Source organism: Burkholderia sp. AU45388 (genome assembly GCF_030481585.1).
GTDB classification, from domain to species: Bacteria; Pseudomonadota; Gammaproteobacteria; order Burkholderiales; family Burkholderiaceae; genus Burkholderia; species Burkholderia sola.
Window position 1 is genome coordinate 228,519 of record NZ_JAUJPV010000003.1, and the last position, 56,161, is coordinate 284,679.

Sequence of the window (56,161 nt, forward strand, 5' to 3'; positions counted from 1 at the left end):
CCGGCGTTTCCGGCACACGTGCTGCGCCTGGCCGATGCGGCGGGCCACGATCTCGCCGTGGCCTGCAAGATCGGCGTGGCCGAGGGCGCGCGGCAGCGTAACGGCAGCCGGCGCCTGAACGTTCAGCCGGCGTCGCGTGCGCGGGCGAGTGCCGCGAGGTTGCCCTCGCCGAACCCGTGGTGCCCCTTGCGCTGCACGATCTCGAAGAAGATCTCGCCGGGCTTGCGCTTCACGAAGGTCTGGAAGAACAGCTTCGGCACGCCGTCGCTGCCGATCTCGCCGTCGACCAGCACCGCGCGGCGGCGCAGCGCATCGAGATCGACGCCATGCGCCGGCAGCCGCGCATCGACGTCGTCGTAATAGCGAGCGGGCGGCTCGATGAACTCGACGCCGTTCGCACGCAGCGCATCGACGCACGCCAGGATGTCGTCGGTCGCCAGCGCCACGTGCTGCACGCCCTCGCCCGGATGGTCGGGCAGGTACGCATGCATCAGCTCGGTGCGCCGCGTACCTTCCTCGTAGACCGGAATCCGTACCGCGCCGCACGGCGACACCATCACGCGCGATTCCTCCGACACATGCCAGTGCGCGTCGATCTGGTGGATCTCGCGGAAATGCAGCAGGTCATGGTAGAAATCCAGCCACTCCTGCATGCGACCCGCGCCGACGGTTTGCGTGAAGTGATCGACCTGCTGCAGGCCGACGCCCGCGCAATCGAGATCGGTATGCGCGGTCGCGATGTCGATCGGCCGGAAATCGATATCGAAGATCGAGATGTCGCCGACGCCGCCGCGCTGGCCGTCCCGCCCGCGCCAGCGGTCGACGAAATACAGGTGCGAATCGCCGATGCCCTGGATCGCCGGAATCTTCAGTTCGCCGACGCCGACCTTCTCGCCTTCGAACGCCCACGCACCGAGCTGGATCGCGCGCTCGAACGCACGCCGGGCGTTCGCCACGCGCAACCCGATCGCGCAGACCCCCATCCCGTATTCCTCCGCATAGCGCGCGGCGAACGAATCGGGCTCGGCGTTGATCAGGAAATGCATCTGCCCCTGCCGGTACAGCGTGACGTTCTTGCTGACGTGCCGCGCGATCGCCTTGAACCCGAGCTGCTCGAAGCGCTGTGCAAGCGCATCCGGCACGGGCGCCGCGAACTCGACGAATTCGAGGCCGGCCATCCCGAGCGGATTGGCGGCCGGATCGGCAACGGGCGGCGTATCGCTGGACAAGGGGGGGGAATTGCCGGGCATTCCAGTCTCCGGGGGCATGCGGTCGATGGGGGGAATGGTGCCTGTCGCGTGCGGCGTGCGCGGCCGATGTGGCGGCCGCGCCTCCGCCCCGGACGGGCGAGTTGTCGATGCAGCAGATTTTAACCAGATCGTTCACGGCGGCACACCCCGGCCGAACGGGATATCGTCGCGCCGCCTAGTGCAAACCCGGAAATCGTTCGATAATCGCACGGAATTGAACGATAATCGCGCACATTATCCGATTGGCTAATTGCCGACCCGCGGCGCGGGCCCTATTCTCCGTTCACCCATCGACTTCAATGCAGCATCGGACGCGGCGCCGCCACGATTCCACGATGCGCCGTGCCAGGAGACATCGCCATGACCCCCACCTTCGACACCCTCGACGCCGCCGCCGGCGCCCGTGCGCGCAGCCAGGCCCGCAAGGCCGCGATCGGCAGCTTCGTGGGCGCCGTCGTCGACTGGTACGACTTCCTGCTGTACGGGATCGTCGCCGCGCTGGTGTTCAATTCCGAGTTCTTTCCGAAAGTCAGCCCGACGATGGGCACGCTCGCGGCGTTCGCCACCTTCGGTGTCGGCTTCCTGTTCCGGCCGCTCGGCGGCATCGTGTTCGGCCACTACGGCGACCGGCTCGGCCGCAAGCGGATGCTCGTGCTCACCGTGATGCTGATGGGGCTGTCGACGGTCGCGATCGGCCTGCTGCCGGCGTTCTCGACGATCGGGTGGTGGGCGCCCGTGCTGCTGGTGCTGATGCGCGCGATCCAGGGGTTCGCGGTCGGCGGCGAATGGGGCGGTGCGGCGCTGATGGCCGTCGAAAGCGCGCCGAAGCAGAAGAAGGCGTTCTACAGCAGCGGTGTGCAGGTCGGCTACGGCGTCGGGCTCGTGCTGGCCACCGGCATCGTCTCGATCCTGAGCCATACGCTCGGCGAGGCCGCGTTCAAGTCGTGGGGCTGGCGCCTGCCGTTCGTGTTCAGCATCGTGCTCGTGCTGATCGGGCTCTGGGTGCGCAAGAACATGGACGAATCGCAGGAGTTCGTCGAGAAGGTCGAGCACGGCAACCGCAAGCTGCGCCTGCCGGTGCTGGAAGCGCTGACGCGCCACCCGAAGGCGTTCATGCTGATCGTCGCGCTGCGGCTCGCCGAACTGTTCACGATGTACATCGTCACCGCGTTCGCGCTCAGCTATTCGACGACGAACCTCGGCATGTCGCGCGACCTGTTCCTGAACATCGGCCTGCTGGTCGGCGCGGTGAGCTGCGTGACGATCCCCTGCTTCGCGTGGCTGGCCGACCGCTACGGCCTGCGCCGCATCTATCTGATCGGCGCGCTGATCGGCCTCGCATCCGCGGTGCCGTTCTTCGTCGCGCTGGAGTCGCGCTCGATCGCGTGGATCGTGATCTTCTCGATCCTGCTGGCGAACGCCGCGCACGACATGGTCGTGAGCGTCCAGCAGCCGCTGTTCACCGAGCTGTTCGGCGCCGAATACCGCTACAGCGGCGCGGGCGTCGGCTACCAGTTCGCGAGCGTCGTCGGCGGTGGGTTCACGCCGTTCATCGCGGTCGGGCTCGTCAGCGTGGCCGGCGGTTCGTGGCACCTCGTCGCCGGCTACCTGGCGATCGGCTGCCTGATCTCGCTGGTGGTCGCCGCGCGGATGCGGGCCGCGCAATGACGTAATGAGCGCGTGGCCGGCCCGATACGCGGCCGGCCATTTCGCCATGCCGGCGCCGGCCGGTGCTCCACCTGCTGCATCGCGGACGCGACGTCAAACACTGTCAGTTGCGCGCCGATTCCCGCTTTTCCCCTCCGAACATTCCACGCCGCGTGCCGACCAATGGCATCATATGGGCCTACGTCAGTCACCGATACGCCCCCATATCATGTCGAATCTCATCGTCCACGGCGGCACTCCGCTGCGCGGGGACATCAAGCCGTCCGCGAACAAGAACGCCGTCCTGCCGATTCTGTGCGCCACCCTGTTGACCGATCAGCCGCTGCGTCTCGTCGGCGTACCGGACATCACCGACGTGCGCAAGATTCTCGATATCTTCCGCACGCTCGGCAGCGACGTGTCGGTCGATTTCGCGACGGGCCTGCTCGAGCTTCACCATCGCAACACGACGTTCGATCCGGCCGTCCATCGGCTGCCCGAGGCGATGCGTTCGTCGATCATGCTGATTCCGCCGCTGCTCGCGCGCTTCGGCGTCGCGCGCCTCGAGAACGACGTGAAAGGCTGCACGCTCGGCGTGCGCGAGATCGATCCGCACGTCGAGGTGTTCGAACGTTTCGGCGCGCACATCGAGCGCACGCCCGATTCGCTGATCGTCCGTACCGACGGCCCGCTGACGGCCAACGATCACTGGCTCGACTACGCGTCGGTGACGACCACCGAGAATTTCGCGTTGTGCGCGACGGCCGCGAACGGCACGTCGACGCTGATGAACGCGGCCTCCGAGCCGCACGTGCAGGAGTTCTGCCAGTTCCTCGCGATGATCGGCGTCGCGATCGAGGGCATCGGCACGTCGCGGCTGTGCGTGACGGGCGGCGGCAAGCTCGGCGGCGGCGAGTTCCGCTTCGCCGAGGATTTCCACGAAATCGCGACGTTCCTCGCGCTCGGCGCGATCACCGGCGGCGACATCACGGTACGCAATTCGTCGCCCGAGCATTTCCCTCTGATCGACCGCACGTTCGCGAAATTCGGCGTCACCGTCACGCACCGCGACGGCTGGTCGCGGGCGGAACGCGACGGCCCGCTGCGCGTACGCCGGCCGTTCACGCAGAACATCCTGACCAAGGTCGAGGCCGCGCCGTGGCCGTACCTGCCGGTCGACCTGCTGCCGATCTTCATCGCGCTCGGCGTACGCGCGGAAGGCAGCGCGATGTTCTGGAACAAGGTCTACGACGGCGCGCTCGGCTGGTCCGGCGAACTGTCGAAGTTCGGCGCGCACGTGCTGTTGTCCGACCCGCACCGGCTGATCACGTTCGGCGGGCTGCAACTGACGCCGGCGCGCGTCGAGAGCCCGTACATCATTCGCGTCGCGATCGCGCTGCTGATGGTGGCCGCGAGCATCGAAGGCCGCTCGGAAATCATGAACGCGCTGCCGATCCGCCGCGCGCATCCGCATTTCGTCGAGAACCTGCGTTCGGTCGGTGCGAACGTCGAGTGGACGAGCAGCGAGTAAGGTCGTGACGGATGCGGCGCGCGGAAGGGTCGCGTCGCATCCGGTTTCTCCGCTTTTCATGCCGTATCGGCCGCTTCCATGCGCGGCCGTGCAGCGCTCTGCCATCGCCAGCTTTCCGTTCACGTCAGCACGCTACGTGCTGCTTCACGCCTCTTCCCGTAGTCGGCGCCAGCCCGACGATGCGTCATCGGGACATCGGCTTCCACGACCCATCGGCTTTTTCCCACTCGCGGAAAACCAGATTCAAACCTGTCCAATTGCCGAAGCGTGAGCCCGGCCATAGGCTGCCTTCCTGACCCGGCGGATAGCGCCAAAAACCGCGCACCCGCGCTCCAGCAGGAAAATGCGTAGCCCATGGAACCCCGATTCACCCTGGCGCAGATGCGCGACGTGTGGATCGACGCGTATCGTCACGCCGACGTCGAACAACTCGATTTCGTCGCTAGCCCGGGCTTCTTTGTCCAGCACGAAGCTCGCATTCGCACGAAGGCGCAATTTCTTGCGCGAATGCGCGTAGTCGCGGCCGAGCGCCCGTCGGACAGATCGGGTATCGCATATCGGGACGAAACCATGCAGATTGTCACGCGCGGGCAACGGGCGACGATAACGAACATCGGGGCGGTACGGATCAATCACACAACCGATTCGCGCTTCGATTTCGTCGAGCAGTGGTGCGTGATCGACGCGCGATGGCGCATTGCCGCGCTCTGCCACGAACACAGGTAAGCGCCGACCGCGCCGCAACTGCGCTCCGACGCTTGAATGGGTCGACTCAATCCGACTCGTTTGCGTCGTTCCGCCTGAACCTGAAATCGCCCGGCAGCTTGCCTCTGAAACGCCTCAACCGATCTCCCGTTCCCCCACCGCTCGCGCGATAATCGCCCACTCCTGCGCGAACACCGCGCGCCACCGCTCCCCCGTGATGACGAAAAAGCCCGACCTCGACCGACGCGACTGGATTGCCGGTCTCGAAAAAGGCCTGATGATCCTGGAGGCGTTCGACAGCCAGCACGCACGCATGACGCCCACGCAGGCCGCCGCACGCACCGGCCTCACGCGCACGGCCGCGCGGCGCTACCTGCTGACGCTCGAATCGCTCGGCTACGTGTACACCGACGGCAAGCTGTACGGCCTCACGCCGCGCGTGCTGCGCGTCGGCTGGTCGTACTTCGATTCGGCGCGGCTGCCGCGCACGGTCCAGCCTTATCTGCAGCAACTGAGCGCGTCGCTGAACGAATCGGCGTACGTCAGCGTGCTCGACGGCTGGGAGCTCGTGTTCATCGCCCGCAACGGCGTGTCGCGCGTGATGACGACGGGCTTCGTGCTCGGCGCGCGCGTGCCGGCGCCGCTGACGTCGCCCGGTGTCGTCCTCCTCGCCCATCATCCCGATCGCGAAGCCGTGCGCGCATGGCTTGACGAGACCGAACTGCCGCCGTTCACGCCGCATACGATCACCAACAAGGCGCGGCTGCTCGAACAGGTCGACCACGCGCGCGACGCCGGCTACGCGGCGATCGAACAGCAATTGCAGGTCGGCGTACGCGGGATCGCGGTGCCGCTGAAGAACCGTCACGGCGAAGTCGTCGCCGCGCTGAGCACGAACATGCCGATCGGCGCGGAGACGACCGACGCGGCCGTGCGGCGCGTGCTGCCGCATCTGCAGGAAGCCGCACTCGCAATGCTCAACGTGCTGTAGCGGCCGCCGTCACCCGATCCGCCACCACCGCGGCAGCAGGTTGCGCACCTCGCGCCGTCGGTAACGGTCGTCGATCAGGTGCACGACGCCCTCGTCGTGCTCGGTGCGGATCACGCGCCCGGCCGCCTGCACGACCTTCTGCAGCCCCGGATACAGGTACATGTAGTCGTAACCGTTGCCGAAGCGCGCGTCCATCGCGCGCCGCATCTGCTCGTTGATGTCGTTGACCTGCGGCAGCCCGAGCGTCGCGATGAACGCGCCGATCAGCCGCTCGCCGACCAGGTCGACGCCTTCCGAGAACGCCCCGCCCAGCACCGCGAAGCCGACGCCGCGGCCGCCCGCGTCGAAGCGCGCGAGAAACGCGTCGCGCTCGCTTTCGGCCATGCCGGGCGCCTGCGCCCACACGGGGACGTCCGGATGGCGCATCTGCATCAGCGCGACCACGCGCCCGAGATAGTCGAAGCTGCTCAGGAAGCCGAGATAGTTGCCGGGGCGTGCCGCGTATTGGGCGGCGATCAGGTCGGCGATCGGTTCGAGCGAACGATCGCGGTCGCGCCAGCGCGTCGACACGTGGCTCGCGACGCGCACCGTCAGTTGCTCGGCGCGAAACGGCCCGTCGACGTCGAGCCAGCCCGTATCGCCGGGCAGCCCCAGCGTGTCGCGATAGAAATGGAACGGGCTCAGCGTGCCGGAGAACAGCACGGTCGCACGCGCGGCTTCGTAGCGCGGCGCCAGGAAACCGGCCGGGATCATGTTGCGCACGCACAGCGTCGACTGGACGCGGCGCCGGCGGCCGGCCGTGGCGACGCCATCGAGCGCAGGCTGCCGCGGCATCGGCTCGCCATGCAGCGTCGCGTCGAAGATCGACGCGCTGTCGAACGCTTCGGCCAGCACGCCGAACTGGATCGCCTCGAAATGAAAACGCAGCAGCGCGTCGCCGTTCGCGCGCGGCGCGTCGGTCAGGTGCTCGCCGATCGCCGCGACGAGGTTCTGCACGGCCGACACGATCGGGCCCGGCACCTCGGGATAGGCCGCATAGCGCTCGGCCTGCGCGCGATTGAGCGTGCCCCACGCGCGGGCGAGCCGGTCGAATGCCTTGCGCAGCGCGGCCGGCGCGGCGTCGCGCGCGGCCGCGAACGCGAACGGATCGAGCGACGCGCTGTACATCTTGCGGGCGCGGTCGAGCAGGTTGTGCGCTTCGTCGACGAGCACGCCGACGCGCCACTGGTTCTGCTGCGCGAGCGTGTGCAGCATCGCGCTGCCGTCGTAATAGTAGTTGTAGTCGCCGATCATCATGTCCGACCAGCGCGCGAGCTCCTGCGCCAGGTAATACGGGCAGACGTCGTGGGCGAGCGCGGCGGTGCGCACGGTATCGCGATCGAGCAACCCGGCCTCGATCGCCGCATCACGCGCGGCCGGCAGCCGGTCGTAGAAGCCTTTCGCGAGCGGGCACGATTCGCCGTGGCATGCGAGATCCGGATGCTCGCACGCCTTGTCGCGCGCGACGAGTTCCAGCACGCGCAGCGGCAGCGCGGGTGTGCCGGCGCCGAGCGTCGTCGCCGCGTCGAGCGCGAGCGCGCGGCCCGGTGTTTTCGCGGTGAGGAAGAACACATGATCGAGCTCGCCCTCGCCGCATGCCTTCAGCAGCGGGAACACGGTGCCGAGCGTCTTGCCGATGCCGGTCGGCGCCTGCGCCATCAGGCAGCGTTCGTCGCGCGCCGCGCGATAGACGGCCACCGCCAGCTCGCGCTGGCCGCTGCGGAACTGCCCGTGCGGGAACGCGAGCGCGCGCAGCGCCGCGTCGCGCGCGGCGCGATGGGCCGTCTCGCGTTCGGCCCAGCCGACGAAGCACGCGCACTGCTCGGCGAAGAATGCGGCGAGCGTGGCGGCATCCAGCGTTTGAGTCAGCACGGTCTCGCGCTCGGACACGATGTCGAAATACACGAGCGCGACGTCGATTGCCTCGAGATCGCGCGCGTCGCACATCAGGTGCGCATAGACCTTCGCCTGCGCCCAGTGCAGCGCGCGATGGTTGGCCGGCATCGCGTCGAGGCTGCCGCGATAGGTCTTGATTTCCTCGAGCCGGTTCGCCACGGGATCGTAGCCGTCGGCACGGCCGCGCACGGTGAGCGTGCCCCACGTGCCCGTCAGCGCGATCTCGGTTTCGTAGCGCGCGCCGCGTTTCGACGTGACCGCGCCGTGGCCGGCGATGCCTTCGAGCGCGGTCGGCGCGGGCGTGAAGCGCAGGTCGAGATCGCCGCGCCGCGCGGTGAACTCGCACATCGCCCGCACCGCGACGACGTAGCTCATGCGGACAACCCCGCCGCCTCGGCGTGCGCGACGCCGTCGCCGGCCCACTCGACATCGACGACGCGCACCGGCATCCGGTGGGCGAGGCAGTAGGCGAGCCAGCGCGTCTGGTTGTCCTGCAGCCGGTCGCCGGGGCCCTTCACCTCGATCAACTCGTAACGACGCTCGTCGGGCCAGAAGCGGACGAGATCGGGCAAGCCGGAGCGGTTGCCGCGGATATCCGCGAGCAGGCGCGTGAACCACAGCCGCAAGTGCTCGGGCGGCAGGCACGCGAGCGCTTCGTCGAGCAGCTGGTCGGTCAGCACGCCCCAGAACACGAACGGCGACTGCAGCCCGGCCTTCGTCGCGAAATGCCGGCGGATCGTGTCGCGGTACGCGCCCGACTCGAGCTGCGCGAAGCAGGCGTCGAAGGCCGCCGCGCGGCGCACGGCGAAATCGGGGGCGTGCAGATCGGCCGGGCCGCGCTGGAACGGGTGGAAGAACGCGCCGGGCACGGCCGCGAACACGGGCTCCCAGCACAGCAGCCCGAACAGCGAATTGATCAGCGTGTTTTCGACGTAGTGGACCGGCGACGCCGGCTGCGCGAGATGGTCGCGCACCGCGAATTCGACGCTGACGGATGCGTCGGGGCGCGCGAGCACGAGCGTCTCGCGCGGCACGGCCGCGGCAGCGGCCGCGCGTTCGACGCGCTGGCCGGCGCGGCGCTGCAGGCGCGGCAGCATGCGTTCGACGCGCTGACGCTCCTCGTCGCTCTCGAAGCCGCCGCGTGCGTCGAGCGCCAGCGCGAGCGCGTCGTCGTCGCGCCCGCAGCGTTCGAGCACGCGGATGCGCCGATGGCGGCTGCCGGGCCACGCGCTGCGCGCGTACGCGTCGAGTGCGGCGCACCAGTCGGCACGGCGTTCACACGCCTGGCCGAGCGCGAACAGCAGCTTCGCGCGGCGCGTCGCGAGCCACGGTTGCGCGCAGTCGACCGCGTCCAGCGCGCGGATCAGGTCGTCGAACGGCAGATCGTCGGGCCACGCTTCGAGCGCGTCGCGGCACATCTGCAGCGCGAGATACGCGTCGACGTCGCCGCGCTGCTGGAACGCGCGCGACGACGGCGCGATCGGCACGCTTTCGTACTGGAACACGCCGAGATCGGCGAGCACGAATTCGCTCCAGTCCTGATGCAGATTGCCGAAGAACATCAGCCGCAGCCGGTCGCACAGCGCGCCGACCGTCACGCGCAGCACCCGGTCGTCGGCCTGCGCGCACCACGCGTCGAGCGGTTGCGCGACGTCGTGCGCGGGCCGCAGCCGCTCGAGCCAGTCGGCCTTGCGCTCGCCCGCATGCGCGGCGAGCGCCGGGAAGATGCGCAGCAGATCGGCCTTGGTGGACAGCGCGAACAACGCGTCGAGCGTGAGCGCGGGCGCCGGATCGACCCAGCCGAGCGCGACGAGCGGCGCGGCGGCGTCGAGCGTGCAGCCGATCTCGTCGTACACGAGCTTGCTCGCGCGGAAATCGGCCCCGTTGCGCATCAGCATCCGCACGAGCAGCGCGCGCGACGCTTGCGGCAGCGTCGCGAATTGCCGGACGAACGCGTGCTCGTGCGTGTCGAACAGGTCGTCGTAACGCTCGCCGAGCCAGGCGAGCGCGCGTTCGAAATTGGTCAGGTAGTAAAACGCCGGAGGCGTCGGCGAGGCAGGCGTCACGGGGATCGATCACTGTACATTTGTACAGGTCGGAATCATATCAAATGTGACGGGCAATGCCGCACGCGGCATCGCCCTTCCGCCGCCCGGCCCCGGTCAGAACTGGTAATTCACCGACATGTCGAACACGCCGTTGGTCGACTGCTGCGTGATCGGGCTGCGCGCCGCGCGGCCGACGAGCTGCTCGAGCGCGCCGTCCACCGTGACGAACCAGTGCTTGTTCACGAACCACACCATCGTCATGCCCACGCCGGCCGACTTGATCCCGGCTCCCGACGAATAGGCCGGCAGCCCGGAGCGCGCGGCCGCGCCCTGGTTCACGCCGAACCAGCTGTTCATGTAGCGGGAGTCGGCGAACGACACGGTCGGCCCCGCGAACCAGAAGAAGTGCTCGTTGCTGCCGGGCATCGGCATGTACGCGGAGAAATCGCCGGTCCAGCCGTTCGAGCCGCCGATGCTGCGCCGGACGTCCGCGCGCAGCACGAGCGGGAAATCCTTCGAGACCACGTAGTCGGCCGCGAGCTTCATCACGGGCGCCGCGTTGATGTTGTCGAGACCGTTCAGATGACCGAGATCGTCGGCCGAACGGCGCCCGAGGTCATAGCCGACCGACAAACTCACGCGCCAGTTCGGCCCGCGCAGCACGTTCGCGCCGAGGCCCTCGCCCGTCGACAGGAAGAACAGGTCGCGATAGCGAACGTCGAAATTCGGGCCGCCCATCACGCGATAGCGGTCGGCGCCCGCGTAGCGCGGCTGCAGCGTCATCGCGGCGCCGACGCTTACCTGCCACGTGGGGATGTTCGGATCGAAGAGTTTCCGCAGCGGTACGCCCGCCGTGTATTGCCATTCGCCGAGCGGCGAAGGCGTCTGGGCCGACGCGTCGCGGGCGCCGGCGGCGGCGAGCGCCGCGAATGCCGAGAGGCTGGATACGAACCGGCGTGCGCCGGGGGACAGCAACAGGCGAGCAACAGTGGTCAAGGCGGTCTCCGTCGGCTGCACGAAACGAACCTGAAGGAAAGCGCGTCGCGCTTCACCGGCTGCAACGGCAGGCAGCCTGTGGCGCGAACGTAGCATGCGCTGAATTAACGGACATCCTACGCGAGGCGCGCGCAGACGCAAAGCGCCCGTTGTATGCGGGCACTTTGCCGGGATCCGGCATGCGCCGGCGGACAATTGCGGAATCAGAAACGCTCGACGTGATAGTCGCCGGCGAACGCGGCCGGACTGCGGGTCGACATCATCCGCGAGAAACCGTCGGCGAGCCGGCCGAGCGCGAGCTGCTTCTGGCTCGCGTCCCAGTGCGTGTAGGTGTCGTAGGCGGCATCGTCGAACGAAACGGTGACGGCGACCGGACGGCCACTCGCGCGAAAGCCGATCTGCAGCACGCCGCCCGGCAGTTCCTCGATGTGATAGCGGAGCGAACGCGATTCGAAATAGCGGCCCAGTACCTGAGCGATCGCGCGCTTGTCGGGCGATTGCACGTGAATGTCCATGACGGTCCTCCTTTCAATGTTCGCGCGGCCGGTCGTGGCGCATGGCTCCCGCCCGGCATCCGCATCGGCGGCGGATTCGACGGCGGGTCGCCTTGCGGCAGCCCGTCGGGCACGGGCGGATCGACCGGGTCGTCGTGCCCGGGCGGCGGCGGATCCGGATCGACGTCGGGTGTCGTCGGTTCGGGACGGTGCAGCATGGATGGCGTGTTCATGTCACTCCTGCGCGACGGCGCGCGCCTTTCGATGAGGCGAGTCCTCGCAAGCGGCGTGCCTGCTGTCGCGCCATGACCATTGGCCGGTCGGCTCGTCGTACGCCGCCATGACGAGCCACATCGTGCGCCCCTCGGCGCTCAGCTGCACGGCGAGCGCGAACGGAACGGACGGTTCGCATTGCGCGACGAGCGCCTGCTGCGCGCGTTCCGGGCCGTCGTAGACGGTGTCGGTCAGTTCGCGTACCTCGTCCTTGCCGTCGAATCGGCGCCGCTCCGGCCGATAGACCCGCGATTCGCGCTTCCACGTATCGAAACGCTCGCGAACGTGGCCGAATCGCCACCGCGTACGTTCGCGTCGTAACGTATTCTTTCCCTGGCTGCCTTCATCACGATGCCCTCTCGCCCATCCCGGACGCGTGCCGGCCGGTTCCCGCCGGCTTGCAAGCGCCGTGCCGCGGCCGTCGCGGGTACAAGGCTTGCGTCTTCTCATCGACAAGGAGGTTCGACCATGACCGTACACGCCACCGGCCGCCGCGACGCCGTGTCACCGGCCGCCGGACTGCTCCGCTTCGCCCCGTCGCGTCCACCGTCTGAAGACAAGACGGAGGAGCGCATCGACGAAGGGCTCGAGGAGACGTTTCCGGCCAGCGATCCGCCCGCCGTCGGCGGTGCGACGCGTATCGACCCCGCCAACCCGTCCGGCGAGCGCGAACGGCGCGCCCCGCACGTCCCTTCCCCGCCCCGCGATCACGGCTGACGGCGGCACCCGGCGCGCGTGGCGTGGCAGCGCACCCGCGCGTCGGCCCAATCAGGAGCGATTCGATGAAAGTCCTTGAACGCAGATGGCATGAAATCAGTGGCGCGGCCGGCGTTGCGGCGCTGGCCGCGCTCGAAAGCGCGGTGGTGCTGGCAATTGTCACGATGACGGGCATCGGCCACTGACATCCCGCGTCAACCGGCCACGGCCGCCGCCGTGGAAGATGTACAAGCACGCTGGCAAATTGCTCCGTCGCCCGGTAGCCGGTGCAAGCCCGTTATCAGCGCGAACAGGCCCTGGCGCCAGCGTGCGTGCCCCGTGCGCGGCACGCGCGGTGCTCCCCACTCGTCCCGACCACGAAGGAGGCGTTCATGTATCGCGTCAACGAAATCATGTCGCGCGACGTAGTGTGCGTCGCGCCGACCGACACGATTCGCCATGCGGCCGAATTGATGCAGCGCTTCGATATCGGCGTGCTGCCCGTTTGCGACGGCACCGAACTCGTCGCGATCGTGACGGATCGCGACCTGGCCGTGCGCGCGCTGTCGCACGGTCATTCGCCCGATACGCCCGTGCAGGCGGTCGCTTCCAGGCCCGTGCAGTGGTGCGTCGAGGATGACGGTGTCGGCGACGTCCAGCAGCGGATGGCCGACGTGCAGTTGCACCGCTTGCCGGTGCTCGACCGCAGCCGGAAGCTCGTCGGCATGGTGTCGCTCGGCGACATCGCGACGCGCGCCGGCGGCCCGGCGCGCGACGAGTTGGCCAATACGCTCGAGGACGTCTCGTTACCGCGCCGCCGCTGACCGATCGGCGTACCCATCATCCCGCGGCCTGCTGCCCTGGCGCACTATCCGCGCAATCAAGTTGCGCGCGCCGGGGTGCCGCTTCGACCAGGAGGTTTTCGATGACAACGGACAAACCGTCGCGCGACGCCGCGCGCATCGCCGACGCGAATCCCCGCAAGGCCGTCGGCGGGCCGGGGCCCGACGTCATGACCGCCGGCACGCTTGAAGGCGACCGCGTGCTGACGATGGACGGCGACGACATCGGCAAGATCGCCCACATCATGCTCGACGTGCGCGCCGGGCGGATCGCGTATGCGGTCGTGTCGTCGGGCGGCTTGCTCGGCATCGGCGACAAGCTGCTCGCGGTGCCGTGGAACGCGCTCGTCCTCGATGCCGAACGCCGATGCTTCGTGCTGCCCGTGGATACCGCACGTGTGCGCGAGTCACCCGGCTTCGACAAGAGCCACTGGCCGACGATGGCCGACCCGGAATGGGCCGAAGCGCTGCATGCGTATTACGGCCGGTCGCCGTACTGGCTGATCGAGGAAGGCGAAACGGCGCTCGATTCGCCGCCGTACGAGGCGTCGCCGGGCGGCCCCGAAGACGGCACGAGGCGGCACTGAAGCGATCCGGGCCTGGCCGCCGGAAAGCGGGTCACTGCGCGGCGGCCACCGTCTTCGCGAGTTGCCGCGCGGCGCCCAGATGCGCGTTCAGCATCGGCAGCGTGCGGGCCGCGAACGCGCGAAGCTGCGGGTCGCGGCCTTCTTTCGCCTCGGTTTCGTAAAGCCGGATCGCCGCTTCGTGCGCGCGTGGCCCGGTGAGGGCCACATACGCCGTATCGAACGCGCGTCCGTCCTTCGCCCGCAATGCCGTCACTGCCGGGTCCACCAGCATGCGCTTCTGGACCGGCACGCCCTTTTGCGCGCCGAGGTGCCGCAATTCGTCCGCGATACGGGCGTGATCGTCGACCATCCGGCGCGCGAAGGCCTTTACGTCCGCGTTCGACGAGCGGTCGAGCGCCAGTTGGCCGGCTTGCCGTTCCACCTTGCCGATCATGCCCGCCTTGTCGACAAACTCGGCGTCGATGCCGGTCGGCCGCTGCGTCATGCCGGGCTCGTCGGCGGTCGGGCCGGGGCGGATGACGCCCGGAGCGACCTGCGCGGACGAAGCCGGCGTCTGCGCGTGCGACGACGCGAGCGCCACAACGCCGCGGCGATGGCAGTCAGCACGCTGACCAGCGGCCGGGGCGTGCGGTGCTTGATCCGGTTCGATTCTGTCATGCGGGCCTCCGTGTGAGACGACGGAGCGGGCCAGCCGCGCGGCGGGCCGTCACGCGGGACGGTGGGACGACGCGAAGAAATCGGTCCACGCGCCGCGGTGCCATGCGCCCTCGGTGCGCTCCACCGACAGCGCGCCGGCGGCCAGCATCGTCCGCTCCGCGAACGTGATCGTGCGCCGCGTCACATGCGCGGCCAGCACGACGCCGTTTTCGCATTGCTTGAGCGCGCCATGCCCCTCCGGCGCATCGCCGCGCATCCGGCCGAGCGCGCCGCACAACGCGCCGACGTAACCGCCCACGAGCGGCACGCCGATCCACGCGAGCGGCGCATGAAGGCCGCCCAGATACAGCAGCGCGGCCGCGGCGAGCCCGACGATCGCGCCGACGGCCACGCCTTCCAGCGCACCGATCCCGCCCGGCCGCGCGGCGGAGTCCGCATAGACGTCGCCGCCGAGCCAGAACAGCGCGTGCTGTCCGGGCGGATTGAGAAAAAAGACCTTCACGTCGTCCCGATGGATAACGTGGCCGCGCAATTGCTCCGCGCAGCGTTCCGCCTGCTCGAGCCGCGAGAAACGGCCCGCGATGATGGTGTCCATGTCGAACCCTCCTGCCCGGTGACGCGCAGGGTCGCGGGCGCGCGACGCCCGATCGGCCCGGCGCTGGCCCGCGCATCACGTTACTTCCGGCGGATCTGCAGCTTGTCGCGCACGCCGCTCACGCCGCTGACGTCGTGCGCGACACGGATCGCGGTCGCGCGTTGCCGCTCGTCGGGGACGTTGCCCGTCAGTTCGGCCACGCGGTCGCGAACCTGCACGTCGATGTCGCTGGAGGCCAGGCCGCGTTCGGCGACGAGCGCGGCCCTGACGCGGGACGCGAGCGTCGCATCGCGAATCTGGCCGCCGACGGCCGACGCCTGGCTCGCGAGCTTCGCACGCGTGCTCTCCTCGGCCGATGCGTAGCGGGGCGTCGCGATCCAGGCACACGACAGTATCAGTATGCTCGCGATCGGCACGACCGGAGTCCTGCGTCGGGTGCGTGCCGGCTTGCTGCCCGTGCCGTCGCGCCGCGTATTTTCCGTTGCGTCCATCGTGTCTCCTTTTCGTATGCGGTCAGCGATCAGGCGAACAGTGCGCCGCATGGTCCGTGTGCGCCGCTACCGCTTGCGTGGCTTCCCGTCGCCCGTGTCGTTCCGGTCCCGCCTGTCGTCGGGCACGACGTCGACGATCACGCTTGCGAGCGTCGGCATGTCGACCGGCTTGCACAGATACGCATCGAACCCGGCGGCCATCACGCGGCGCCGGTCGGCCTTGCCGGCGTGCGCGGTCACCGCGACGACCGGCAGATGCCCACCGCCGTTCGGCAGGTGCCGGATCCGGTCCAACAGCCAGTAACCGTCGCCGTCCGGCATCGCGAGATCGGACAGCACGACGCTCGGCTGCTGCCGCTCGACCACATCGAGCGCATCGTGCCCCGACCGCGCGGTCGAGACCTGCGCACCCATCGTTTCGAGCGCGGTCGCGAGGCTCGTCCGCGACGTCGGGTCGTCGTCGACCACCAGCACGCGCTGACCGTCGAGCGCGACCGTATCGGACGCCCCCTTCGCGCGCGGCTGCTCCGCCGGATCGTCGGCGTCCCAGCCGGCCGGCAGCGTCACGGTGACGGTCATGCCGCGCCCGGCGCCCGCGCTCGTCGCGACGACCTCGCCGCCGTGCAGTTGCGCGATGTTGCGCACGATCGACAGACCGAGCCCGAGGCCGCGCTTGGGCGACGTGAACGCGCCTTCCGGCCGGCTGAACGTCTCGAAGAGGTGCGGCAGGTATTCCGGCGCGATGCCTTGCCCGGTATCGGAGACCGACAGCCGCACCCGCTCGCCGGCGCGCGTCAGCGACACGTCGATGCGTCCGCCCGGCGGCGTGAACTTGATCGCGTTCGACAGCAGGTTCGACAGGACCTGGCGCAGGCGTTCGCCGTCCGCCGGAATCACGCAGGCCGGCATCGCGTACTCCGTCGACAGCACGAGCCCGTTCGCCTCGGCCGTCGCGTCGAATTCACGCGCGGCGTCGCGCACGATCCGCACGAGATCGACCGGCACGCGTTCGAGGCGCAGCCGGCCGGTCGCGAGGGACGATGCGTCGAGCAAGTCGGCGACCATGTGCGACAGCGACCGCGCGCTGCGATCGATCGCATCGACCGCCTGCTGCGTGAAACCCTGCCCGTCGGCGTTGCGCAGCACCTCGACCCAGCCGTAGATCACGTTCAGCGGCGTGCGCAGTTCGTGCGACACCGTCGCCAGCAGTTCGTCCTTCAGCCGGTTCGACGCGTCGGCCTGCACGCGCGCGTCGCGCGCGCCGCGCAACGAGCGAAGGTAATGGCGTTCGTTGTGGCGGCGTTCGCCCGCCTCGCGCAGCGTCAGCGACAGGCCCGCGCAATTGCCCTGCGCGTCGACGATCGGCGACGCGGCGAAGGTGGCACGAAAACGGCTGCCGTCGGGACGCATGCACAGTACGTCGACCGGCCCGACGAGCTTGCGCAGTTCCGCGAACGACGCGGGCATCGAATGCCGGCGCAACCAGCGCGGCGCGATCATCGTGACGACGTCGCGTCCGTTCGCCTGGACCGCATCGATGCCGAAGATTCTTGCGGCGGCAGGGTTCCAGCTGACGATCCGGCGCTCGGCGTCGGTCCCGACGATCGCGTCCGGCGACGCATCGACCACGCAGCGCAACAGTCCGTCGTCGGACGCGCCGGTGACGGACGACGGTTCGCGCGGCGTGGAAGGACCGCCGTCGACGTCGCCGATCTCGCGCGGGCGATCGTTCGCGAGCAGCGGCTTCACGGCCGCCACCAGCACGCATTCGACGAAACCAATCGCGACGAACGCGCCGGCTTGCGCCAGCAGCGTGGCCAGTGGCGCGTCGCGCCACCACAACGCGGCGATCACGCCGACGCTCGCGACGGTCGCGACGAGGCCGCCGCCGAACGAAGTCAGCCACGCGGCGGCGGCCACGCCTGCATAGAAAGGCAGCGGCGCAAACGGCGCGTGCTGGCCGACAACCTGAATCGCCCACGCCTGCAGCGCGGACGCCAGCCCGACGGCCAGCACGACCCATGCACCCTGCCGAAACAACTCACGGGTCAAAGTCCTCATTGCGTCCTTGCATCGCGCCGGCTCCCGTCGTGCGGGGGATGCCGCCTTTCGGCCATCCGGCATACCGTCGAGCGCGCCGGGCGAGCGTGAAGACGCCAGCAAACGTCGTGCCCGGTGGCGGGCGCATGCGGCGTTCCGGCCATGGATGGCCGGGCCCTGCGCCCGTGCGGCCGGAGCCCGCATGGGCGGCTGTCGGTAGTGCCGGGCGCGCCGGCGCAATGTGTCGCTGGCGGCTTTTTCATCGGGTTTCTGTAAAAAAGCGCCGGTTGTCACTCAAAAGAGGCGTCGTGCAAGGTGCGCGAAACAACGATGGCCTGTTTCTTTCGCTCGCATCCCGCACATTGGAATTTTCTATTCCGCGGCACCTTCACCGTCGTTTCGCTGTCGATGATAAATATTGCAATCAACGGGACATGTGATGCCGTTTTTCAAAACGGCCCGCGAACGCCTATGGGTGAATCCGCCAACCGGACGAAGCAGCGCGCAGACGGTCGCCGGCTGTCCGGCCAGTCCGCCGCGATGCGCACGCTCCTTGGCCGTATCGAGAAAATCGCGCCGACCGGCGCGAGCGTGATGATTGCCGGCGAAAGCGGGGTCGGCAAGGATATCGTCGCGCGCCGGCTGCACGATCTGAGCACGCGGCGCGACGGCCCGTTCGTGCCGATGAACTGCGGCGCGATTCCGCCCGATCTTGCCGAGGCGCACTTGTTCGGGCACGAGAAAGGCAGCTTTACCGGCGCGATCACGCAGCGCGAAGGTTTCTTCGAAGCCGCGCGGGGCGGCACGCTGCTGCTCGACGAGATCGCGGAAATGCCCGCCGCGCTGCAGGTGAAACTGCTGCGGGCGATCGAGTCGAACACGATCGTGCGCGTGGGCGGCACCGAATCGATTCCGCTCGACGTGCGGTTCGTATCGGCCACCCGCCACAATCCGGCCGACGCCGTGCGCGACGGCCGGCTGCGCGAGGACCTGTTCTACCGGCTCGCCGCGTTCGCGATCTACGTGCCGCCGCTGCGCCAGCGCGACGGCGACGTCGAGATGATCGCGCAGGAATTCGTCGACACGTTGAACGCGCGGCATCGCGCGCACAAGCGGCTGACCGACGCGGCGATCGCCGCGTTGCGCGCGTATTCGTGGCCCGGCAACGTGCGCGAACTGCACAACACGATCGAGCGCGCGTACATCCTGGCGGACGAAGGCATCGACGTCGCCCTGCCGAAGCAGCCGATGCCGGTGGCCGACAGCACGTCGGCAGGCGCGATGGCCCTGCCGGTCGGGGCGACATTGCACCACGTGCAGCAGCGCTTCATCGCGGCGACGCTGCATCACTTCGACGGCGACAAGCCGCGCGCGGCCAAGGCGCTCGGCATCAGCCTGAAGACGCTCTACAACCGGCTCGCGCTGATGCGCGACCAGGACGGTTCGTAAGCCGCGCGGCCCGCCTGCCGCGGGCCGCTACCGCGTCAGGCGACCTTGAACTGTCCGACCGTCGTCGCGAGCGCATTCGCCTGCGACTGCAACGCGGTGGCTGCCGCGGTCGACTGTTCGACGAGCGCCGCGTTCTGCTGCACCATTTCGTCGAGCTGGCTGACCGCGCGGTTCACTTCCTGGATCCCGCGCGTCTGCTCGTTCGCCGCATGCGTGATCTCGGAGATGATGGTCGTCACGTTGGCCACGTTGGCCACGATCTCGCGCATCGTGTCGCCGGCCTGGCGCACCTGCCCGGACCCGGCCGACACGCTCGCGACCGTCGATTCGACCAGTACCTTCACTTCGCGCGCGGCCTGCGCGCTGCGTTGCGCGAGGCTGCGCACTTCCTGCGCGACGACCGCGAAGCCGCGGCCCTGTTCGCCCGCCCGCGCCGCTTCGACGGCCGCGTTCAGCGCGAGGATGTTGGTCTGGAATGCGATCCCGTCGATCACGCCGATGATGTCGCCGATCCGGCCCGACGCTTCCTCGATCTTCCCCATCGTCGCGACGACGTCCGACACGACCACGCCGCCGTGCGACGCGATCCGTGACGCGGCCGCCGCGCGCTCGTCGGCCTGGCCGGCGGCCGCCGCCGACTGACCGACGGTCGCGGTGATCTCTTCCATCGACGCGGCGGTTTCCTCCAGGCTCGCCGCCGCCGATTCGGTACGCGACGACAGGTCCTGGTTGCCCGCCGCGATCTCGTTCGCGGCCGTGCGCACCGATTCGCTCGCCTCGCGGATCTGGCGCATCACGTCGTTCAGCTTGTCGACGAAACTGTTGAACGAGCGCGCGATGTCGGCGACTTCGTCGCGGCCGTCCGCCGGCAGCCGCTGCGTCAGGTCGCCGGCGCCCGAGCCGATCGCGGCCATCGCCTGGCGCACCTGCGACAGACGGCGGAACGCGGTCGCGGTGATCGCGCCGATGATCAGCGACGCCACGCCGACGATCACGATCAGCGTGATCAGCGACGCGGTCAGCAGCGAACGCATCCCGGCCGTCGCCTCGTTCTTGTCGAGCAGCACCAGCGCGTACCAGTCGGTGCCCGGTACGGGTTTCGCGCGCACCAGCTTCGCGTCGCCGCCGACGCTGACCTGGACCGGCGCGTTCGCCGCCGCGATCGACGCCACGCCCAGTGCGCCGAGTTCGGGCGACACGTCGGCGACCGGCTTCAGCGTGAGCTTCGCGTCCGGGTGGGCGACGACGTGGCCGCTGCTGTCGATCAGCATCCCAAAGCTCGCCGGCGTCGGGTGGATCGACTTCACGTTGGCGATCACGCTGTCCATCGACAGATCCGCGGCGACCACGCCCTTCAGCGCGCCGTCGCGCAGGATCGGCACCGCGAACGTGACGACGAGATTGCCCGTGCCGGCATCGACGTACGGCGGCGTGACGACCGGCTTGCCGGCCTGCGCGGCCTGCTTGTACCACGGGCGGCCGGTGGGGTCGTAGTCGGGCGGGATGCCGGTCGGGTCGGAGAAGTGGAACGTCTTGTCGGCATAGCCGGCGTAGACGTTGGTGAAGCCGCCGGCCGCGGCCATCTGCTTGAACACCGGCAGCGGATCGGGCGTGAGCGCGGCATCCTGCAGCGACGCGATCATCCGGCTGCGGGTCGCGACCCAATCGGCGATCCCGACCACGTGGCCGCTGGCGACGGAGATCAGGTTGCGGTCGATCGCGTCGTCGTTGTACGAGCGTGCAATGAAATAGTTGATCAGTGTCGTGGCGACGAGCGCGAATACGACGATGGCGACGCACGCGGCAAGGATGCGGGCGCGAATGGACGAGAACATGGCAACGACTCGGTAAGAAAGCGGGAATACCCCGTGGACGAATTCACCGGGTAAACGGCAAAACGCGCCGCTTCCTTGAGGTCGTTGTGACGATTCAATGAAACGTATGACGACTGGCGTCCGTGACTGTCAGCGGATCGTCAAGATGGCCGGCTTCGACGCGTGAGCTGCGCGCCGGCCCCCGCCCGCTATAGCCGGTGACTCGGACGCGGATCGGCGTCCGCGGGCGCCGCATCGGCCCGGGTGTCGCGGTCGAAAACGTCCTTCTGACGCATCCGCTCGCGCAGGTGCCGGATCGCGAATACATGGATGTAGTCGTGCACCCGCGCACCGGACGACAGCGCGCGCACTTCGTCGTCGAGCATCGCACGCAGCTGATCCGCGCCGATCGCGCGCCGTTCGGCGGCTTCCTTGAGTGAATCGAGCAAATTGTCCTTGGACATCGACAGGCTCCTGACGGTCGAGGAACGAAAAGATGACGGTACTGGAAGCTTAAAGACTGGGCAGACGCACGGCGTACGATGCGCCGGCGCGGGTTTGCGCGCGATCAACGGCACATTGCGTGCCGCCGCTCGGTCCGTTTCCGAACCGTTCGCAAGGGTTCGCGTTGCACATGGCCCGCGAACGAGACTGGATGGAAGCCTTGCCACGCCACCCCGGGGCGCGGCATGGGCGACGAGCGGCGGGTGAAACGCCGCGCGACGCCGATGCAGTGGGGAAACTTAGACCGTCCGAAATCCTGCGTCAAGCGCCTGCGGCCATCCATTCGCCGGACGAGCGCGGCGGTGCGGCCAGTTGGCCGCCGCGCGTGTCAGCGGATTCCGATAGCGTCGCGCAATTTCCTGACAGCGACTTCAGCGCGCGCCGCTTGGCAGCGGGCGGTCGCCACACGATACTGATCACATGAACCAGGCGTTCATACCGGAACATCGCTCAGTCGGCCATCGAGCCGGCACGCGGGGGCCGGCGCAGGAGACCAACCATGGCACATCGCAATTTACCGGGCCGGGACGGCCAGCGGCACGCGTCGGGCAACGCGCGCGCCCTGCCCGCCCGGGCCGCGTCGGCCGGCAACCGTCCGCCCGACGACCTCGACACCTTGCTCGCGCTCGCACGCGAGGCCGGATTGCTCGTCACGCTCGACGGGCAGATCGGCCGCGAAAAGTATCAGAGCGTCGCGGGGTCGGTCCTCGCGTTGCAGCGATTCGCCGCGGCACTGCGCGCGCGCAACGCAGCCGACGCGCCGGCCGAGCGGGAGCCGCGTCGCAAGGCGCGCCCCGGCTGGCCGCATGCGAATCGTTTGCGCAGCCGCACGTGCAGCCCATGTGCGCCGCTCCATGTCGTGCATCCGCATGCGCGAGTACGTCGCGGCACGGGCCGCCGGCACGACCTGCGATCGATTCTTCGATCCCTCTGATCTGCGTACGTCACCGGCGCACTGCACGGGGCCAGGCATCGGTTGCGCGTCACGACACGCGCGCCATGCCGGCGCCTCGCCGTGCATACGCCATGTCCGCCGCGATCCGTATCGAGGTGACCGCGCGCGATGACGCGCCGCCTTCCAAACCATGCCTGCGGGGAAATGAATTCGACGGGGCCAGGCGGAAAGCGGACGGGGTGACTTCCACCCCGCCCGTCCTCCAAGGCAACCGTTGGTTGCCTACCCTCGTGCCAGAGAGTTTCCGGTTGGATGACGCGCCGGACAAACACGCGGCGCGGCGTCCGAACATAGTGTGGCGGCGAGTGCGACGGCGATCGCCTTTCGCATGCAGGCGCGGCGATGGTCGCGTTTGCACGACAGCCCAGCCGCGCCACGGGACGCTCCGTCACTGTCTCACGCGATATACGTCGCGTTTCTGATGCAGGTCAATCCGCGCGCGCTTCGATCACGACGACCCGCGACTCATTGCGCGCCGCGCACCAGCAGCACCGGCACCTGCGCGAGATGCGCGACCCGCCGCGCGACGCTGCCGATCAGCCAGGCGGCGATGCCGCGACGGCCGTGCGTGCCGACCACCAGCAGCTCTGCCCGCCAGTGCACCGCATCGCGCATCAGCGCATGGGCCACGTCGTCGCTGGTCGGATGCGTTTCGACAATGCCCCGCTTGGTCGGATTGCCCGTCGCATGAAACAGCGGGCCGATCTTCGCGAGCGCATCCTCGCCCTCCGCGCGGTACGCATCCTCGAGCGCGCGCACCGGCACGACATCGGTCAGACGAACCGCGCGATCGACCACGTACGCCGCATACAGCAACGTCGTCGGCCCCGCGAAGCCGAGCCCGACACGCACCGCATGCAGCGACGGCTCGCTACCGTCGACCGCGAACATCAGCCGCTGCAGCGTGCCGTCCGACGGCCGTACATAGGCGGTCGGCACGATCAGCAGCGCGCAGCGCGCGCGTCTCGTCAGCGCGTCCGACATCGCACCTTCGACGAGCCGCAACAGCCCGTGATGCGGATTCGCGCCGATCGCCAGCACGTCCGCGTGCCACGTCGACGTCTCGTCGACCAGTGCGTCGGCGACCGAGCCGCCCGTGACCGACGTATCGACGACCACCTGTTCGACCTCGATGCCGCTGTCGGCGAACAGCGCCGCGATCCGCGCGCAGGTGGCTTGCGCTTCGCGCATCATGTCCTCGCGTGCCGACGTCAGCAGCGCATCGATGCGCGGAATGTCGGGCAACACGAGGCGCGGATTGTCGATCGCGCAAATGATGCGCAATCGCATGCCGGGACGCAGCAGCGTGCGCACGTAACGGGCGGCGGTCAGCGATTCGGGCGTCGGATCGACGGCCAGCGCGATCCGCGCGAGCGTCGGGATGGGCTGGACAGGCTGCATGGCGAAGGTCTCCGTGCGTGCCCGTCATCGCCGGGCGACGACGGGGCGCTTCGCGCGGTGGCCGGCTAGCCGCCGCGGTCGCAGGGATCGGCGGGATGCCGCGCGAAGCGCGGACAAGCGATGCGTTCGTTCAGCATAGGCCGTCCGGCCCGCGCGTGCATGATCGCGATCAACGATCGCGAACGCTCGCGCCGCCCCCTGCCCGCGCGGCTTACGACTTCGTCGGCATCGACGCGGCCGGACGGTTCGCGTAGAACAGCGCGTACGCGATGCCGAGCAGCACGATCCACACCGGCCCGATCACGAGCGCGACGCGCGTATCCGGCGTGAACGCCATCAGCACGACGACCAGCACGAGAAACCCGAGCGCGACGAACGACCCGAGCGGATAGAACGGCACGCGGATCGGCAGACGCGCGATCCTGTCGGCCGACAGCGTGCGGCGAAAACGCATCTGCGCGACCAGGATCACGCACCACGTCCAGATCGCGCCGAACGTCGACACCGACGTGAGCCACGTGAACACGTGCTGCGGCGCGAGATAGTTGAGCAACACGCCGATCAGCAGCAGCGCAGCCGACACGGCCACGCCATGCACGGGCACGCCGCTGCGATTCACGCGACCGAGCACGGCGGGCGCCTGGCCCTGCTGCGCGAGGTTGTAGAGCATCCGCGCGGTGCTGAACAGGCCGCTGTTGCACGACGACAGCGCGGCGGTCAGCACGACGAAGTTGATGATGCCGGCGGCGGCCGGAATGCCGAGCCGCGAGAACGTCATCACGAACGGGCTGCCCTGCGTGCCGATCTGCTCCCACGGATAGAGCGACATGATCACGAACAGCGCGCCGATGTAGAAAATCAGCACGCGCCAGAACACCGAATTCACGGCCTTGGTGAGCGACTTCTCCGGGTTGCGCGCCTCGCCGGCCGTGAGGCCGAGCATCTCGACGCCGAGATACGCGAACATCACGATCGGCAGCGCGGCGATCACGCCGTTGATCCCGTTCGGCATGAAGCCGCCGTGCGACCACAGGTTCGAGATGCCGGTCGCGATACCGCCGTTGCCGACGCCGAATGCGATCATCAAGCCGCCGCCGATGATCATCAGCACGATCGTGACGATCTTGATCAGCGCGAACCAGAATTCGAATTCGCCATACAGTTTGACCGCGATGAAGTTCACCGAGCCCATCGCCAGCAGCGCCACGAGCGCCCAGATCCAGTTCGGCACGGCGGGGAACCACATGTGCATGTAGACGCCCACCGCCGTGATTTCCGCCATGCAGGTGACGATCCACACGAACCAGTAGGTCCAGCCGGTCAGGTAACCGGCAAGCGGGCCGAGGTAGTCGCGCGCATAGCGGCTGAAGGCGCCGGCGACCGGGTTGGTGATCGCCATCTCGCCAAGCGCGCGCATGATCAGGAAGATCGCGAGGCCGCCGAGCAGGTAGGTCAGCAGGATGGCCGGGCCGGCCGTGCGGATCGCGGTGGCCGAGCCGAGGAACAGGCCGACGCCGATCGTCGCGCCGAGCGCCATCAGGTTGATGTGCCGTTCTTCCAGCCCACGGTGCAACTGGTCCTCTGGTTGTTTCAAATTCGTCTCCTGGCGACCGCGAGCGGGCCGCCGTCATTGCGGCGATGATAATGCGCGATCGTTCATGCCCATTTTGGCAGCCGAAAACGAAATAATCCCTGCTGTCGATTTCCGAATGAGAAACGACATGGATGCCGTGGCAATTCGGTTGGGATTTCCGCGGATTATCCGTAATTCCCGGAACAATCTGGAAATACGGATAAGGCCTTTCATGGAATACACCCGAGCGGCCCGCGCGACGCGGCTGTGCGCGTGACGAGCGGTAACGGGATCCATCGCCTTCGGCGCGAACGAACGCGCGTCGAATGTGCGCAGTCAAGCGCACGCAATATGCAGGCGGGATTATAGGGAGGATCGGCGGCTTCACGCCAGGCGATTTTGGGGAAAATCGCGGTGGGTGATTGGTGGTTGGATTTGAATGCGTGCGATGCGGCGTGCGTATTGGCGGCACGCGTATTTATTTCGACAACGTCGCCCGCACCGTATATTCGCCTTCCAGCCCACCGTGATCGGGCCGCACGAAATACCGCGACGAATCCAGATCGGCCGGCAGCGGCTCGACCGGATACCCGTGCTTTTCCCACGCATCGAGCCCGCCCTTCAAAGCCCGGATGTTGTGGATCATCTTTTTGCGCTGCATCTTCGCGATGAGCCGCTTCGCGGTCGCCTCGTTCGGGCACACGCAATAGACGACGATCGGCCGCTTCAGCACTTCCGGGTCGAGCAGGTCCGGCGAATCGAGATCGACCGGCACCGCGCCGGCAATCCGGTACGGCTCGCGTTCGCGAATCGCCTTGGGGCGCGCGTCGAAAATCAGCGGCGGTTCGTCGGACGTCATCATTTCGACGAGCTGCGGCGGCGAGATGCGCACCTGCGCGAGATAGCGGCGGAACTGCACGCGGCGCACCCAGCGGTACAGCAGGAACGTGATGAAGATCGCGAGGAACGCGTCGAGAATCGTGCCGCCGCTCGCGCGCACCCACAGCACGAACTGGACGATCTGGTCGTGAATGGCCGCGCCGCCGATCAGCCAGAACGCCGCCCACAGCGACGCGCCGGCCAGATCCCAGAACAGGAACACGCCGATGCCGATCGCGGTCGTGCCGAGCAGCGGCGCCGACACGAGGCCGAGGCCCGGCAGGAATTTCGACAGCACGAGCAGCGGCGCGCCATACCTTTCGAATACGTTACGCGCGAAACGCAGCGTCGTGTCGAGCGACAGCGAGAAGCGCACGAGGCCGTTCAGCAGGCGCCGGCCGCGCGTGCGGCCCATGAAGAACCACAGCGAATCGGCCAGCATCGTCGCGCCGATCGCCGCCGCGAACATGCTGACCCAGGACGCCTGCCCCATCGCCGCCATCGTGCCGCCGAGAATCAGCATCGGCACGGCCGGCACCGGCACGCCGAGCTGCGTGATCAACACGCTCGCGAACACGGCCCACGGGCCGAGCGACGATGGAATAGCAATGGGAAAGTGCCACACGGCGGCGCTCCTGGAAGACATGCGGGCCGCGCGACAGGGCCGTCGGTACGGCGGCGCAACGGCCGCCGCGGCATGTCCGCGACCGACCGGTGCATCCTGCGCATTCTAAACGGGTTTGGCCGCGGCCGCGCGGAACACGGGCCGTCCGCACGGGCTTTGCCCGGCGTGACGCGACCGTGACAGTCACACGTCCGGGCGCTGCGCGAGTTGCGCGACGTGTTCCGCGTAGTCGGGAAACTCGGCCGCCAGCGCGGCGGCATCCGCCAGCTCGAATTCCGCGAATTCGAACCCCGGCGCAACCGTGCAGCCGACGAGCGCGACGTGCTCCGGCGACGCACAGCGCGCGCCGAACCAGCTTCCGGCCGGCACGACCGCCTGGAACACGGTGCCCGGATGCGTGAGCGGGTTGCCGAGCCGGTGGATCGTCAGCCCGTCGCGCGCGTCGAGCACCCACACTTCGATCGGATCGCCTGCGTAGAAATGCCAGACCTCGTCGGAGCGGATGCGATGCCACGACGAATACGCGCCGTCGCACAGCAGATAGTAGATCGCGGTCGACGCGGCACGTGGCGCGCCGTCGGCGGGACGCACGACCGAATCGGTCGCGCGGTAGGTTTCACGGAAATAGCCGCCTTCGGGATGCGGCTGCAGGTCGAACTGGCGAATCAGGTCGGTCGCGGAAATCGGCATGGCGGATGACGTCGGTAAGGATGAAAACCGGCATCCGGCGGGCTGTCCGATCCTCATTCTTGCGATCGGGTGCCGCCGGATGTCCCTGCGTCGATCGCCGCGGCCATGCGCGCGGCGAACAAGCGGACACCGGCCGATGCTGCCAGAACTGCGTGGCGGGATGCAACCGCCGACGTGCAATCGCGCACCGGCGCGCGTACCGGTGGCACGGCGCAGACCGCCCGATCGCGCCCATGTGCGACCAAGCGCGCGACGCCGCGCGGCCCGCCAGCCGGCCGCCGTATCGCGTCGCTTACGCGGCCGCCGACGTCCCGGCCTCGGCGTGCCGCACCAGCAGCACGGGCCGGTCGGCCGCGCGCAGCAGCGATTCGGCCACGCTGCCGAGCAACAGCCTGCGCAGGCCGTGCCGCCCGCTCGTGCCCATCACGACCAGATCGGCGTCGGCTTCGGCCGCCGTGCGCATCAGCACCGTCGCGATATCCTCGCCGTACGCGTCGAGCGCGCGCACCGTGCCCCGCACATGCTGCTGCGCGAGCGCGGCTTTCGCGTCGTCGAGCACCGGCGTCGCGGCATCGGTCGCGGCGACATCGCCGTCGCGTTCGGCCGCGAAGCCGGCGTCGACGTCGACGAGTTGCGGCCGATGTTCGACGACGTACGCACACGTCACTTCGCCGCCGGACGCGGCCGCGATCCGGATCGCCTCGTTCAGCGCGAGACGCGCGCTCGGGCTGCCGTCGAGCCCGACGAAAATCCGCTTGTACATGGTCCGTCCTCCGACCGAGCGCGCGTCGCGCACTTGCGCAACGACGGCCCGTTACCGCGAGCCGGCCCGGTGCCGGCTTGCCTGCCGAACAGTCTGCCCCACGTGCCGACGCGTGCGTTGACGCGCGTCAAGCGTGCCGGCGCGCCCGCTGCTTCACGCCGTTTGCCGCAATTTCAACCGACCCCATTACAAAAAATGTGTAAAACGCGCACAATTTCATCTTGAAAATAGTCGTTGCATGCAGCCGGTGCGAGTTTCCCCCGGTTTTGCCGCGCTTGCCCAAGTGCCCCCGGGCAGCCCGAATAACAGAATGGCCATCGAATGACCGCCAGTGGAACCCCGACGCGGGACGCGCGAGAGCCCACGCGCCTCGAGATCATGTTACGCCAGCCGCTCGCGGCCGGCGTCGTTGCGCTGTGCGCGGGCGCCGTGCTGTCGCTCGGCGTCGCGCTGCTCGTGCGCGAACAGTGGCAAACCGCCGTTCATACGCGTTTCGAACGCCGGACGACGCACGTGACCGCGATGCTGCGGCATGAACTGCAGGCCGGTGTCGCCGTGCTCGAAGGTGCGCGCGGCGCCTTCGGCCTCGTCCCGGACATGACGCCCGGCCAATGGCGCCGGTATGCGGAGACGCTCGATCTCGACAGCGGCCGCTCGCCGGTCCGGCAGATCGGCTATGCGCCGCTGACGCGCGCGGCGCGCGGCGCGCTGGCCGGCGCGAAGCCGCTGCCGGCCGATCCGCTCGCGGCAGCGACGCTCAGCGCCCCCGCCTCGAGCTCGCCGGTCGTGCGCTTCGGCGCGTCCGACGCGGCGCCGCTCACGCGCGCGCTGCGGACCGGCGATATCGCGCTCGGCGTCCACCCTGCCGACGACGATGCCTCCCGCGACGCCCGCACCCTGACGCTGTTCCTGCCCGTGACGACCTCGCCGTTGGCCGCCGCCACGCCGTCCGGCACGCGCGAAGCCGGCGTCGACGGGATGCTGTTCGCGGCGCTGAGCCCGCGGCGCCTGGTCGAGCGCGCGCTCGACGCGGAACGCGGGATCGATCTGTGGATGACCGCCAGCGGCGATTCGCGCGCGATCGTCAGCGTCGAGACGACGACCGACGAAGCGTCGGCGTCGCCCGACCTGATGCGGCGCACCGACCTGCTGAATTTCGGCGGCACCGCGCTGACGCTCGCCTATTCCGCGGACGGCCGGCCGAGCGCGACCGGCGCGCAACGTGCGGCCGGCACCGTGCTCGCCGCCGGGCTGATCGCATCGTTCGGGTTCGCGGCGCTCGTCCATGCGCTGTTGCGCAGCCGCGCCGATGCCGGTGCGAGCAGCCGCGGCATCCTCAACGAGGCGCGGATGATGGGCATCATCCGTTCGTCGATGGAAGCGATCATCACGATCGACGAAAAGCAGACGGTCGTGATCTTCAATCCGATGGCCGAGCAGGTGTTCGGCGTGTCCGCGATGGAGGCGATCGGCGCGCCGCTGTCGCGCTTCATTCCCGAGCGGTTCCGCGCGGCGCACGCGAAACACGTCGACCAGTTCGGCGTGACGGGCGTGTCCGAGCGGCAGATGGGCCGCCAGCGCGTGCTGTTCGGGCTACGGGCCAACGGCGAGGAATTCCCGATCGAAGCATCGATCTCGCAGATCCGCGACGCGTCGGGCAAGCTTTATACGGTGATGCTGCGCGACATCACCGAGCGGCAGCGGGCCGAGAACGCACTGAAGCAATCGCGCGAGGAATTGCGCGAACTGTCGGCGAACCTGCAGAACGTGCGCGAAGAGGAAAAGACCCGCATCGCGCGCGAGCTGCACGACGATCTCGGGCAGCAGCTCACCGCGCTGAAGATGGACCTGTCGGTCGTCGAACAGCAACTGCGCATGCCCGGCCGCGCGCAGCCCGACGGCCTGCAGACACATCTGCAAGGCATGCGGCGGCTGATCGACGCGACAGTCGCGTCGGTGCGGCGCATCGCGGCCGACCTGCGGCCGGTGATGCTCGACGACCTCGGCCTCGTGCCCGCGATCGAATGGCTTGCGAACGATTTCACGAACCGCTACGGGATCGATGTCGAGCGTCACATCGAAACGGGCGGCCTCACGTTCACCAGCACGGGCGCGACCACGCTGTTCCGGATCGTCCAGGAGGCGCTGACGAACGTCGCGCGCCATGCGGATGCGACGCGCGTGACGTTGCGGCTCGACATCGAGGAAGGCTTTTGCGTGCTGCGCGTCGCGGACAACGGCCGCGGCGCGTCGCCCGGCGGTCCGGCCCACGAAGACAAATCATTCGGCCTGATCGGCATTCGCGAACGCGCACACATGCTGGGCGGCACCGTGACCATCGACACCGCGCTCGCACGCGGTTTCTCGATTACCGTCGCGTTTCCGCTCGGCGCCGTTCAACAGGACACGCTCATCACATGATCAAGGTGCTCATCGCCGACGACCATACGCTCGTACGCGACGGTCTGCGGCACATTCTCCAGAACGCCACCGGATTCGAGGTGGCCGGCGAAGCCTTCGACGGCCCGTCGACGATCGCGCTGGTGCGGGCGACGCCCGCGCAGGTGCTCGTGCTCGACCTGTCGATGCCGGGCCGCAACGGCGTCGAACTGATCAAGCAGATCAAGGACGAGAAGCCCGCGCTGCGCGTGCTCGTGCTGACGATGCACGCGGAGCAGCAATACGCGGTGCGTGCGTTCCGCGCGGGCGCGTCCGGCTATCTGACGAAGGAAAGCGCGAGCGCGGAACTGGTCGGCGCGGTCACGAAAGTGGCGTCGGGCGGCGTGTACGTGAGCCTCGCGATGGCCGAGCAGTTCGCGCAGAGCCTGAACGAGCCGGCCGAAACGCTGCCGCATCAGCGGCTGTCCGACCGCGAATTCGACGTGTTCCGGCGGATCGCGGCCGGCCAGACGCTGACCGAGATCGCCAATGCGCTGTGCGTGAGCGCGAAGACGGTCAGCACCTACAAGACCCGGATCCTGGAAAAGATGCAGATGCCGCACGAAGCGGCGCTCGTGCGTTACGCGATGCGGCACAAGCTGCTCGACGAAACGGACGACGTGTAACGGACGACGTATAGCCGGCGTGGTGCGGGCCTCGGCGCGCCCGCTCATGACGCGTTACTTCGCGGGCACCGGGCAAGCGAGGTCGCCCTCCTCGCAGGACAGATAGCCCTTCAGCGTTTCGGTTCGCACTTTGGTCAGATCGTCGAGGCAGGTCGATACGACCATCGGGTACGCACTGCCGCCCTCGGCATTCGCGCTCGAAAAGCGGCATTCGGCGTCGCGGTACGCAATCCACGCACGCTGCGCGTCCACGAGCTTGTCGGCAAGCGGCCGCACGTTGCGCAGGCGCGCGGTGACGGCCTGATAGGTTCGGTTCAGTTCCCCGTCGGATTTCTTGTACGCGCGATCGGCACATGCCGTCATCGTCGCCTGATCCGTCGCGTCCGCGCAGTTCGCCTGCGCATGGGCGACGCTCGTCACCAGCGCCAGCAAGCCCAACAGACCGGTCAAGACACGCATGGATGCTCCTTTGTTGTTCGTTGAAGTGTGGAATCCGGTGCCTTGTTGCGCCCCGTGTGCATGGGCCGCGCTACCGCGGCGACATCGACCGCGATGCTAGCGCACCCGCGGCGGATTGTCAGCGGGTGCGGCGCTGCGAGAGGTGCGACCGTTCACGGCAAGGTGTTACCGAACCGGCGCCGGCCGGCATCCGGCGTTTCGCTTAGCTCATGCGCGCCGCCGAATATCCACGACCGATTCGGCCACCGGAATTCGCGTGGCGGGAATTCGATGAGGAAGACGCAAAAAAGCCCGCACTCGAAACTGAAACGAGTGCGGGCTTTCTCGACAAGCCTTAAAGCCGCGGCCCGAGGACCGCGCCACAACGGCCGGTTTAGTGGCCGAAATACACCGACGAGCGGTCGCTGACGGTCGGCACGACCGCGCGCTGGCCCGACTGCGACGTCGCGACCGGGTTCGAACCGTAGCCGGTTGCGTCGGCTTGTACACCGGTGTTCTGCGCGGCGGCAATCTTGGCCTGGGCGGCCTGGATGTTTTCCGGATAGTTGATCCAGTCGTTCGGGTTGTAGCCGGCCTTTTCGAGCTGAACCAGCTCGGCGCGCACTTGCGCGCGCGTCAGCGGCTGCGGATTCGATTGGGCGAACGAGACGACCGGTGCGGCCACGAGGGCGGCCAGTGCAACTGCCTTGATCAGCGATTTCATGATGCGTTACCTCCAGGATTGTTTTGTCAGGCGCTTCGGACTCGGGGTCGTTGCGCATGAGTAGAAGTCTAGGAGGCCCGACTATCAGGGTAAATACTTAAATCGCAAATTCACTGTTGACGGAAACCGTACAATCTCGCGGGAATAACCCGTTTCATCAGACGATTGTCGACGCTCGCGCACCGAATGCCGCGACTCGGCATCCGGCACGCCCGGCAACGCATCAGCGCAACCGATCGGGATCCGCCGACGCCATCTGCCTGTCGAACAGCAACGCCTTGACGCGCACCCGATCGTCGGGATCGATGTCGCCGAACGCCGCATGATGCAGCGTCAGCGCCGGGGCCGCCGGGTCGGCATGCACGGATCGCACCGTGCACTCGAGCACCAGTTGCTCGACGCGGCAGCCGGTTTCGTAGGGAAGCAGCACGCGCGCGAGTGCGACGTAGTCGGTGGAAAGCCGCATCGGAGAGGCGCGGAGCAACCGCGCGAGCTATCGTGACGACTTGACTACGGCAGCATCGCGCGGATCTGAACGGCTTCGCTACTGCGACGCGCCCGTGGCATCGGGCGCGGCAGGCACCGGCACTGGCGGCGGCGGTGGCGGAGCCGGCACGGCCGACGGGGCGGCGCCGACACCGGCGCTGCTTGCGCTCGTCATGCTGGCGCTAGCCGGCGGCTCTGCGGGCTGCGATGCGCCCGCCGACAGCGCCGCGGCCGACGCGGCCACTTCGGACGCCGGCACCCATTCCTCGACGATGCCGCCGGATGCGGCTTCCGGGCCCGATGCGCCCGAAGCCTCCGACGCCGCGCCTTCGTCGGTCTCGGCCGGGCGCTCGATGCGCTGCGTCCTGACCGGCGCGGGCGCCTTCTTCGGCTCGGGCGGGAACCACGTGTCGAACAGATCGGTCACGCGCTCGCGCAGCGACCCGAACCAGCCCGGCGACGGCTCGGTATCGAATTTCGCCTTCGTATCGACGATCCGGGCGCGCTGCGCGCGCTGGAAGAAGTCGCCGACGATCGGCAGCGCGCTGTGCGCGCCCTGCCCCCAGTAATCGCTGCGCAGCGTCACGCGGCCGTCGTCGAACCCGACCCACGCGCCGGCGACGAGGCCCGGCTGCATCAGGATGAACCAGCCGTCCGCGTTGTCCTGCGTGGTGCCGGTCTTGCCGGCCACGTCGCCGCGGATCCCGAAGCGCGTGCGGATGCTGCCGCCCGTGCCGCGCGTCACGACGTCGCGCATCACGTCGAGCAGCGTCTTGTCGGTCTCGCCATCGAGCGCGCGCTCGGGCGGCGCCGGTGCGTATTCGGCGAGCACCTCGCCCTGGCGATTCTCGATGCGCGTGACCATCTGCGGCTCGACGTACAGCCCGCCGTTGGCGATCGTCGCGTACGACGCGACCATTTCCTTCAGCGTGACCGGGCTCGTGCCGAGCGCGAGCGACGGCACGCGTTCGAGCGGGCTTTCGCGCACGCCCATGTCGCGCGCCAGCCGCGCGACGGCGGCCGGCCCGACCTTCTCCATCACCTGCGCGGTGATCCGGTTGCGCGACAGCGCGATGGCGTCGCGCAGGGTCATCGGCTTGCCCGTGGGCGGCACGTCGTCGTTCGGCCGCCAGATCTCGCCGCCCTTCAGCGGGATCTCGACCGGCTGGTCGATGAACGTATCCTCCGGCTTCATCCCGCTCGCGAACGCGGCACCATAGACGAACGGCTTGAACGTCGAGCCCGGCTGGCGCCGCGCCTGCGCGACGTGGTCGAACGGCTCGCGGGTGAAGTCGCGGCTGCCGACCCACGCGCGGATCTGCCCGTCGCGCGGATCGATCGCGAGGAAGCCGGCCTGCACGTCGGTCTTCGTCTTGCACAGCGCGCGCAGGAAACCGCGGTCGGCCGCGAGCATCTTCATCGCCGCCGCGTCGTCCTTGCCGGCGTCCTGCGCGGCCTTGTACTCGGGCGATTCGCGCATGAAGGTGCGGAACACCTCGTTGTCGGTGCCGCAGCCGTCGCGGCCGCTCCATGCGTTGTTCGCGATGCCCTGCAACTGATTGCCGTGCTGCGTCAGCGCCTGCGTCGCCATCTGCTGAAGCCGCGCGTCGATCGTCGTGCGCACGATCAGCCCGTCCGAGTAGATGTTGTAGTCGTTGCGGTCGGCCCACGCGATCAGCCACTTGCGCAACTGCTGCGCGAAATGCGGCGCGGGCCCGGGCGGCTCCTTCTGGCGCTCGAAATCGATGCGCAGCGGCCGGCGCTGCAACTGTGCGAACTGCGCCGGCGACAGCTTGCCGTACTTCACCATCTGGCCGAGCACCGTGTTGCGCCGCTGCAGCGCGCGCTCGGGGTTCAGCACCGGGTTGTAGTAGCTGTTGCCCTTCAGCATCCCGACGAGCGTGGCGCTGTCGAGCACGTCGAGTTCGTCGGCCGACTTGTCGAAATAGGTGCGCGCGGCCATCTCGACGCCATACGCGTTGTACAGGAACGGCACCGTGTTCAGGTAAGTCTCGAGGATCTGGTCCTTGCTGTAGACGGCCTCGATCTTCAGCGCGGTGATCGCCTCCTTCACCTTGCGCGTGAGCGTCGGCGCGCGGCCGATCTCGTCCGGATACAGGTTGCGCGCGAGCTGCTGCGTGATGGTGGAGCCGCCCTGGCGGCTGCCCGAGAACGTATGGAGCGCGGCCGACGCGGTGCGCTTCCAGTCGAGACCGTGGTGTTCGTAGAAGCGGTGATCCTCGGTCGCGATCAGCGCGTCGACCATGTGCGGCGAGATCTGCTTGAGCGACACCCATTCGCGGTTCGACGGCTTGAATTCGGCCAGCAGCTTGCCGTCGGCGGACAGCACCTGCGCGGGCTGGTCGACGCGCGCCTTTCGGATGTCGCCGATGCCCGGCGTGAACGGGATGAGCACGACCACGTACACCGCGAACAACGCCGGCACCGCGGCGGCCGCGAGCAGCGCGCCGCGGCGCGTCGGATGGCGGACATGGCGCCACGCGGTGGCGGCGAGAGGCTTGACCCGCGCGACGGCGGCCGCCGCGACGGGTTGGGCGCGCGCGACCCATCTGGCACACAAGGTACGCACTGACGACACGTTTCGGCGATTCACGCGGGTGGAGCTCGGCTGAAAAGGCTGCATCGTACCAAACTCGCGCGGCCGGCCGACCCGCGGCGGCCCCGGGCCGGCACACGCGGTGCGGAATGACGACGGCGCTCACGAAGCAAAAAAGGCGCGTGCCCGGCAACCGGAGCGACGCGCCAAACCTGGTACGACACCCTGAACGCCGCGCGACGGCTGCGCGAGCGGCGCTGCGGCTCAGCGCACGAGAAATCCGTACGTGAGCGGATCGCGCTCGTCGACGATCCAGTTCGCGAACCCGCAGATATGCGCGCTGCCTTCCACTTCCGGGATCACGGCCGCAATGTCGCCGACCGTCGTTTCGCGCAGCACGCGGCCCTTGAAAACCGTGCCGACGATCGATTCGTTGACGAGCGTGTCGCCCGCCGCGAGCAGCCCGCGCTGGTAGAGCTGCGCGACGCGCCCGCCGGTGCCGGAACCGGTCGGCGAGCGGTCGACCTCGCGATCCGCGAACACGCAGCAGTTCGCCTGCGTCGAACCCGCATGGCGCGGCGCGTTCGCGATGATCGTGCCGTAGATATGGTTGATTTCCGGGATCTCCGGATGCACGACCGGATACGTCGCGTTCGCGGCGGCCTTCACTTCCGCGCCGAAGCGGATCAGCTTCTCGACCGCCGATTCGCGCACCGGCAGGTCGAACGGTGCGCCGTCGACGTAGAAATAGAACGCGCCGCCATACGCGATGTCGCCGGTCACGGTGCCGAACGACGGCGTGTCGACCGACACGTCGCGCCGCCAGATGAACGACGGCACGTTGACGAAGCGCACGGGCCCCGCATGCTCGCCGTCCCACTGGACGAACGCCTCGATGAAGCCGCACGGCGCGTCGATGCCGACCCGCGTCTCGGGCACCGTGCGCTGCACCCAGCCGAGCTCGACGGCCGCCGTCGACAGCGCGATCACGCCGTGTCCGCAATGGTCGCTGTAGCCTTCGTTGTGCACGAAGATCACGCCGAAATCGGCATTTGGCGACACGGGCTCGGTCAGATAGCCGCCGTACATGTCGGCATGGCCGCGCGGTTCGAACATCAGCGCGCGGCGGATCTCGTCGGCGTTCTCCTTGAGCCACGCGCGGCGCTGGACGATCGTGTCGCCGGGCAGCCGCGGCAATCCGCTCGTGACGATGCGAAACGCCTCGCCGCCGGTGTGCACTTCGACGGTGGACAGGGATCGGGAAATTTTCATGGGAAATCGAATGCGTTGAAACGAAGGACGGCGGCCGGGCCGCCGTCCGGTAACGGGCGTACGGCAATTACTTCGCGTACGGTACCGGCAGCCCGTTGCGAATCACGTAGACGGTGGTCGGCGCGCCTTTCAGGTCGCCGTTCGCGTCGAACGAGTAGGTGCCGGCCACGCCCGCGTAGTTCGACTTCGCCAACTGCGCGATCAGCTTCGCCTTGTCGGTGGTCGTGCCGGCCTTGACCATCGCGTCGGCGAGCAGCTTCACGCCGTCGTAGTAGTTGACGCCGTAGACCTGCGTATCCGTGTGATAGGTGTCGTGGTACTTCTTCAGGAATTCGCGCCCGGCCGGCGTCTTCTCGAGCGCGACGCCGCCCTGCGCGCAATAGACGATCGACGCGGCCTCGCCCGCGACCTTGCCCATGTCGGCCGAACAGATGCCGTCGCCGCCGAGCAGCTTCGCCCGCAAGCCGCGCTGCTTCATCTGCTTGGCCATCGGCGCGCCCTGCGCCGCATAGCCGCCGAGGAAGATCACGTCGGGGTTGGCCGCCTTGATCTTGGTGAGAATGCCGAGGAAATCGCTGGCCGACGAATTCGTGTATTCCTGGTCGACGATCTTGATCCCGTTCGCCTTCGCGACGTTCATGAACTGCTCGGCGACGCCCTGCCCATACGCGGTGCGATCGTCGATCACGGCGGCGGTTTTCGCGTTCAGCGTCTTCGCGGCGAACGTGGCCATCGTGCCGCCGAGCTGCTCGTCGCTCGCGCCGATCCGGAAGATGTTCCTGAAGCCCTGCCTGGTCAGCGCCGGGTTCGACGCGACCGGCAGGATCGGCACGCCGGCGGTCGAATACACGCGCGACGCGGGGATCGCGACGCCCGAGTTGTATGGCCCGAGCACGGCGACGACGCCTTTGTCGACGAGGTTCTGCGCGACCTGCACGCCGGCCTTCGGATCGGCCTGGTCGTCTTCGGAGACCAGTTTGAAGGTCACGGTCTTCCCGCCGACCTTCACGCCGGCCTTGTTGAGCTCGTCGATCGCCAGTCGCGCGCCGTTTTCGTTGTCCTTGCCGTTGGCGGCCTGCGGACCCGTGAGCGGCGCCGAATGGCCGATCGTCACGACTTCCTGCGCATGAGCGGAAGTCAGCGCGCCGGCGGCAACGGCCACCGAGAGCGCGGTCACGAGGTGTCGCATGATGCCTCCTGATTGGTTTTGTGTGAAACCAATGTAGGACACGTGTGGTTACATCGCAAGCAATTTCAAAATAATTATCAGGATTTTGGTCACGTTAAAGACCAAATCACGCCCTTCACTTCGGCGCAATGTCGCGCCGCACGCGGCGAATGTGCTGTTCGACATAGAATGCGGCCGCATCGGCATCCCCGGACACGATCGCCTCGTAGATCAACCGATGCTCGGACACGTAGAGCCGGATCCGGCCCGCGTCGTAGATGCCGTCGTCCTTCAGCCGCTTCCACAGCGGCTGATCCATCGTCTTCGCGACCTCGTCCGCGATCTTCACGATCAGCGCGTCGCCGGTCATCAGCGCGAGCTGCCGGTGGAACAGCCGGTCGCTCTCGTTCCACAGTGCGCGCTGGTGCGGATCGTCGACGTCGGTGATGGTTTCCATCTGCGCGAGATAGCGCTCGGCGCCGGGGTCGGCGCGGCCGTGGGCGGCCGCGAGGCGCGCGATCGCGGGCTCGAGGATCAGCCGCACGTCGAGCGTCGACGTCGGGCTGAAGTCGGCCTCGGATGCCGCGTGCGCGTCGCCGCGCTGCGCGAGCACGTCGAGCGGCGCCGCGACGACGTAAGTGCCCGAATTGCGCTTCGTGAACACGAGCCCTTCGTTCTGCAGCGCGCCGAGCGCTTCGCGCACGGCCGGCCGGCCGACCTGGAACAGCGCCGCGAGCTCGCGCTCGGACGGCAACCGCGACTCGGCCGCGTAGCGCCCCGCGCGGATCTCGTCGCGGATCTTTTCGGCTACCTGCTCGTAGATCTGCAGCGGCCTGAAACCGCCTTCGAGTGAGTCGGGACGCGCGGACATCATCGGTTGGCTCCTGCCCGTTCGCGGGCGTGGATCTGGAATGGGTTCGCACTATACCGGAGCGGCGCGGGCAGCGCGGCAGCGGCGAACGTTTTGGCCAGATATTAGAACCAAAATCCCCGACGTGCTTTATTTTCTGGGTTGCCGACGCGCCAGCAAGTGGTATAGATTCGATCCACACTGCCCTGTGTCACGGTATCCGGCAGACCTGCGGCGGCCGCGGCATGCGTCCGCCGCCCACGCTCACCGACGCCCACGACGGACACGATGACCGCCTTTTCCCCGATTCCCGTTTTCGATGCGGCCGACACGGCCGCGCTGCTCGACTACCCGTCGCTGCTCGCCACGCTCAGGCAAGCGGTCGTCGACTATGCGGCGGGCGATATCGTCAGCCCCGAACGCCTGGTCGTGCCGCTGCAACGCGGCGGCGTGATGCTGTCGATGCCGTCGAGCGCCCACGACCTGGCGAGCCACAAGCTCGTGAACGTATGTCCCGGCAACGGCGCGCGCGGGCTGCCGACGATCCTCGGGCAAGTGACCGCGTACGATGCGACGACTGGCGAAATGCGCTTCGCGCTTGACGGCCCGACCGTCACCGGCCGCCGCACGGCGGCGATCACCGCGCTCGGCATCCAGGCGCTGCATGGCACCGCGCCGCGCGACATCCTGCTGATCGGCACCGGCAAGCAGGCGGCCAATCACGCGGAAGCGCTCGCGGCGATCTTCCCTGACGCGCGCCTTCACGTGCGTGGCACGAGCGCGGACAGCGCGGCCGCCTTCTGCGCCGCCCATCGCGCGCATGCGCCGCGGCTCGCGCCGCTCGACGGCGACGCGATTCCCGACGCGATCGACGCGATCGTCACGCTGACGACGAGCCGCACGCCCGTCTACCGCGAAGCGGCGCGCGAAGGCCGGCTCGTGGTCGGCGTCGGCGCGTTCACCGCGGATGCCGCCGAGATCGACGCGAGCACGGTGCGGAGCAGCCGGCTCGTCGTCGACGATCCGGCCGGCGCGCGCCACGAAGCCGGCGACCTGATCGTCGCGCAGGTCGACTGGCAGCACGTCGCGTCGCTCGCCGACGTGCTGAACGGCACCTTCGCCCGCGGCGGCCCGCTGCTGTTCAAGAGCGTCGGCTGCGCCGCGTGGGATCTGGCCGCGTGCCGCGCCGCGCGCGACGCACTGGCCGCGCGCGAGGCCGGCTGACCCGGCCGCCCAGTCGTTCGCGCCGCTCGCGCGGCATCGCATCGTCGGATTCATACCGGCGATTTCCCGTACGCGGTGTAGGAAACGCCCTACACCGCGTCGAAGCGGCCTACATGAAGTTCCAATTCGGCCGATTTCAATTTCGGCGGCGCAACACGATACTGCCCGCATGAATGCCAGCCTGTCCCCCGCCGCACTCAGGGTGTTTCTCGTCGATCACGCGGTTGCCGTCCGCCAGCGGATCGCGCTGCTCGTCGGCGCGATCCGCGGCGTCGCCGTCGTGGGCGAAGCGGAAGACGGACAGGACGCGTGGACGCTTATCCGCATCAGCCGCGCGGACGTGGTGATCGTCGACGTGCGGCTCGCGGACGGCAGCGGTCTCGACCTGATCGGGATGCTGTCGAAGGCCGCGCCGCGCATCGTCACGATCGTGCTGACGAACCACTCGGCGCCGGCATTCAGAGAGGCATGCGCGACGGCGGGAGCCGACTACTTCTTCGACAAGACCGTCGAATTCGACGCCGCATGCCGTGTCATCGAATCCCTGGTGCACGCTCGCGTGCGCCGCCCCTGACGAGCCGGAGCGCCTCATGTCCACCGCCACCGCCTTCGCCGACGTGTCCGTCGTACCCCGGCCAACGATTCCGCTGCGCCCGGTCGCGCGCGCCGATACCGCCAAGCACCCGGCCGCACGCTGCTCGGCCTGCGCGATGCGCTCGATGTGCCTGCCGCCGCAGCTGACGCCCGCCGAATACGGCCGCCTCGACGCGATCATCTGCACGACGCGGCAGGTTCGCCAGGGCGACGCGCTGTTCCGCACCGACGATCCGTTCCAGAGCATCTATGCGGTGCGCGCGGGTTCGTTCAAGACGGTGATGATGCATCGCGACGGCCGCGAGCACGTGACGGGCTTCCAGATCGCCGGCGAAACGCTCGGGATGGACGGCATCGGCGGCGGCCAGCACTGCTGCGACGCGATCGCGCTGGAAGACAGCGTGGTGTGCATCATCCCGTTCGCCGCGCTCGAAGCGGCGTGCCGCGAGATCAAGCCGATGCAGCACTTCCTCTACCAGATGCTGAGCAGCGAGATCGTTCGCGAATCGAGCCAGATGCTGTTGCTCGGCACGATGTCGGCCGAGCAGCGCGTCGCGCATTTCCTGCTGAACCTGTCGTCGCGGTTCGAGGCGCGCGGCTATTCGGCGACCGAATTCAACCTGCGGATGACGCGCGAGGAAATCGGCTGCTATCTCGGGATGAAGCTCGAAACCGTCAGCCGGATGTTCTCGCGGTTCCATCGCGACGCGCTCGTCGAAACGCGCGGCAAGCGCGTGCGCATCATCGACGCGCAAGCGCTCGCGCGGGTCTGACGCACGGCGCCGGACGGCCGGCGCGGCGTCACCGCGTCGCGTCGCCTGTCGCCGCGTCGCGCAGCGCGACCGTGGCGGCGCCTGCCTGCCACGCGAGCAGCGCCCGTTCGGCCTGCGCGAACGCGCGACGCAATGCGTCGTCCACGTCGGCCCCGACGCACGGCGGCAGCGACCGGAGCGTCGCGTCGCGCATCACCAGGTCCAGCCGCACGTCGTACCGGTGCGCGCCATCGGCCGCCGCGCGCGATTCGATCGCGAGATGGCAACCGTCGATCAGCGCGCGAAACCGTTCGAGTCGCACCAGTTGCGCGCCGGCTTCGGCCTCGACCGCAGCCGAACCCGTGAATCCGAGGCAGGCGATCTGCATGCCCACGCCCATGTCGTCTCTCCTGACGGGGCCGCCCGCTCGTCGACCGCCTTGCATGTACCGTCCGCCTCACGATGGGCGGCACGTGTTTCCCGTGGCGCGGCGCGCATTCTTCGATCGCTGCCGGCCGATAGTCTGCCCGCGCCGCGCTGGCGCGGGGCCGTTCATACGTTGAAGGTCTGCGACGCCTTCATCTCGATCCACGTCATGCCGGCTCGCAGCCCTTCGATCATCGCCTCGCGCTCCGTCGGATACGCGTGGCTGTGCTCGAACGTATGATGAAACCGCGCGGCGCCGGCGCCGTGCTCGACCGACACGCGGCAGCGGAATTCGCCCGATTCGCACGGGCGCGTCTCCACTTCGACCGACCAGTCGCGTTCGTGAATGTTGCCCTGCAGTGTCATGCGCCCTCCTGCGGTATCAGCCTTCGAGCCGGAAGTGCCCGCTATGCAGCAGCACCGGCCGGCCGCCGATTTCCTCCAGCATTCGCCGGGCCATCGCCTCGATGGCCGACCGATGCGCGTCGAATGCGCCCAGCAGATCGCGTTCGAGCAGCGACCGCGCGCCGAAATGGTCTTCCAGCGCCTCGGCCGTGACCGCGCACTGGACGCAACGCCCGTCGACCAGCGCCGAAAACGCGACGACCAGATCGCGCGCGCAGTATTCCGGCGGTTCGGGCGGGAAAACGATGTGCATTTGTCGGCCTGTCATCGTCGTGATGGCTCCATGACGAGAGCATAGTGGCGCGCGCGGCCGCGCGCTTGATTCACGTCAATCGGTTCGCTGCGCCGCACGATCACGGTGCGGCGCCGCGCCGCCGCTTCAGCCGGCGTCGGGCTCGATCGCCGCGCCGCGCGCCGCGAGCAGTTCGCGCAGCACGCCGCGGTGGCAATGGTTTTCGTCGTCGCAGTAGCAGCCGATCGCGAACGCGGTCGTCGCCGACAGCGCGGCCAGCAGATCCAGCACCTTCGCCGCGTCGCCGTGCGCCATCTCCGCGCGAAAGTGGCGCTTGAACGCGTTCCATTCGGCGTCGGTTTCGGCGGCCTGCGCCTGTGCGACGAGTTCGGGGCTCGGCGACAGCGTCGGCAACCATACGTCATAGTAGTCGCGAGACGCGAATTCCGCCTTCGGTACGCCGCGCGGCGGCCGCCGCACCGTGCCGATCCGCAGGCCCTCGCCGGCCGCGCGCGGCGTGCCGAGCTGGATGATCCGGATGCCCATGTCGCTCCTCTGCCTCCCTGTCCCGCATGCGATCCCGTGATCGTACCGCCGCGCCTGCCCATGCGTCAGCCGGGCATCGCACATGACCGCGGCCGCCCAACAAAAAACCGGCTGCGCCCGCGACGGGACACAGCCGGTTCTTCATCTTGGCGCGCCGCCGCGCCGCGCTCAGACGCCGCTCTTCAGCACCTTGCCGATCGCATCCGCGACGATGCCGACGTTCGAGTCGTTCAGGCCCGCCACGCACATCCGGCCCGAACGCAGAATGTACACGCCGTGCACCTCGCGCAGCGCGTCGACCTGCGATTCGGTCAGGCCCGTGTACGTGAACATCCCGCGCTGCTTCACGTAGCGCGTGAGCGCTTCGCCGCTCACGTGGTCGCGCAGGCCGTCATGGATCGACTGGCGCATCCGCGCGATGCGGCGGCACATCGCCGACAGTTCCTCTTCCCACTGCTTGCGCAGCGCCGGCGTGCCGAGCACGGCCGCGACGACTTTCGCGCCATAGGTCTGCGGATTGCTGTAGTTCGAACGCACGGCGCCGGCCAATTGGCCGAGCACGCGCTCGGCCGCGGCCGCGTCCTCGCAGACGACGCTCAGGCCGCCCACGCGCTCGCCATACAGCGAGAAGTTCTTCGAGAACGAGTTCGCGACGAGCGTCGGCACGCCGCGGCGGGCCAGCTCGCGCACCGCGAACGCGTCCGCGTCGAGGCCCGCGCCGAAGCCCTGGTACGCCATGTCGACGAACGGCAGCAGCCCGCGCGCCTCGATCACGTCGATCAGCTTCTCCCACTGGCCTTCGTCGAGATCGACGCCGGTCGGGTTGTGGCAGCACGCGTGCAGCAGCACGATGCTGCGCGCCGGCAGCGCGTCGATCGCCGCGAGCATCGCGTCGAACTTCAGGCCGCCCGTGGCTTCGTCGTAGTACGGATACGTGTTCACCGTGAAGCCGGCGCGCTCGAAGATGAAGCGATGGTTTTCCCAGCTCGGATCGCTGAGCCATACCTGCGAATCCGGGAAATAGCGCTTCAGGAAATCGGCGCCCACCTTCAGCGCGCCCGAGCCGCCGAGCGTCTGCAGCGTCGCGATGCGGCCGGCCGCGCGGGCCGGATGATCGGCGCCGAACACGAGCGATTGCACGGCGTCGCGATATGCGGCCAGGCCGACCATCGGCAGGTACGGCTTCGGGCCGCTGTCGCGCTGCAGCGCGGTTTCGGCTTCGCGCACCGCGCCCAGCACCGGAATCCGGCCTTCGGCGTCGAAATAGATCCCGATGCTCAGGTTGACCTTCTGGTCGCGCGGATCTTTCTGGAAGTTCTCGTTGAGCGTCAGAATCGGGTCGCCCGGGTACGCATCGATGTGTTCGAACATGGCTTGAGTCGGTCTCGTTTGGAAGAATGGTCGGTCGTGGCCTGCGTCAGCGTGCGGAGGCGCCGTCGTGCACCGCAAAGCCGGCATTCTTCTGACGGAAGCGATACCCGATCGCGAGCACCGCGAGCCATACCGGGATCAGGTACACCGACAGGCGGAGATCCGGCGTCAGGTACATCACGACGAGAATGCCGGCCATGAATGCCAGGCACAGGTAATTCGTGAAAGGATAGCCCAGACTGCGGAAGGAAGTCTGCTCCCCCGCAGCACGCTTGGCCTGGCGGAACTTCAGGTGAATCACCGTGATCATCGCCCAGTTGATGATCAGCGCCGACACGACGAGGCCCATCAGCACCTCGAACGCCTTGCCCGGCATGAAGTAGTTGACCAGCACGCACACGCCGGTCGCGAGCGCCGACGCGCCGAGCGCGGCGAGCGGGATGCCGCGCTTGTTGACCGAGCACAGCACCTTCGGCGCATTGCCCTGTCGCGCGAGGCCGAACAGCATCCGGCTGTTGCTGTACACGCCGCTGTTGTAGACCGACAGCGCGGCCGTCAGCACGACGACGTTCAGCACGTTCGCGACCAGGTTGCTGCTCAGCGCGTGGAAGATCAGCACGAACGGGCTGCCGCCGGTGACGACCTTCTCCCACGGATACAGCGACAGCAGCACGGCCAGCGCGCCGATGTAGAAAATCAGGATGCGGTAGATGACCTGGTTGGTCGCGCGCGGAATGCTGCGCTTCGGATCGTCCGCTTCGGCCGCGGTGATGCCGATCAGCTCCAGCCCGCCGAACGAGAACATGATCGCGGCCATCGACATCACGAGCCCGGACACGCCGTTCGGGAAGAAACCGCCGTGCTGCCACAGGTTCGCGATGCTCGCTTCAGGCCCCGCATGGCCGCTCGCGAGCAGCCAGCCGCCGAAGCCGATCATCCCGACGATCGCGGCGACCTTGATGATCGAGAACCAGAACTCCGTCTCGCCGTACGATTTCACGCTGGCCAGGTTCAGCAGGTTGATCGCGACGAAGAACACCAGCGCCGACACCCAGGTCGGCACGCCGGGCCACCAGTACTGCACGTAGATCCCGACGGCCGACAGCTCGGCCATGCTGACGAGGATGTACAGCACCCAGTAATTCCAGCCGGACAGGAAGCCGGTGAAGTGGCCGACGTATTTGTTCGCGAAGTAGCTGAACGAGCCGGCGACGGGCTCGTCGACGACCATCTCGCCGAGCTGGCGCATGATGAAGAACGCGACGATGCCGGCCACCGCATAGCCGAGCAGCACGGACGGGCCGGCCATCCTGATTGTCTGCGCGATGCCGAGGAACAGCCCCGTGCCGAGCGCGCCGCCGAGCGCGATCAGCTGGATGTGCCGGTTCTTCAGCCCGCGCTTCAGGCCGTCGCTCTCGTTTCCAGAAACCATGTCTTCTCCATTCTGCCCGCCTCCGCCGGAAGCGGTGCGGCGCGCCTCGGTGTGCCGGGCGCTGTTTTGCTGTGCCGGCGATCGTTCGTGGGGGCGCCGGGTTCGGGACTGCAATCTTCGCGTGCGGCCGCAACCGATCCGCGTCAGCAGGCCGGCCAGACCGCCCGCCGAGTCGCCCGCTCACGCCGCACTGCTGCGGCCGCACACGAAAATCCGGCGTCAGTTTAGCGTCGCGACCGCGAAATCGGGTTGCGTAACCCGCTCATGCAAACCCTACATTATGAGATAAGATTGCATCCGGGAGACGAATGAGGAAACAAAAATGCCTGACCCGGTTCTCGATCGTATCGATCGCCAGTTGCTGTCGGTGCTGCAGGAGAACGGCCGCGCGTCGAACCTCGATCTGGCGAAGGCCGTGGGGCTGTCACCCGCGCAGACGTTGCGACGTCACCGGCGGCTGGAGGAAATCGGCGCGATCCGCCGCTACGAAACCCGGCTCTGCCCCGACACCCTCGGCTTCGGCGTCACCGCGTTCGTGCACGTGACGATGGAGCGCGGGCATATCCGCGATTTATCGAAATTCCAGAAGCTCGTGTCGGATCTCGCGCAGATCCAGGAATGTTTCTCGGTGACGGGCGACATCGACTACGTGCTGAAAGTCGTCGCGCACGATCTGAAGGGGCTGTCGCGATTCCTGCTCGAAACGCTGATGCGCATTCCCGGCGTGAGCGGCGTGCATTCGAGCGTATGCCTCGACGAGATCAAGTGTACGAGCGCGATGCCGGTGGAAAGCTGACCCACCCGGCCGGTGCGTACCAGGCGGATGCGTTCACCGCACCACCTCGAACGCACTGATCAACAACGCGCCCGCCGCGATCACCGCGCAACCGGCCGCCCGGCGCGGCGTCAGCCGCTCGCCGAGATACACGCGCGCGATCAGCGCCGCGAACACCACGCTCGTTTCCCGCAGCGCCGACACCGGCCCCATCGGCGCGCGATCCATCGCCCAGATCACGATGCCGTACGCGAGCGCCGCGAATACCCCGCCGCAGGCGGCCTTCGCCGTCTCGCCAACCGCCTGCGTCAGCCGCAACGGCCCGGCCCGCAGCCGGTAGTAAGCGGCCATCATCGCGCCGGTCAGCACGAACATCCACGCGGTATAGCCGACCGTGCTGCCGCTCTCGCGCACACCGATCCCGTCCACCACGCTATATGCCGCGATCGACACGCCGGTCGCGACCGCGGTCGGCAGCACCTGCATCATCCGGTGTTGCGCGCCGCGTCCGCGCTCCAGCCCGATCGCCATGATGCCCGCGCAAATCAGCACGAGCCCGCATTGCGCGCCGACGTTCAGGCGCTCGCCCGCGAACGCCGCCGCGCCGAGCGTGACGAGCAGCGGCGCCGTGCCGCGCGCGACCGGGTACGCGACGCTCAGGTCGCCATGCTCGTAAGCGCGGACGAGCAGCAGCGTATAGACGACGTGGATCACGGCCGACGCGACGACGCAAGGCCAGCTCGCGGGCGCGATCGGCGCGGCGGCCGGCAGGAACAGCAGCGCGAACAGCCCGATCGCGATCTGCAGCACCGTCGCCGAGCGCAGCCGGTCGCCGCTGCTGCGCACCAGCGCATTCCATGACGCATGCAGGAACGCCGCGCACAGAACGGCAAACAGAACGGGGATCGGCACGCTGAAACCTCGCTGACGGGTGGGAGGGCCGCGCGGTGCGCGGCAGGCGTCCATCGTATGAACGCGTCACCGGATTGTCAAAAACGCGACGCTCGACGCGCCGTCAACGTTCCGGCCGCGTGCTCCCATCGCCCGCCCGGCAATGCTTGCGCCGCAAGCAGCCGCCACGCCACGACATGTGACGCGGAGGTTGCGGGCGCCCCATCCCTTTCCATTCTCTTTCGTCTCGCGCCGCACCGTAATGAAACCGATACCGGAGCGCAACCGTCGCGAAAACACTCCGTCCCCATATCTTCACACGCGGCTGTTCCAATGCGCGTGCTCTCTCGCGAGCTTCGCGCCGAACCGACACGGCGACGGGGCCGCTCTCCACCACCGAAGACCTTTTGGAGTTTCCCGATGTTCCGTCAAGCCTTGCTCGTCACTGCCTGCGCAGCCGCAGCGCTGGCGCTGTTCGCCTGCGGCGGCAGCGACGATTCCACGCCGACGCCCGCCGTGTCGTCGCAGGATGCGCTGCAGACCGCCACGCCGATCAAGCACGTCGTCGTGATCTACGGCGAAAACGTGTCGTTCGATCACTATTTCGGCACCTACCCGAACGCGTCGAACCCGGCCGGCGAACCGGCGTTCACCGCAAAGGCCGGCACGCCGACGATCAACGGGCTGACGGGCACGCTGCTCACCGCGAACCCGAACTTCACTAACACGGCCAACGGCACCGACGCGGCGAACCCGTTCCGTCTCGACCGCACGCAGGCCGCGACCGCCGACCAGAACCACGCGTACACGGCCGAACAGCAGGCCGAGGACAACGGCCTGGCGGACCTGTTCCCGAAATACACAGGCAAGGGCTCGTCCGGCGGCGCCGGCGCATTCGGCACGAAGGGCCAGGTGATGGGCTACTTCGACGGCAACACGGTGACCGCGCTGTGGAACTACGCGCAGCGCTTCGCGATGAGCGACAACACGTTCACGACGGGTTACGGCCCGTCGACGCCGGGCGCGCTGAACCTGATCGCCGGCCAAACCAACGGGATGCAGATCGTCAAGACCTCGAAGCAGCCGTCCACGCTCGCCGCCACGTCGTACTACATCAACGACGGCCAGACGGGTTACACGATGATCAACGACGTCGATCCGGGTTACGACGTGTGCTCGAGCAAGACCGACCAGGCGATGATGACCGGCAAGAACATCGGCGACCTGCTGAACGCGGCCAAGATCACGTGGGGCGGCTTCATGGGCGGCTTCAACCTGTCGACGACGAACGGCAACGGCACGACGGGCTGCGCGCGCAGCACGGTCGCCACCGCCGTGAACGCCGCGACGGCCGACTACATCCCGCACCACAACTGGTTCCAGTACTACGCGTCGACCGCGAACCCGCAGCACACGCGCCCGAGCTCGATCGCGGCGATCGGCTCCAGCGTCCAGACCGACGGCAAGACGGCTGAACCGGCGAATCACCAGTACGACAGCGACGACTTTTTCGCGGCAGTGAAAGCCGGCAACTTCCCGTCGGTCAGCTTTCTGAAGGCACCGGCCGCGCAGGACGCCCACGCTGGCTACTCGGATCCGCTCGACGAGCAGGTGTTCGTGACGAAGGTGGTCAACTTCCTGCAGCAGCAGCCGGACTGGCAGAACACCGCCGTGATCGTCACCTATGACGACTCGGACGGCTGGTACGACCACGTGTACACGCCGCCGACGCACGCGTCGTTCGATGCCGTCGACCAGCTCAACGGCGCCGGAAAGTGCGGCACCGGCACGGCTGACGCAGGCTTGGCCGGGCAGCCGGTCAACGGCCGCTGCGGCCCGGGTGTCCGTATCCCGTTCGTCGTCATTTCGCCGTACGCCAAGCAGAACTACGTCGATCACACGATGCTCGACCAGGCGTCCGTCGTGCGCTTCATCGAGGACAACTGGCTCGGCGGCCAGCGTATCGGCGGCGGATCGTTCGATGCGACGGCCGGCGACCTGCGCAACCTGTTCGACTTCACGTCGAAGCCGAACACGTCGCCGCTGTATCTCGACCCGACGCTCGGCACCGCACTGAGCGCGGCCCCGGCGATCTGACCGGTACTGCCTGACCGCATGGCCGGCGCGTCACGCGCCGGCCGTTTCCATTTCAACGCGTCGCTTCGTGCGGCGCCCGATTTTCGAACGACAGCATGACAGCTCGCTCCGCGTTTCCGTCTCCCGATGCCGCCGGCACGCCCGCGCCGCGCGCCCTTTCCCGCCTGCCGCGCCGCGCGGCGTTCGTGCTCGGCGCGGCCGTGCTCGGCTATGCCGCGTTCGCGATCGCGTTTCCCGCGCGGGTGCCGGCGGCGATCGGCACCGTGGTCGCCGACTGGACCGGCGCGAACCCGCATCCGGTCGTGCTGCAGCGGCCCGCCGCGCAGCCGCTGTCGGCGGTCGCGCAGCTCGGGCGCGCGCTGTTCAACGATCCGTCGCTGTCGGCGTCGGGCAAGCAGTCGTGCGCGTCGTGCCACAGCCCCGATCATGCGTACGGCCCGCCGAATGGGCTCGACGTGCAGCCGGGCGGCCTCGCGATGACGCAGCAGGGCTATCGTCCGCCGCCGTCGCTGATGTACCTGTACCGCCAGCCGAACTTCAGCATCGGCCCCGATGCCGGCGAAAACGATGCCGCGCCGAGCGTCGCGCAGCAGGCCACGGCGGCGGCCGGCGTCGTCAAGGCGCAGAAGGTGGCCGGCACGGCGGCCGCGCCGCAGCTCGTGCCGCAGGGCGGGATGTTCTGGGACGGCCGCGCCGATACGCTGCAGCAGCAGGCGTTCGGCCCGCTGCTGAATCCGGTCGAGATGGCGAATGCGAGCGTCGACGACGTCGCCCGCAAGCTTGCGCAGTCGTCGCATCGCGCGCAGATCGAGCAGTTGTTCGGGCCGCGCGTGTTTTCCACGCCGCAGCTCGCGGTGTCGGAAGCGATGTTCGCGATCGCGCGGTATCAGGTCGAGGATCCGTCGTTCCATCCGTACGACAGCAAGTACGACCGCTGGCTCGAAGGCCGCGCGCGCCTCACGCAGGCCGAGTTGCGCGGGCTGCGCCTGTTCAACGATCCGGACAAGGCGAATTGCGCGGGTTGCCACCTGTCGAAACCCGGCAAGGACGGGCTGCCGCCGATGTTTACCGATTACCAGTACGAGGCGCTCGGCGCGCCGCGCAACCGGGCGCTGGCGCAGAACCGCAACCCGGCGTTCTACGATCTCGGCGTGTGCGGGCCGTTCCGCGACGACCTGAAGGACCAGACGCAGTATTGCGGGATGTTCCTGACGCCGACGCTGCGCAATTCGGCGACGCGCCACGTGTTCTTCCACAACGGCGTGTTCCACACGCTCGATCAGGTGATGGCGTTCTACAACGAGCGCAGCATTTCGCCGCAGAAGTTCTATTCGCGCGGCGCGGACGGCAAGGTCGACGAATACGACGACATTCCGCCGAAATATCGCGCGAACGTCGACGTGACCGACGCTCCGTTCGATCGCAAGCCGGGCGACAAACCCGCGATGACGGCGCAGGACATCAAGGATATCGAGGCGTTTCTCGGCACGCTGACGGACGCCCCGGCGCAGCACTGAGCCGCCGGCCGGGCGCCGCGACGGGTCAGCAGCGCGCGCGGATGCACAGGAAGGCCGGCGCCAGCGACAGCTCCGCATGGAGCCGTTCGGATACGGCCTTCATCTCCGGCAGCGGCGTCGGTTCGACGAAGCGGTCGAGCCGCCAGCCGCCGTCGGCCACCGCGTTCAGGATGTCGGCGAGCGGCCGCCGCCACGCTTCGACGTAGGGCCGCGGTTCGCCGAACCCCGACCAGTGGAAACCGAAGCGTGACGTGTCGAAGTACGTGCCGTCGCCGCGCGTGCGTTCGTCCATCCAGTCGCGCATCGGATGCGCCATCGAGAACACGAGCGTCCCTCCGGGGCGTGCGACGCGCCGGAATTCACGCAGCGTCGGCGCGAGGTCGCGCACGTAGTCGAGCGCGAGCGAGCACAGCACCTTGTCGACCGATGCGTCGGGCAGCCACGCGAGCGGCGCTTCGAGGTCGCCTTCCGTGACGTCGACCGCCAGCCCCGCGCAACGGGTTCGCGCGAGCGCAACCATCTCCGGCGTCACGTCGAACGCACGCACGGTCGCGCCGTGACCGGCGAGATGCGCGCTGCAGATGCCGGGCCCGCAGCCGGCGTCGAGCACCGTCAGGCCGTCGACGTCGCCGAGCAGCGCCATCGTGGCCGGTCGCTCGTAGAGCGCGTTGTGCGCCTTCGTCGGCGCGATGTCCGCATAGCGTTGCGCGAAGCTCGCGTACGCGCGGCGGCCGGGTGATTCGTTCGGTTCGGTCGGTTCGTTCATGCGGTATCCGTCGGTCGAAACGGGGCAGGCCGATTCTGCCCGATCGGATAACGGATGGCGACTGCCGTCACGCCTGCGTCAGGACAGGCTGTCGAGCAAGCGATACCACGCGACGCCGGCCGCGATATAGAAGCGCTGCAGCCCGTGCAACGGGATCGGCCGGATCGGCGTGACCCGAAACGGCAGCGGCAGTTGCGCATCGCCCGACAAATGGGCGGCCAGATGCTTGCCGAGCGTCGTCGCCATCGCGATGCCGCGGCCGTTGTAGCCGAGCGCGATCGTCACGCCCGGCGCGGGCTCATGCACGTGCGGCAGGAAATCCGCGGTGATCGCCACGCGCCCCGCCCAGCGGTATTCGAACCGAACACCCTTCAGTTGCGGATACAACAGCGTCGTCGCGCGTTCGAGGTGGCGCCAGTCGCTCGGCGCGCGCGGGTCGGCAAACGGGCCGCGGCCGCCCATCAGCAAGCGCCCGGCCGCGTCACGGCGGAAGTACAGCAGCAGGCGCCGCGCATCCGATGCGACCTCGCCGCCGGCGAGGATGTCGCGACCGAGCGCCGGCGCGAGCGGTTCCGTCGCGACGATGAAGCTGTTCGCGGCGATCACCGACTGGCGCAAGCCGGGCCATAGCCCGTCGGTGTAGCCGTTGGTCGCGATCACGACGCGCTCGGCCGACAACGTCGCGCCGCCGGACGTCGTGATCCGCCAGCGGCCGTCGGCACGTGTCAACCCGACGGCGCGGGTCGAGCCGTGCACGACCGCCCCACTCGCCTGCGCGGCGCGCACCAGGCCGCGCGTATAGCTGAGCGGCTGCACGCTGCCCGCGCGGCGATCGATCCAGCCGCCCGCATACGCCGGCGTGCCGAGCCGCCGCGCGACGTCGTCGCGGCTCAGCACGTCGACCGGCGCGCCGCGCGCGGCCCACTGCTGCGCACGGCGCGCGACCGTGTCGAGCATCGCGGCGGTCGGTGCCGGCTGGATCCAGCCGGCGCGACGCGCATCGCAGTCGATTCCGTGCCGCGCGATCAGGTCGAACACGGTATCGGCCGCGCCGCCGACGATGCCGGCAAGCCGCTCGCCAGTCTCGTCGCCGAACCGGCGGACCAGTTCGTCCGGATCGTATTTCAGCCCTGGAATCACTTGCCCGCCGTTACGGCCCGATGCGCCCCAGCCCGGCTGCGCGCCGTCGATCACGCGGACGTTCGCGCCGCGTTCGGCCAGATGAAGTGCCGTCGACAAGCCCGTGAAGCCGGCGCCAACGATCGCCACGTCGCACGACACGGACGCATCGAGCGCGGGCGTATCCGGCGCCGGCGCGGCGGTCGCCGCCCACAGCGAATCCGGCCATCCGGGTGCCGCGTTCGTTGCGCTCATGTTCGATCCCGGTGATCGGCGCCGTCCGACGCCAGCAGACGACGCAGGAATTCCTGCGTGCGGGGATGGGCCGGCTGGGTCAGCACGTCGCGCGCCGGCCCGCTTTCGCAGATCGTGCCGTCGTGCAGGAAGCACACGCGGTCGGCCACCTCGCGCGCGAATGCCATTTCGTGCGTGACGACCACCATGGTCATCCCGTCGCGGGCGAGCCCGCGCATCACGCCGAGCACTTCGCCGACGAGCTCGGGATCGAGCGCCGACGTCGGCTCGTCGAACAGGATCGCCTGCGGCGCCATCGCGAGTGCGCGTGCGATCGCGACGCGCTGCTGCTGCCCGCCCGACAACTCCGACGGATACGCATTCATCCGGTGCGAAAGCCCGACCTTGTCGAGCAGCGCGCGGGCCTGCTCGCGCGCTTGGGCAACCGGCACGCGCCGCACGTGCACCGGCCCTTCCATCACGTTCTCGAGCGCCGTGCGGTGCGCAAACAGGTTGAAGCGCTGGAATACCATGCCGACCCGCATCCGCAGTTCGTGGATCCGCTTCGAATGCGCGTCGACTTTCACGCCGTCGATCGTGATCGACCCTTCGTCGTAGGTCTCGAAGCCGTTGATACAGCGCAGCACGGTCGACTTGCCGGACCCGGACGGCCCGATCAGGCACACGACCTCCCCCTGCCGCACGTCGAGGCTCACGCCCTTCAGCACCGCGTGCTGCTGAAACCGCTTGTGTATCGAATCGATCCGGATCATGCGCCTCTCCTCAGTGCGAGCCGCTTGCCGAGCCGGTTCACGCCGAACATCAGCGGCAGGCCGAGCGCGAGATACAGCAGCGCGACGAGCGTGTAGACGCTCATGTTCTGGAACGTCGACGACGCGATCAGTTGGCCGGCGCGCGTGATCTCGGCGACCGTGATCGTCGACGCGACCGACGAATCCTTCAGCAGCATCACCAGCGTGTTGCCGTACGGCGGCAGCGCGATGCGAAACGCCTGCGGCAACACCACGCGCCGCATGATCATCGGGCCGCGCATGCCGATCGCGTGCGCGGCTTCGATCTGGCCGTGGTCGATCGCCTCGATGCCCGCGCGGAAGTTCTCGGCCTGATACGCCGAGTACGCGATGCCGAGGCCCAGCACGCCGGCCTGGAACGCCGACAGTTGCACGCCGAGATCGGGCAGCACGAAGTACATGTAGAACAGCTGCACGATGATCGGCAGCCCGCGGATCACGTTGATGATCGTGCTGCCGGCCGTCGAGACGGCACGATGGCGCGACACCTTCAGCAGCGCGAGGATCAGCCCGAGCACCGAGCTGAGCACGAATGCGCATGCGGTGATCTCGATCGTGACCACCGCGCCCTTCAGCAGGATCGGCAGGAAATCGATCGCGTTCTGAAAAAACATGAGGTCTCCTATGCGACGACCGGACGGCGCGCCGCGATGGATGCCCGCGACGCGCGGGCGATGCGGGTCGGGAATCGAACGACGACGCTCAGCTCATGTGCCACTTCTGCAGGATCTGCTGCAGCGTGCCGTCGGTCTTCATCTTGCGGATCGCGCCGTTGAGCTGTTCGAGCGTCGCTGTGTCGCCCTTGCGCACGATGAAACACACCTGCCCCTTCACGACGCTCTGGTATTCGGGCACGAGCCGCACCTGGCGATTGACGCCGTGCTCGATCTGGTACGCGACGATCGGCTGGTCGGCGAAGCCGGCCTTGATGCGTCCGAGCGCGACGTCGCGCATGATGTCCGCGATCGAATCGTAGGTCCGGACTTCCTTGAAGATGCCCTTCTTGTTGAGCGCGTCGACGAACGCCGTGCCGACCTGCGCGCCGACCACCTGGCCCTTGAAATCGTCCATCGACGTATAGCGGCCCGGGTCGTCGGCCTTCACGATCAGGCCTTCACCGAACGAATAGACGGTGTCGGAGAAATCGACGACCTGCTGGCGCGCCGGCGTCTTCAGCATCGCGGCCGAGATGATGTCGATCTTCTGCGTGGTGAGCGACGGGATCAGCGCCGAGAACACGGTCTGCTGCACGTCGACGCGAAACCCGGCCGACTTCCCGGCCGCGGTGATCGCATCGACCATCATCCCCTGGATCGAATTGCTCTTGACGTCGAGAAACGTGAACGGCACGCCGGTGGCCGTCGCGCCGACCTTCAGCGTGGGCTCGGCCGCAACGGCACCCGCCGATGCCGTGGAGAGTGCGATACAGGTGGCGAAACCGGCGGCCAGTGCGCCGAACCGCTTGATGAACGGAACCATGGTGACTCCTCCTCGAATAATCCGGGCGCCGGCCGGTCGCTAATCGACGCTGCGACGATGACTTGATCTTAAAACGAATCAAAAATATCGCAAATAGATTTTTGCGTATCGATATTCGATACGATATGATGCGATATCGAATCGATCCCGCCCCTCGCCATGGACACGTCGCCCGACCAAGCAAACGATCTGCTGTTCAACCAGTCGCTGGAAAAAGGGCTGAACGTGCTGCGCGCGTTCAGCGCGAAGCGGCGCACGATGACGCTGGCGGAAGTGGCCGACGCGGCGGGGATGACGAAAAGCTCCGCGCAGCGGATGGTCTATACGCTCGAGAAGCTCGGCTACATCCGCAAGCATCCGGTCACGCGGCGCTACCAGCTCACGCCGCACGTGATGCGGATCGGCTTCAACTATCTCGCGGCCGATACGTTGATCGACGTCGCGAATCCGTTCCTGTCCGAGCTCACGAACCTGACCGGCGAAACCACCAATCTCACC

51 protein-coding genes and 3 pseudogenes (1 of these 54 running past the window's edge) are annotated in these 56,161 nt (G+C 68.2%); 18 read left to right on the forward strand and 36 right to left on the reverse strand.

What is annotated here, in order from left to right; translation table 11 throughout:
• Positions 1–122: 122 nt before the first annotated feature.
• Complete coding sequence (locus QZM72_RS08510) at positions 123–1,250, reverse strand: 4-hydroxyphenylpyruvate dioxygenase family protein (protein WP_301737821.1); 1,128 nt, start codon at positions 1,248–1,250, stop codon at positions 123–125.
• Between the two features lie 360 nt (positions 1,251–1,610).
• Here QZM72_RS08510 and shiA point away from each other — a divergent pair, with 360 nt between their 5' ends.
• The 4 genes from shiA to QZM72_RS08530 all read left to right on the forward strand — a co-directional run bounded on the left by shiA (position 1,611) and on the right by QZM72_RS08530 (position 6,124).
• Entirely contained in the window at positions 1,611–2,918 is a 1,308-nt protein-coding gene (gene shiA, locus QZM72_RS08515; protein WP_089469786.1) for a shikimate transporter, read from the forward strand.
• A 208-nt stretch (positions 2,919–3,126) separates the two neighbouring features.
• Positions 3,127–4,428: a UDP-N-acetylglucosamine 1-carboxyvinyltransferase gene (locus tag QZM72_RS08520; protein ID WP_301737822.1), complete on the forward strand. Its 1,302-nt coding sequence runs from the start codon at positions 3,127–3,129 to the stop codon at positions 4,426–4,428.
• 354 nt (positions 4,429–4,782) lie between these two features.
• On the forward strand, positions 4,783–5,154 hold the full coding sequence (locus QZM72_RS08525; RefSeq protein ID WP_089469785.1) for a DUF4440 domain-containing protein: 372 nt from the start codon (positions 4,783–4,785) through the stop codon (positions 5,152–5,154).
• Between the two features lie 196 nt (positions 5,155–5,350).
• Positions 5,351–6,124 carry an IclR family transcriptional regulator C-terminal domain-containing protein gene (locus tag QZM72_RS08530; protein WP_089469784.1) on the forward strand — a complete coding sequence of 258 codons (774 nt, stop codon included), beginning with the start codon at positions 5,351–5,353 and terminating at the stop codon, positions 6,122–6,124.
• A 9-nt stretch (positions 6,125–6,133) separates the two neighbouring features.
• Here QZM72_RS08530 and QZM72_RS08535 read toward each other — a convergent pair whose 3' ends face one another.
• From QZM72_RS08535 to QZM72_RS08555, 5 genes and pseudogenes are all read right to left on the reverse strand, one after another.
• Positions 6,134–8,434, reverse strand: a complete 2,301-nt coding sequence (locus QZM72_RS08535; protein ID WP_301737824.1) for an ATP-dependent DNA helicase — start codon at positions 8,432–8,434, stop codon at positions 6,134–6,136.
• On the reverse strand, positions 8,431–10,125 hold the full coding sequence (locus QZM72_RS08540; protein WP_301737825.1) for a VRR-NUC domain-containing protein: 1,695 nt from the start codon (positions 10,123–10,125) through the stop codon (positions 8,431–8,433). The genes QZM72_RS08535 and QZM72_RS08540 overlap by 4 nt, the downstream gene beginning before the upstream one ends.
• 96 nt (positions 10,126–10,221) lie before the next feature.
• The gene (locus QZM72_RS08545) at positions 10,222–11,103 is read right to left on the reverse strand and encodes a MipA/OmpV family protein (protein ID WP_089469781.1); all 882 of its coding nucleotides are present in this window, start codon (positions 11,101–11,103) and stop codon (positions 10,222–10,224) included.
• A gap of 203 nt (positions 11,104–11,306) precedes the next feature.
• Positions 11,307–11,618, reverse strand: a complete 312-nt coding sequence (locus tag QZM72_RS08550) for a hypothetical protein (RefSeq protein ID WP_301737826.1) — start codon at positions 11,616–11,618, stop codon at positions 11,307–11,309.
• Positions 11,619–11,921: 303 nt separating this feature from the next.
• Positions 11,922–12,217 (reverse strand): annotated as a pseudogene (locus QZM72_RS08555) (hypothetical protein); the annotation flags it as partial.
• 121 nt (positions 12,218–12,338) lie between these two features.
• On the opposite strand from QZM72_RS08555, the gene QZM72_RS08560 reads away from it, so the two are divergent.
• From QZM72_RS08560 to QZM72_RS08570, 3 genes are all read left to right on the forward strand, one after another.
• The gene (locus tag QZM72_RS08560; RefSeq protein WP_089469780.1) at positions 12,339–12,587 is read left to right on the forward strand and encodes a hypothetical protein; all 249 of its coding nucleotides are present in this window, start codon (positions 12,339–12,341) and stop codon (positions 12,585–12,587) included.
• A 371-nt stretch (positions 12,588–12,958) separates the two neighbouring features.
• Positions 12,959–13,390, forward strand: a complete 432-nt coding sequence (locus tag QZM72_RS08565; RefSeq protein WP_089469779.1) for a CBS domain-containing protein — start codon at positions 12,959–12,961, stop codon at positions 13,388–13,390.
• Between the two features lie 101 nt (positions 13,391–13,491).
• Positions 13,492–13,995 (forward strand): PRC-barrel domain-containing protein, encoded by a 504-nt coding sequence (locus QZM72_RS08570; RefSeq protein ID WP_089469778.1) that lies wholly within the window; start codon positions 13,492–13,494, stop codon positions 13,993–13,995.
• 31 nt (positions 13,996–14,026) lie between these two features.
• On the opposite strand, the pseudogene QZM72_RS08575 reads toward QZM72_RS08570, so the two are convergent.
• The 4 genes and pseudogenes from QZM72_RS08575 to QZM72_RS08590 form a co-directional block, all read right to left on the reverse strand.
• Positions 14,027–14,652 (reverse strand): annotated as a pseudogene (locus QZM72_RS08575) (DUF4142 domain-containing protein).
• Positions 14,653–14,701: 49 nt separating this feature from the next.
• Positions 14,702–15,247, reverse strand: coding sequence for a hypothetical protein (locus QZM72_RS08580; RefSeq protein ID WP_301737827.1), 546 nt, complete (start codon positions 15,245–15,247; stop codon positions 14,702–14,704).
• Between the two features lie 80 nt (positions 15,248–15,327).
• Complete coding sequence (locus QZM72_RS08585) at positions 15,328–15,738, reverse strand: BON domain-containing protein (protein WP_301737828.1); 411 nt, start codon at positions 15,736–15,738, stop codon at positions 15,328–15,330.
• A 66-nt stretch (positions 15,739–15,804) separates the two neighbouring features.
• Positions 15,805–17,799: an ATP-binding protein gene (locus QZM72_RS08590; protein ID WP_301737830.1), complete on the reverse strand. Its 1,995-nt coding sequence runs from the start codon at positions 17,797–17,799 to the stop codon at positions 15,805–15,807.
• Positions 17,800–18,186: 387 nt separating this feature from the next.
• Here QZM72_RS08590 and QZM72_RS08595 point away from each other — a divergent pair, with 387 nt between their 5' ends.
• Positions 18,187–19,227: a sigma-54-dependent Fis family transcriptional regulator gene (locus tag QZM72_RS08595; protein WP_301737831.1), complete on the forward strand. Its 1,041-nt coding sequence runs from the start codon at positions 18,187–18,189 to the stop codon at positions 19,225–19,227.
• A gap of 35 nt (positions 19,228–19,262) precedes the next feature.
• On the opposite strand, the gene QZM72_RS08600 is transcribed toward QZM72_RS08595, so the two are convergent.
• The gene (locus QZM72_RS08600) at positions 19,263–21,062 is read right to left on the reverse strand and encodes a methyl-accepting chemotaxis protein (RefSeq protein WP_301737832.1); all 1,800 of its coding nucleotides are present in this window, start codon (positions 21,060–21,062) and stop codon (positions 19,263–19,265) included.
• 188 nt (positions 21,063–21,250) lie between these two features.
• Positions 21,251–21,505 carry a DUF3562 domain-containing protein gene (locus tag QZM72_RS08605; RefSeq protein WP_089469772.1) on the reverse strand — a complete coding sequence of 85 codons (255 nt, stop codon included), beginning with the start codon at positions 21,503–21,505 and terminating at the stop codon, positions 21,251–21,253.
• A 539-nt stretch (positions 21,506–22,044) separates the two neighbouring features.
• Between QZM72_RS08605 and QZM72_RS08610 the strand changes: the two genes are divergently transcribed.
• Positions 22,045–22,479: a hypothetical protein gene (locus QZM72_RS08610; RefSeq protein WP_301737833.1), complete on the forward strand. Its 435-nt coding sequence runs from the start codon at positions 22,045–22,047 to the stop codon at positions 22,477–22,479.
• A 486-nt stretch (positions 22,480–22,965) separates the two neighbouring features.
• Here QZM72_RS08610 and QZM72_RS08615 read toward each other — a convergent pair whose 3' ends face one another.
• The 5 genes from QZM72_RS08615 to QZM72_RS08635 all read right to left on the reverse strand — a co-directional run bounded on the left by QZM72_RS08615 (position 22,966) and on the right by QZM72_RS08635 (position 28,431).
• Positions 22,966–23,901 carry a universal stress protein gene (locus QZM72_RS08615; protein ID WP_089469770.1) on the reverse strand — a complete coding sequence of 312 codons (936 nt, stop codon included), beginning with the start codon at positions 23,899–23,901 and terminating at the stop codon, positions 22,966–22,968.
• A 211-nt stretch (positions 23,902–24,112) separates the two neighbouring features.
• Positions 24,113–25,495 carry an amino acid permease gene (locus tag QZM72_RS08620; protein ID WP_301737834.1) on the reverse strand — a complete coding sequence of 461 codons (1,383 nt, stop codon included), beginning with the start codon at positions 25,493–25,495 and terminating at the stop codon, positions 24,113–24,115.
• A gap of 457 nt (positions 25,496–25,952) precedes the next feature.
• Positions 25,953–26,978: a DedA family protein/thiosulfate sulfurtransferase GlpE gene (locus QZM72_RS08625; RefSeq protein WP_089469768.1), complete on the reverse strand. Its 1,026-nt coding sequence runs from the start codon at positions 26,976–26,978 to the stop codon at positions 25,953–25,955.
• 183 nt (positions 26,979–27,161) lie between these two features.
• On the reverse strand, positions 27,162–27,668 hold the full coding sequence (locus tag QZM72_RS08630; RefSeq protein ID WP_089469767.1) for a cupin domain-containing protein: 507 nt from the start codon (positions 27,666–27,668) through the stop codon (positions 27,162–27,164).
• A 292-nt stretch (positions 27,669–27,960) separates the two neighbouring features.
• Positions 27,961–28,431, reverse strand: a complete 471-nt coding sequence (locus tag QZM72_RS08635) for a universal stress protein (protein ID WP_089469766.1) — start codon at positions 28,429–28,431, stop codon at positions 27,961–27,963.
• A gap of 321 nt (positions 28,432–28,752) precedes the next feature.
• Between QZM72_RS08635 and QZM72_RS08640 the strand changes: the two genes are divergently transcribed.
• Both QZM72_RS08640 and QZM72_RS08645 read left to right on the forward strand, forming a co-directional pair.
• The gene (locus QZM72_RS08640) at positions 28,753–30,852 is read left to right on the forward strand and encodes a PAS domain S-box protein (protein WP_089469765.1); all 2,100 of its coding nucleotides are present in this window, start codon (positions 28,753–28,755) and stop codon (positions 30,850–30,852) included.
• Positions 30,849–31,496: a response regulator transcription factor gene (locus QZM72_RS08645; protein WP_006479054.1), complete on the forward strand. Its 648-nt coding sequence runs from the start codon at positions 30,849–30,851 to the stop codon at positions 31,494–31,496. Before QZM72_RS08640 ends, QZM72_RS08645 begins: the two co-directional genes overlap by 4 nt.
• Before the next feature lie 54 nt (positions 31,497–31,550).
• Here the strand turns inward: QZM72_RS08645 and QZM72_RS08650 are convergent, their stop codons facing one another.
• From QZM72_RS08650 to QZM72_RS08680, 7 genes and pseudogenes are all read right to left on the reverse strand, one after another.
• A complete protein-coding gene (locus QZM72_RS08650; RefSeq protein ID WP_301737835.1) occupies positions 31,551–31,955 on the reverse strand; it encodes a lysozyme inhibitor LprI family protein in 405 nt (134 codons plus the stop codon).
• A gap of 373 nt (positions 31,956–32,328) precedes the next feature.
• Positions 32,329–32,658, reverse strand: coding sequence for a DUF4148 domain-containing protein (locus QZM72_RS08655; protein ID WP_089469763.1), 330 nt, complete (start codon positions 32,656–32,658; stop codon positions 32,329–32,331).
• Positions 32,659–32,881: 223 nt separating this feature from the next.
• A pseudogene (locus QZM72_RS08660) lies at positions 32,882–33,091 on the reverse strand (pilus assembly protein PilZ); the annotation flags it as partial.
• A gap of 111 nt (positions 33,092–33,202) precedes the next feature.
• The gene (locus tag QZM72_RS08665) at positions 33,203–35,788 is read right to left on the reverse strand and encodes a penicillin-binding protein 1A (RefSeq protein WP_301737836.1); all 2,586 of its coding nucleotides are present in this window, start codon (positions 35,786–35,788) and stop codon (positions 33,203–33,205) included.
• A 177-nt stretch (positions 35,789–35,965) separates the two neighbouring features.
• Positions 35,966–36,973, reverse strand: coding sequence for a trans-3-hydroxy-L-proline dehydratase (lhpH, locus tag QZM72_RS08670; protein WP_089469761.1), 1,008 nt, complete (start codon positions 36,971–36,973; stop codon positions 35,966–35,968).
• 67 nt (positions 36,974–37,040) lie between these two features.
• Entirely contained in the window at positions 37,041–38,162 is a 1,122-nt protein-coding gene (locus tag QZM72_RS08675) for a branched-chain amino acid ABC transporter substrate-binding protein (RefSeq protein WP_089469760.1), read from the reverse strand.
• Positions 38,163–38,277: 115 nt separating this feature from the next.
• Positions 38,278–39,015, reverse strand: coding sequence for a FadR/GntR family transcriptional regulator (locus QZM72_RS08680; RefSeq protein WP_069616537.1), 738 nt, complete (start codon positions 39,013–39,015; stop codon positions 38,278–38,280).
• A gap of 264 nt (positions 39,016–39,279) precedes the next feature.
• On the opposite strand from QZM72_RS08680, the gene lhpI reads away from it, so the two are divergent.
• The 3 genes from lhpI (at position 39,280) to QZM72_RS08695 (ending at position 41,582) form a co-directional block, all read left to right on the forward strand.
• Positions 39,280–40,215 (forward strand): bifunctional Delta(1)-pyrroline-2-carboxylate/Delta(1)-piperideine-2-carboxylate reductase, encoded by a 936-nt coding sequence (gene lhpI, locus QZM72_RS08685; protein ID WP_301737837.1) that lies wholly within the window; start codon positions 39,280–39,282, stop codon positions 40,213–40,215.
• Positions 40,216–40,384: 169 nt separating this feature from the next.
• The gene (locus QZM72_RS08690; protein ID WP_089469758.1) at positions 40,385–40,789 is read left to right on the forward strand and encodes a response regulator transcription factor; all 405 of its coding nucleotides are present in this window, start codon (positions 40,385–40,387) and stop codon (positions 40,787–40,789) included.
• Between the two features lie 16 nt (positions 40,790–40,805).
• On the forward strand, positions 40,806–41,582 hold the full coding sequence (locus QZM72_RS08695) for a helix-turn-helix domain-containing protein (protein WP_301737838.1): 777 nt from the start codon (positions 40,806–40,808) through the stop codon (positions 41,580–41,582).
• 28 nt (positions 41,583–41,610) lie between these two features.
• Here the strand turns inward: QZM72_RS08695 and QZM72_RS08700 are convergent, their stop codons facing one another.
• The 6 genes from QZM72_RS08700 to QZM72_RS08725 form a co-directional block, all read right to left on the reverse strand.
• Positions 41,611–41,961, reverse strand: a complete 351-nt coding sequence (locus QZM72_RS08700) for a metal ABC transporter ATPase (protein WP_089469756.1) — start codon at positions 41,959–41,961, stop codon at positions 41,611–41,613.
• 152 nt (positions 41,962–42,113) lie between these two features.
• Positions 42,114–42,353, reverse strand: coding sequence for a hypothetical protein (locus tag QZM72_RS08705; RefSeq protein WP_006479066.1), 240 nt, complete (start codon positions 42,351–42,353; stop codon positions 42,114–42,116).
• A 16-nt stretch (positions 42,354–42,369) separates the two neighbouring features.
• The gene (locus QZM72_RS08710; protein ID WP_301737839.1) at positions 42,370–42,660 is read right to left on the reverse strand and encodes a DUF1488 domain-containing protein; all 291 of its coding nucleotides are present in this window, start codon (positions 42,658–42,660) and stop codon (positions 42,370–42,372) included.
• Positions 42,661–42,771: 111 nt separating this feature from the next.
• The gene (locus tag QZM72_RS08715; protein ID WP_301737840.1) at positions 42,772–43,170 is read right to left on the reverse strand and encodes a DUF488 domain-containing protein; all 399 of its coding nucleotides are present in this window, start codon (positions 43,168–43,170) and stop codon (positions 42,772–42,774) included.
• Positions 43,171–43,338: 168 nt separating this feature from the next.
• Complete coding sequence (locus QZM72_RS08720) at positions 43,339–44,541, reverse strand: amino acid aminotransferase (RefSeq protein ID WP_069616531.1); 1,203 nt, start codon at positions 44,539–44,541, stop codon at positions 43,339–43,341.
• Between the two features lie 46 nt (positions 44,542–44,587).
• Positions 44,588–45,973, reverse strand: a complete 1,386-nt coding sequence (locus tag QZM72_RS08725; protein ID WP_301737841.1) for an amino acid permease — start codon at positions 45,971–45,973, stop codon at positions 44,588–44,590.
• A 322-nt stretch (positions 45,974–46,295) separates the two neighbouring features.
• On the opposite strand from QZM72_RS08725, the gene QZM72_RS08730 reads away from it, so the two are divergent.
• Positions 46,296–46,769 (forward strand): Lrp/AsnC family transcriptional regulator, encoded by a 474-nt coding sequence (locus QZM72_RS08730; protein WP_069616529.1) that lies wholly within the window; start codon positions 46,296–46,298, stop codon positions 46,767–46,769.
• A 33-nt stretch (positions 46,770–46,802) separates the two neighbouring features.
• On the opposite strand, the gene QZM72_RS08735 is transcribed toward QZM72_RS08730, so the two are convergent.
• Positions 46,803–47,714 (reverse strand): EamA family transporter, encoded by a 912-nt coding sequence (locus QZM72_RS08735; protein ID WP_089469753.1) that lies wholly within the window; start codon positions 47,712–47,714, stop codon positions 46,803–46,805.
• 345 nt (positions 47,715–48,059) lie between these two features.
• Between QZM72_RS08735 and QZM72_RS08740 the strand changes: the two genes are divergently transcribed.
• Together QZM72_RS08740 and QZM72_RS08745 are read left to right on the forward strand one after the other, a co-directional pair.
• On the forward strand, positions 48,060–49,736 hold the full coding sequence (locus QZM72_RS08740) for a phospholipase C (protein ID WP_301737842.1): 1,677 nt from the start codon (positions 48,060–48,062) through the stop codon (positions 49,734–49,736).
• Between the two features lie 95 nt (positions 49,737–49,831).
• On the forward strand, positions 49,832–51,253 hold the full coding sequence (locus QZM72_RS08745) for a cytochrome-c peroxidase (protein WP_301737843.1): 1,422 nt from the start codon (positions 49,832–49,834) through the stop codon (positions 51,251–51,253).
• A gap of 25 nt (positions 51,254–51,278) precedes the next feature.
• On the opposite strand, the gene QZM72_RS08750 is transcribed toward QZM72_RS08745, so the two are convergent.
• The 5 genes from QZM72_RS08750 to QZM72_RS08770 form a co-directional block, all read right to left on the reverse strand.
• A complete protein-coding gene (locus tag QZM72_RS08750) occupies positions 51,279–52,019 on the reverse strand; it encodes a class I SAM-dependent methyltransferase (protein ID WP_301737844.1) in 741 nt (246 codons plus the stop codon).
• Between the two features lie 78 nt (positions 52,020–52,097).
• Complete coding sequence (locus QZM72_RS08755) at positions 52,098–53,393, reverse strand: FAD-binding oxidoreductase (protein ID WP_301737845.1); 1,296 nt, start codon at positions 53,391–53,393, stop codon at positions 52,098–52,100.
• Positions 53,390–54,145 carry an amino acid ABC transporter ATP-binding protein gene (locus tag QZM72_RS08760; protein WP_301737846.1) on the reverse strand — a complete coding sequence of 252 codons (756 nt, stop codon included), beginning with the start codon at positions 54,143–54,145 and terminating at the stop codon, positions 53,390–53,392. The genes QZM72_RS08755 and QZM72_RS08760 overlap by 4 nt, the downstream gene beginning before the upstream one ends.
• Complete coding sequence (locus tag QZM72_RS08765; protein WP_089469747.1) at positions 54,142–54,798, reverse strand: amino acid ABC transporter permease; 657 nt, start codon at positions 54,796–54,798, stop codon at positions 54,142–54,144. The genes QZM72_RS08760 and QZM72_RS08765 overlap by 4 nt, the downstream gene beginning before the upstream one ends.
• 88 nt (positions 54,799–54,886) lie before the next feature.
• A complete protein-coding gene (locus QZM72_RS08770; RefSeq protein ID WP_089469746.1) occupies positions 54,887–55,663 on the reverse strand; it encodes an ABC transporter substrate-binding protein in 777 nt (258 codons plus the stop codon).
• Between the two features lie 159 nt (positions 55,664–55,822).
• Between QZM72_RS08770 and QZM72_RS08775 the strand changes: the two genes are divergently transcribed.
• A protein-coding gene (locus QZM72_RS08775; RefSeq protein ID WP_089469745.1) for an IclR family transcriptional regulator crosses the window boundary here: on the forward strand, positions 55,823–56,161 show its 5' end (the start). 453 nt of this gene lie beyond the right edge of the window; the window shows 339 of its 792 coding nt (coding positions 1–339); the start codon lies at positions 55,823–55,825; the stop codon falls past the right edge of the window.

What these genes read in the sequence shown, in the direction of transcription:
- QZM72_RS08510 (WP_301737821.1), bottom strand. Translation starts at nt 1,250, where the DNA reads ATGCCCGGCAATTCCCCCCCCTTGTCCAGCGATACGCCGCCCGTTGCC.
- shiA (WP_089469786.1), top strand. Translation starts at nt 1,611, where the DNA reads ATGACCCCCACCTTCGACACCCTCGACGCCGCCGCCGGCGCCCGTGCG.
- QZM72_RS08520 (WP_301737822.1), top strand. Translation starts at nt 3,127, where the DNA reads ATGTCGAATCTCATCGTCCACGGCGGCACTCCGCTGCGCGGGGACATC.
- QZM72_RS08525 (WP_089469785.1), top strand. Translation starts at nt 4,783, where the DNA reads ATGGAACCCCGATTCACCCTGGCGCAGATGCGCGACGTGTGGATCGAC.
- QZM72_RS08530 (WP_089469784.1), top strand. Translation starts at nt 5,351, where the DNA reads ATGACGAAAAAGCCCGACCTCGACCGACGCGACTGGATTGCCGGTCTC.
- QZM72_RS08535 (WP_301737824.1), bottom strand. Translation starts at nt 8,434, where the DNA reads ATGAGCTACGTCGTCGCGGTGCGGGCGATGTGCGAGTTCACCGCGCGG.
- QZM72_RS08550 (WP_301737826.1), bottom strand. Translation starts at nt 11,618, where the DNA reads ATGGACATTCACGTGCAATCGCCCGACAAGCGCGCGATCGCTCAGGTA.
- QZM72_RS08560 (WP_089469780.1), top strand. Translation starts at nt 12,339, where the DNA reads ATGACCGTACACGCCACCGGCCGCCGCGACGCCGTGTCACCGGCCGCC.
- QZM72_RS08565 (WP_089469779.1), top strand. Translation starts at nt 12,959, where the DNA reads ATGTATCGCGTCAACGAAATCATGTCGCGCGACGTAGTGTGCGTCGCG.
- QZM72_RS08570 (WP_089469778.1), top strand. Translation starts at nt 13,492, where the DNA reads ATGACAACGGACAAACCGTCGCGCGACGCCGCGCGCATCGCCGACGCG.
- QZM72_RS08580 (WP_301737827.1), bottom strand. Translation starts at nt 15,247, where the DNA reads ATGGACACCATCATCGCGGGCCGTTTCTCGCGGCTCGAGCAGGCGGAA.
- QZM72_RS08585 (WP_301737828.1), bottom strand. Translation starts at nt 15,738, where the DNA reads ATGGACGCAACGGAAAATACGCGGCGCGACGGCACGGGCAGCAAGCCG.
- QZM72_RS08590 (WP_301737830.1), bottom strand. Translation starts at nt 17,799, where the DNA reads ATGAGGACTTTGACCCGTGAGTTGTTTCGGCAGGGTGCATGGGTCGTG.
- QZM72_RS08595 (WP_301737831.1), top strand. Translation starts at nt 18,187, where the DNA reads ATGATAAATATTGCAATCAACGGGACATGTGATGCCGTTTTTCAAAAC.
- QZM72_RS08600 (WP_301737832.1), bottom strand. Translation starts at nt 21,062, where the DNA reads ATGTTCTCGTCCATTCGCGCCCGCATCCTTGCCGCGTGCGTCGCCATC.
- QZM72_RS08605 (WP_089469772.1), bottom strand. Translation starts at nt 21,505, where the DNA reads ATGTCCAAGGACAATTTGCTCGATTCACTCAAGGAAGCCGCCGAACGG.
- QZM72_RS08610 (WP_301737833.1), top strand. Translation starts at nt 22,045, where the DNA reads ATGGCACATCGCAATTTACCGGGCCGGGACGGCCAGCGGCACGCGTCG.
- QZM72_RS08615 (WP_089469770.1), bottom strand. Translation starts at nt 23,901, where the DNA reads ATGCAGCCTGTCCAGCCCATCCCGACGCTCGCGCGGATCGCGCTGGCC.
- QZM72_RS08630 (WP_089469767.1), bottom strand. Translation starts at nt 27,668, where the DNA reads ATGCCGATTTCCGCGACCGACCTGATTCGCCAGTTCGACCTGCAGCCG.
- QZM72_RS08635 (WP_089469766.1), bottom strand. Translation starts at nt 28,431, where the DNA reads ATGTACAAGCGGATTTTCGTCGGGCTCGACGGCAGCCCGAGCGCGCGT.
- QZM72_RS08640 (WP_089469765.1), top strand. Translation starts at nt 28,753, where the DNA reads ATGACCGCCAGTGGAACCCCGACGCGGGACGCGCGAGAGCCCACGCGC.
- QZM72_RS08645 (WP_006479054.1), top strand. Translation starts at nt 30,849, where the DNA reads ATGATCAAGGTGCTCATCGCCGACGACCATACGCTCGTACGCGACGGT.
- QZM72_RS08650 (WP_301737835.1), bottom strand. Translation starts at nt 31,955, where the DNA reads ATGCGTGTCTTGACCGGTCTGTTGGGCTTGCTGGCGCTGGTGACGAGC.
- QZM72_RS08655 (WP_089469763.1), bottom strand. Translation starts at nt 32,658, where the DNA reads ATGAAATCGCTGATCAAGGCAGTTGCACTGGCCGCCCTCGTGGCCGCA.
- QZM72_RS08665 (WP_301737836.1), bottom strand. Translation starts at nt 35,788, where the DNA reads ATGCAGCCTTTTCAGCCGAGCTCCACCCGCGTGAATCGCCGAAACGTG.
- lhpH (WP_089469761.1), bottom strand. Translation starts at nt 36,973, where the DNA reads ATGAAAATTTCCCGATCCCTGTCCACCGTCGAAGTGCACACCGGCGGC.
- QZM72_RS08675 (WP_089469760.1), bottom strand. Translation starts at nt 38,162, where the DNA reads ATGCGACACCTCGTGACCGCGCTCTCGGTGGCCGTTGCCGCCGGCGCG.
- QZM72_RS08680 (WP_069616537.1), bottom strand. Translation starts at nt 39,015, where the DNA reads ATGATGTCCGCGCGTCCCGACTCACTCGAAGGCGGTTTCAGGCCGCTG.
- lhpI (WP_301737837.1), top strand. Translation starts at nt 39,280, where the DNA reads ATGACCGCCTTTTCCCCGATTCCCGTTTTCGATGCGGCCGACACGGCC.
- QZM72_RS08690 (WP_089469758.1), top strand. Translation starts at nt 40,385, where the DNA reads ATGAATGCCAGCCTGTCCCCCGCCGCACTCAGGGTGTTTCTCGTCGAT.
- QZM72_RS08695 (WP_301737838.1), top strand. Translation starts at nt 40,806, where the DNA reads ATGTCCACCGCCACCGCCTTCGCCGACGTGTCCGTCGTACCCCGGCCA.
- QZM72_RS08700 (WP_089469756.1), bottom strand. Translation starts at nt 41,961, where the DNA reads ATGGGCGTGGGCATGCAGATCGCCTGCCTCGGATTCACGGGTTCGGCT.
- QZM72_RS08705 (WP_006479066.1), bottom strand. Translation starts at nt 42,353, where the DNA reads ATGACACTGCAGGGCAACATTCACGAACGCGACTGGTCGGTCGAAGTG.
- QZM72_RS08710 (WP_301737839.1), bottom strand. Translation starts at nt 42,660, where the DNA reads ATGACAGGCCGACAAATGCACATCGTTTTCCCGCCCGAACCGCCGGAA.
- QZM72_RS08715 (WP_301737840.1), bottom strand. Translation starts at nt 43,170, where the DNA reads ATGGGCATCCGGATCATCCAGCTCGGCACGCCGCGCGCGGCCGGCGAG.
- QZM72_RS08720 (WP_069616531.1), bottom strand. Translation starts at nt 44,541, where the DNA reads ATGTTCGAACACATCGATGCGTACCCGGGCGACCCGATTCTGACGCTC.
- QZM72_RS08725 (WP_301737841.1), bottom strand. Translation starts at nt 45,973, where the DNA reads ATGGTTTCTGGAAACGAGAGCGACGGCCTGAAGCGCGGGCTGAAGAAC.
- QZM72_RS08730 (WP_069616529.1), top strand. Translation starts at nt 46,296, where the DNA reads ATGCCTGACCCGGTTCTCGATCGTATCGATCGCCAGTTGCTGTCGGTG.
- QZM72_RS08735 (WP_089469753.1), bottom strand. Translation starts at nt 47,714, where the DNA reads ATGGACGCCTGCCGCGCACCGCGCGGCCCTCCCACCCGTCAGCGAGGT.
- QZM72_RS08740 (WP_301737842.1), top strand. Translation starts at nt 48,060, where the DNA reads ATGTTCCGTCAAGCCTTGCTCGTCACTGCCTGCGCAGCCGCAGCGCTG.
- QZM72_RS08745 (WP_301737843.1), top strand. Translation starts at nt 49,832, where the DNA reads ATGACAGCTCGCTCCGCGTTTCCGTCTCCCGATGCCGCCGGCACGCCC.
- QZM72_RS08750 (WP_301737844.1), bottom strand. Translation starts at nt 52,019, where the DNA reads ATGAACGAACCGACCGAACCGAACGAATCACCCGGCCGCCGCGCGTAC.
- QZM72_RS08755 (WP_301737845.1), bottom strand. Translation starts at nt 53,393, where the DNA reads ATGAGCGCAACGAACGCGGCACCCGGATGGCCGGATTCGCTGTGGGCG.
- QZM72_RS08760 (WP_301737846.1), bottom strand. Translation starts at nt 54,145, where the DNA reads ATGATCCGGATCGATTCGATACACAAGCGGTTTCAGCAGCACGCGGTG.
- QZM72_RS08765 (WP_089469747.1), bottom strand. Translation starts at nt 54,798, where the DNA reads ATGTTTTTTCAGAACGCGATCGATTTCCTGCCGATCCTGCTGAAGGGC.
- QZM72_RS08770 (WP_089469746.1), bottom strand. Translation starts at nt 55,663, where the DNA reads ATGGTTCCGTTCATCAAGCGGTTCGGCGCACTGGCCGCCGGTTTCGCC.